The sequence below is a fragment of the Poseidonocella sp. HB161398 genome, assembly GCF_005870025.1.
Classification (GTDB): Bacteria; Pseudomonadota; Alphaproteobacteria; order Rhodobacterales; family Rhodobacteraceae; genus Mangrovicoccus.
On sequence record NZ_VATA01000030.1, the window covers coordinates 1 to 56787 of the forward strand.

At 71.0% G+C, this 56787-nt stretch carries 49 protein-coding genes (1 of these 49 only partly in view); 35 read left to right on the forward strand and 14 right to left on the reverse strand.

Annotation, left to right across the window (positions count from 1 at the left end):
- A partial coding sequence (locus tag FGX59_RS21125) for an IS5 family transposase (RefSeq protein ID WP_138469111.1) occupies positions 1–563 on the forward strand: 563 nt, incomplete at its 5' end.
- On the opposite strand, the gene FGX59_RS37695 is transcribed toward FGX59_RS21125, so the two are convergent.
- Complete coding sequence (locus FGX59_RS37695) at positions 525–1235, reverse strand: hypothetical protein (RefSeq protein WP_171060759.1); 711 nt, start codon at positions 1233–1235, stop codon at positions 525–527. The two genes, FGX59_RS21125 and FGX59_RS37695, sit on opposite strands and share 39 nt — an antisense overlap.
- Positions 1236–1282: 47 nt before the next feature.
- Between FGX59_RS37695 and FGX59_RS21135 the strand changes: the two genes are divergently transcribed.
- The 3 genes from FGX59_RS21135 to FGX59_RS21145 are packed head-to-tail and all read left to right on the forward strand — an operon-like array spanning position 1283 to position 5074.
- Positions 1283–2311, forward strand: coding sequence for an ABC transporter ATP-binding protein (locus FGX59_RS21135; RefSeq protein WP_138469113.1), 1029 nt, complete (start codon positions 1283–1285; stop codon positions 2309–2311).
- 37 nt (positions 2312–2348) lie between these two features.
- A complete protein-coding gene (locus FGX59_RS21140) occupies positions 2349–3389 on the forward strand; it encodes a PotD/PotF family extracellular solute-binding protein (protein ID WP_138469114.1) in 1041 nt (346 codons plus the stop codon).
- Positions 3386–5074 carry an ABC transporter permease subunit gene (locus FGX59_RS21145; protein WP_138469115.1) on the forward strand — a complete coding sequence of 563 codons (1689 nt, stop codon included), beginning with the start codon at positions 3386–3388 and terminating at the stop codon, positions 5072–5074. The genes FGX59_RS21140 and FGX59_RS21145 overlap by 4 nt, the downstream gene beginning before the upstream one ends.
- Positions 5075–5118: 44 nt before the next feature.
- Here the strand turns inward: FGX59_RS21145 and FGX59_RS21150 are convergent, their stop codons facing one another.
- Positions 5119–6012: a LysR family transcriptional regulator gene (locus FGX59_RS21150; RefSeq protein WP_138469116.1), complete on the reverse strand. Its 894-nt coding sequence runs from the start codon at positions 6010–6012 to the stop codon at positions 5119–5121.
- 137 nt (positions 6013–6149) lie between these two features.
- Here FGX59_RS21150 and FGX59_RS21155 point away from each other — a divergent pair, with 137 nt between their 5' ends.
- From FGX59_RS21155 to FGX59_RS21205, 11 genes are all read left to right on the forward strand, one after another.
- The gene (locus FGX59_RS21155) at positions 6150–6581 is read left to right on the forward strand and encodes a cupin domain-containing protein (protein WP_138469117.1); all 432 of its coding nucleotides are present in this window, start codon (positions 6150–6152) and stop codon (positions 6579–6581) included.
- On the forward strand, positions 6581–7372 hold the full coding sequence (locus FGX59_RS21160) for a cysteine hydrolase family protein (protein WP_206078402.1): 792 nt from the start codon (positions 6581–6583) through the stop codon (positions 7370–7372). Before FGX59_RS21155 ends, FGX59_RS21160 begins: the two co-directional genes overlap by 1 nt.
- Positions 7369–7758 carry an oxalurate catabolism protein HpxZ gene (hpxZ, locus tag FGX59_RS21165; RefSeq protein ID WP_138469118.1) on the forward strand — a complete coding sequence of 130 codons (390 nt, stop codon included), beginning with the start codon at positions 7369–7371 and terminating at the stop codon, positions 7756–7758. Before FGX59_RS21160 ends, hpxZ begins: the two co-directional genes overlap by 4 nt.
- Positions 7758–9146, forward strand: a complete 1389-nt coding sequence (locus FGX59_RS21170; RefSeq protein WP_138469119.1) for an FAD-binding oxidoreductase — start codon at positions 7758–7760, stop codon at positions 9144–9146. The genes hpxZ and FGX59_RS21170 overlap by 1 nt, the downstream gene beginning before the upstream one ends.
- A 60-nt stretch (positions 9147–9206) precedes the next feature.
- Entirely contained in the window at positions 9207–10172 is a 966-nt protein-coding gene (locus FGX59_RS21175; protein ID WP_138469120.1) for an ABC transporter substrate-binding protein, read from the forward strand.
- Positions 10173–10261: 89 nt separating this feature from the next.
- Positions 10262–11074 carry a creatininase family protein gene (locus tag FGX59_RS21180; protein WP_138469121.1) on the forward strand — a complete coding sequence of 271 codons (813 nt, stop codon included), beginning with the start codon at positions 10262–10264 and terminating at the stop codon, positions 11072–11074.
- Between the two features lie 10 nt (positions 11075–11084).
- Positions 11085–12497, forward strand: coding sequence for an FAD-binding oxidoreductase (locus FGX59_RS21185; RefSeq protein WP_138469122.1), 1413 nt, complete (start codon positions 11085–11087; stop codon positions 12495–12497).
- On the forward strand, positions 12494–14182 hold the full coding sequence (locus FGX59_RS21190; RefSeq protein WP_171060760.1) for a CocE/NonD family hydrolase: 1689 nt from the start codon (positions 12494–12496) through the stop codon (positions 14180–14182). Before FGX59_RS21185 ends, FGX59_RS21190 begins: the two co-directional genes overlap by 4 nt.
- Before the next feature lie 23 nt (positions 14183–14205).
- On the forward strand, positions 14206–15060 hold the full coding sequence (locus FGX59_RS21195) for an ABC transporter permease (protein WP_206078403.1): 855 nt from the start codon (positions 14206–14208) through the stop codon (positions 15058–15060).
- A complete protein-coding gene (locus FGX59_RS21200) occupies positions 15060–15851 on the forward strand; it encodes an ABC transporter ATP-binding protein (RefSeq protein ID WP_138469125.1) in 792 nt (263 codons plus the stop codon). The genes FGX59_RS21195 and FGX59_RS21200 overlap by 1 nt, the downstream gene beginning before the upstream one ends.
- Position 15852: 1 nt before the next feature.
- The gene (locus tag FGX59_RS21205) at positions 15853–17010 is read left to right on the forward strand and encodes an amidase (RefSeq protein WP_138469126.1); all 1158 of its coding nucleotides are present in this window, start codon (positions 15853–15855) and stop codon (positions 17008–17010) included.
- 724 nt (positions 17011–17734) lie between these two features.
- On the opposite strand, the gene FGX59_RS21210 is transcribed toward FGX59_RS21205, so the two are convergent.
- Positions 17735–18607: an AraC family transcriptional regulator gene (locus FGX59_RS21210; protein ID WP_171060761.1), complete on the reverse strand. Its 873-nt coding sequence runs from the start codon at positions 18605–18607 to the stop codon at positions 17735–17737.
- Between the two features lie 183 nt (positions 18608–18790).
- Between FGX59_RS21210 and FGX59_RS21215 the strand changes: the two genes are divergently transcribed.
- The 6 genes from FGX59_RS21215 to FGX59_RS21240 are packed head-to-tail and all read left to right on the forward strand — an operon-like array spanning position 18791 to position 24732.
- The gene (locus FGX59_RS21215) at positions 18791–20005 is read left to right on the forward strand and encodes an amino acid ABC transporter substrate-binding protein (RefSeq protein WP_138469128.1); all 1215 of its coding nucleotides are present in this window, start codon (positions 18791–18793) and stop codon (positions 20003–20005) included.
- Positions 20006–20056: 51 nt separating this feature from the next.
- Complete coding sequence (locus FGX59_RS21220; RefSeq protein ID WP_138469129.1) at positions 20057–20926, forward strand: branched-chain amino acid ABC transporter permease; 870 nt, start codon at positions 20057–20059, stop codon at positions 20924–20926.
- On the forward strand, positions 20923–21831 hold the full coding sequence (locus tag FGX59_RS21225; protein ID WP_138469130.1) for a branched-chain amino acid ABC transporter permease: 909 nt from the start codon (positions 20923–20925) through the stop codon (positions 21829–21831). The genes FGX59_RS21220 and FGX59_RS21225 overlap by 4 nt, the downstream gene beginning before the upstream one ends.
- A complete protein-coding gene (locus FGX59_RS21230; RefSeq protein WP_138469131.1) occupies positions 21828–22556 on the forward strand; it encodes an ABC transporter ATP-binding protein in 729 nt (242 codons plus the stop codon). The genes FGX59_RS21225 and FGX59_RS21230 overlap by 4 nt, the downstream gene beginning before the upstream one ends.
- On the forward strand, positions 22549–23271 hold the full coding sequence (locus tag FGX59_RS21235) for an ABC transporter ATP-binding protein (protein WP_138469132.1): 723 nt from the start codon (positions 22549–22551) through the stop codon (positions 23269–23271). The genes FGX59_RS21230 and FGX59_RS21235 overlap by 8 nt, the downstream gene beginning before the upstream one ends.
- 12 nt (positions 23272–23283) lie before the next feature.
- Positions 23284–24732 carry an aldehyde dehydrogenase gene (locus FGX59_RS21240; RefSeq protein ID WP_138469133.1) on the forward strand — a complete coding sequence of 483 codons (1449 nt, stop codon included), beginning with the start codon at positions 23284–23286 and terminating at the stop codon, positions 24730–24732.
- Positions 24733–25215: 483 nt separating this feature from the next.
- Here FGX59_RS21240 and FGX59_RS21245 read toward each other — a convergent pair whose 3' ends face one another.
- Positions 25216–26124 carry a LysR family transcriptional regulator gene (locus tag FGX59_RS21245; RefSeq protein WP_138469134.1) on the reverse strand — a complete coding sequence of 303 codons (909 nt, stop codon included), beginning with the start codon at positions 26122–26124 and terminating at the stop codon, positions 25216–25218.
- A gap of 117 nt (positions 26125–26241) precedes the next feature.
- Here FGX59_RS21245 and FGX59_RS21250 point away from each other — a divergent pair, with 117 nt between their 5' ends.
- Entirely contained in the window at positions 26242–27432 is a 1191-nt protein-coding gene (locus FGX59_RS21250; RefSeq protein WP_138469135.1) for a serine hydrolase, read from the forward strand.
- Positions 27429–28646 carry an MFS transporter gene (locus tag FGX59_RS21255; RefSeq protein WP_240722622.1) on the forward strand — a complete coding sequence of 406 codons (1218 nt, stop codon included), beginning with the start codon at positions 27429–27431 and terminating at the stop codon, positions 28644–28646. The genes FGX59_RS21250 and FGX59_RS21255 overlap by 4 nt, the downstream gene beginning before the upstream one ends.
- Before the next feature lie 58 nt (positions 28647–28704).
- Here the strand turns inward: FGX59_RS21255 and FGX59_RS21260 are convergent, their stop codons facing one another.
- On the reverse strand, positions 28705–29601 hold the full coding sequence (locus tag FGX59_RS21260; protein WP_138469136.1) for a LysR family transcriptional regulator: 897 nt from the start codon (positions 29599–29601) through the stop codon (positions 28705–28707).
- A 186-nt stretch (positions 29602–29787) separates the two neighbouring features.
- On the opposite strand from FGX59_RS21260, the gene FGX59_RS21265 reads away from it, so the two are divergent.
- The 7 genes from FGX59_RS21265 (at position 29788) to FGX59_RS21295 (ending at position 39081) form a co-directional block, all read left to right on the forward strand.
- Entirely contained in the window at positions 29788–30510 is a 723-nt protein-coding gene (locus FGX59_RS21265; protein ID WP_138469137.1) for an isochorismatase family protein, read from the forward strand.
- A gap of 62 nt (positions 30511–30572) precedes the next feature.
- Positions 30573–31643, forward strand: a complete 1071-nt coding sequence (locus tag FGX59_RS21270; RefSeq protein ID WP_138469138.1) for a TRAP transporter substrate-binding protein — start codon at positions 30573–30575, stop codon at positions 31641–31643.
- Between the two features lie 60 nt (positions 31644–31703).
- Positions 31704–32315, forward strand: coding sequence for a TRAP transporter small permease subunit (locus tag FGX59_RS21275; protein WP_240722623.1), 612 nt, complete (start codon positions 31704–31706; stop codon positions 32313–32315).
- The gene (locus FGX59_RS21280) at positions 32309–33592 is read left to right on the forward strand and encodes a TRAP transporter large permease (RefSeq protein ID WP_138469140.1); all 1284 of its coding nucleotides are present in this window, start codon (positions 32309–32311) and stop codon (positions 33590–33592) included. The genes FGX59_RS21275 and FGX59_RS21280 overlap by 7 nt, the downstream gene beginning before the upstream one ends.
- A 36-nt stretch (positions 33593–33628) precedes the next feature.
- Complete coding sequence (locus FGX59_RS21285; protein ID WP_138469141.1) at positions 33629–35713, forward strand: hydantoinase/oxoprolinase family protein; 2085 nt, start codon at positions 33629–33631, stop codon at positions 35711–35713.
- Positions 35714–35726: 13 nt separating this feature from the next.
- The gene (locus tag FGX59_RS21290) at positions 35727–37511 is read left to right on the forward strand and encodes a hydantoinase B/oxoprolinase family protein (protein WP_138469142.1); all 1785 of its coding nucleotides are present in this window, start codon (positions 35727–35729) and stop codon (positions 37509–37511) included.
- A 64-nt stretch (positions 37512–37575) separates the two neighbouring features.
- Positions 37576–39081, forward strand: a complete 1506-nt coding sequence (locus FGX59_RS21295) for an NCS1 family transporter (protein ID WP_138469143.1) — start codon at positions 37576–37578, stop codon at positions 39079–39081.
- Positions 39082–40355: 1274 nt separating this feature from the next.
- Here the strand turns inward: FGX59_RS21295 and FGX59_RS21300 are convergent.
- The 9 genes from FGX59_RS21300 to pehA all read right to left on the reverse strand — a co-directional run bounded on the left by FGX59_RS21300 (position 40356) and on the right by pehA (position 52539).
- Positions 40356–42737, reverse strand: coding sequence for a molybdopterin-dependent oxidoreductase (locus FGX59_RS21300; protein WP_138469144.1), 2382 nt, complete (start codon positions 42735–42737; stop codon positions 40356–40358).
- 719 nt (positions 42738–43456) lie between these two features.
- Positions 43457–44707, reverse strand: a complete 1251-nt coding sequence (locus FGX59_RS39735) for an ROK family protein (protein WP_138469145.1) — start codon at positions 44705–44707, stop codon at positions 43457–43459.
- Positions 44607–45566 (reverse strand): formylglycine-generating enzyme family protein, encoded by a 960-nt coding sequence (locus FGX59_RS21310; protein WP_240722625.1) that lies wholly within the window; start codon positions 45564–45566, stop codon positions 44607–44609. Before FGX59_RS21310 ends, FGX59_RS39735 begins: the two co-directional genes overlap by 101 nt.
- Positions 45563–46441, reverse strand: a complete 879-nt coding sequence (locus tag FGX59_RS21315) for an ABC transporter permease (protein WP_138469146.1) — start codon at positions 46439–46441, stop codon at positions 45563–45565. The genes FGX59_RS21310 and FGX59_RS21315 overlap by 4 nt, the downstream gene beginning before the upstream one ends.
- Positions 46438–47361: an ABC transporter permease gene (locus tag FGX59_RS21320; RefSeq protein WP_138469147.1), complete on the reverse strand. Its 924-nt coding sequence runs from the start codon at positions 47359–47361 to the stop codon at positions 46438–46440. The genes FGX59_RS21315 and FGX59_RS21320 overlap by 4 nt, the downstream gene beginning before the upstream one ends.
- Positions 47358–48332 carry an oligopeptide/dipeptide ABC transporter ATP-binding protein gene (locus tag FGX59_RS21325; protein WP_138469148.1) on the reverse strand — a complete coding sequence of 325 codons (975 nt, stop codon included), beginning with the start codon at positions 48330–48332 and terminating at the stop codon, positions 47358–47360. Before FGX59_RS21325 ends, FGX59_RS21320 begins: the two co-directional genes overlap by 4 nt.
- Positions 48319–49338, reverse strand: a complete 1020-nt coding sequence (locus tag FGX59_RS21330; RefSeq protein WP_138469149.1) for an ABC transporter ATP-binding protein — start codon at positions 49336–49338, stop codon at positions 48319–48321. Before FGX59_RS21330 ends, FGX59_RS21325 begins: the two co-directional genes overlap by 14 nt.
- A 2-nt stretch (positions 49339–49340) precedes the next feature.
- Positions 49341–50966, reverse strand: a complete 1626-nt coding sequence (locus tag FGX59_RS21335; RefSeq protein WP_138469150.1) for an ABC transporter substrate-binding protein — start codon at positions 50964–50966, stop codon at positions 49341–49343.
- A 34-nt stretch (positions 50967–51000) separates the two neighbouring features.
- On the reverse strand, positions 51001–52539 hold the full coding sequence (pehA, locus tag FGX59_RS21340) for a phosphoric/sulfuric ester hydrolase PehA (protein ID WP_138469151.1): 1539 nt from the start codon (positions 52537–52539) through the stop codon (positions 51001–51003).
- A gap of 684 nt (positions 52540–53223) precedes the next feature.
- On the opposite strand from pehA, the gene FGX59_RS21345 reads away from it, so the two are divergent.
- The 5 genes from FGX59_RS21345 to FGX59_RS21365 all read left to right on the forward strand — a co-directional run.
- Positions 53224–53823 (forward strand): hypothetical protein, encoded by a 600-nt coding sequence (locus FGX59_RS21345; RefSeq protein ID WP_138469152.1) that lies wholly within the window; start codon positions 53224–53226, stop codon positions 53821–53823.
- 259 nt (positions 53824–54082) lie between these two features.
- Positions 54083–54370 carry a hypothetical protein gene (locus FGX59_RS21350; protein ID WP_138469153.1) on the forward strand — a complete coding sequence of 96 codons (288 nt, stop codon included), beginning with the start codon at positions 54083–54085 and terminating at the stop codon, positions 54368–54370.
- Positions 54371–54697: a hypothetical protein gene (locus FGX59_RS21355; RefSeq protein ID WP_138469154.1), complete on the forward strand. Its 327-nt coding sequence runs from the start codon at positions 54371–54373 to the stop codon at positions 54695–54697. It begins immediately after the preceding gene.
- A gap of 15 nt (positions 54698–54712) precedes the next feature.
- Positions 54713–55243 carry a hypothetical protein gene (locus FGX59_RS21360; protein ID WP_138469155.1) on the forward strand — a complete coding sequence of 177 codons (531 nt, stop codon included), beginning with the start codon at positions 54713–54715 and terminating at the stop codon, positions 55241–55243.
- A gap of 1173 nt (positions 55244–56416) precedes the next feature.
- Positions 56417–56787: the beginning of a GMC oxidoreductase gene (locus FGX59_RS21365; protein WP_138469156.1), read on the forward strand. Its footprint extends 1279 nt past the window's final position; only the first 371 of its 1650 coding nucleotides appear in the window; the start codon lies at positions 56417–56419; its stop codon lies off the right edge, out of view.

Consider the following 56787-nt stretch of genomic DNA (forward strand, 5'->3'; position numbering starts at 1 on the left):
ATGGTGAATGGCTTGCCCGCAAGCATGGCGCGCCGCGCAGGCGGGAATGGCGGAAGGTTCATCTGGCCATGGACACCGCCACCGGCGACATTCACGCAATCGAGTTCATGTCGAGCCGGCAGAGAGACAGCCCGATCATGCCCGAGCTGCTGACGCAAATCCCGGCCGGTGAACCTGCAGAGACGGTCACTTCCGACGGGGCCTATGACACCCGCCGCTGCCATGCGGCAATACTCGAGCGCGCAGCGGAGCCGTTCATCCCGATCCGTCGCAATGGCCGGGCCTGGAAGCCGGACAGCCCGGCCGCGATATCACGAAATGACATCCTCAAGGCGACACACCGACTGGGACGGTCCATTTGGAAAAAGTGGGTCGGCTATCATTCCCGAAGTCGCGTCGAGGCGCAAATGAACCGCCTGAAGCCTTTCGGGGAACGGATCATGTCACGCGACCCAGACCGTCAAACTGCTGAAATCCAGATCGGCATCATTCGCGGCTATGCTCGGACCGGTGGCGCTCGCCGCTCATTCGTGAACCACTGCTCGGCCCTTGGAAGAGCTTAAATCGAAGTCGTTGCCTGAAGCCGGAGAGGAAAGGGGAACCTCATCCTGTCGTTCGATTAGCGCAACAAGGCCGGTCCGGATCCGTGCGGCGGCCCTTGGCCTGCCGGCCCCTGCCGCCACAGGGCACGTGCGCTCGGGCAGGGTGGCACTGCGGTCCTCGGGCGACCTGCGCATGAGCGCCTGCATGCCCTGATCGGCGATCTCTCCGGGGAATGGCGGGCGATCCGGGCTGCGGGCGGGCCCGATGCGACCGATGCGACCGATGCGACCGATGCGACCGATGCGACCGATGCGACCGATGCGACCGATGCGACCGATGACATCGACGGGCTGATCGCCTGGGAGGTCAAGCAAGGCGCGCCCGGCGCATCCGGTCCGCGCCGGCGGCACCGTCGCGCGGATGGCTGCCGCGGCGGGCGCCTTGCAGGAGACCCGGCCAGGCGCCCAATCCGTCAGCACTGCCCGGACCGCGGCATCTGGTCCCTGCCCGCCCGTCCGGCGGCATTTCCGGCAGAACGCCCTCCGTTGAAAGGCGATCGCGGCCCGGTTCCCTGGCGCTTGCCGCGAGCGTTCCAATTTTTGCAACACGAAATCCGAAAATTGGTGCTTTTTATCGGCCGAGAATGGTGTCTGCATAGCGCCGACCACCGACGCAAGGAATCCGTGTCCCATGCCCTCCCTCTCCCGTCCCCGTCCCGCCCCGATGCCGGAGCGTGCCGATGGATAAGCGCGGCTACCTGCTGCTCGACTCCGTCACCATCGCCTACGGCAAATCCGTTGCCGTCGACCAGCTGACCCTCGAGATCGCCGAGGGCGAGCTTCTGTCGCTCCTCGGCCCCTCGGGCTGCGGCAAGTCGACGACGCTGCGCATGATCGCGGGCTTCGTGCCGCCGGTTGCGGGCCATGTCATGCTCAACGGCCGCGAGATCACCCACAAGCCGCCGCACAAGCGCAATATCGGCGTGGTCTTCCAGTCCTACGCGCTCTTCCCGCATCTCTCGGCGCTGGAGAACGTCGGCTACGGGCTGAGGATGCGCAACGTGGCGAAGGCCGCGCGGCTGGAGCGCGCGAAGGCGGCGCTCGACACGGTCGGGCTCGGCGCCTTTGCCGAGCGGCTGCCGGGCAATCTTTCCGGCGGGCAGCAGCAGCGGGTCGCGCTGGCCCGGGCGCTGGTGATCGAACCCGAGGTGCTGCTCCTCGACGAGCCGCTGTCGAACCTCGATGCCAACCTGCGGGCCGAGATGCGCGACGAGATCCGCGCGCTGCAGCAGCGGCTGGGCATCACCACGATCTTCGTCACCCATGACCAGCAGGAAGCGCTGGCCATGTCCGACCGGATCGCGGTGATGAAGGACGGGCTCGTCACCGAGCTCGGCACGCCGCGGCAGCTCTGCGATGCGCCGCGCTCGGCCTTCACCGCGGGCTTCCTCGGCGCGCGCACCGTGATCGACGGGCATGTCGAGGCGGGCACCTTCCGCGCCAAGGGCACGAGCTGCACCGGCGCGCCCGAAGGCGCGACCCAGATGGTGCTGCGCGCCTCGCGGCTGCGCCCCGCCACCGGGACCTCCGGCGCGCTGGCCCTGACGGGCACGGTCAGCACCGTCAGCTATCTCGGCGAGAGCTTCGAAATCGACCTGGCCGCCCAGGCGGGACCGGTGCGGATGGTGATCCCCTCCGACCTGCCGCCCCCTGCCCCCGGCCAGACCGTCGCAGTGGAGGCGCTGCCCGGCGCCGTCACCTTCATCTGACCATAACCAGAAACGATCCCCGACAGGAGACCTCCCCATGACACTCAACCGCCGCCAGTTCACCGGCCTCGGCCTTGCCGCGCTTGCCGCCCCTGCCAGCATTATCCGCCCTGCCTTCGCGCAGCCCAAGCCCGGCGACGAGCTGGTCGTCGGCATCTGGGGCGGCGCGCAGGAGAAGATCGTCAAGCAGTATATCGAGCCGAAGCTCGTCGAGAAATACGGCTGCAAGATCAGCTACGTGCTGGGCGGCACCACCGACCGCCGGGCGCGGGCCTATGCCGAGCGCGGCCGCCCCAGCTTCGACGTGCTCTATCTCAACATCTACGAGAGCCGCCAGGCCGTGGCCGATGGCGTGACCCAGGCGCCGACCGCCGCCGTCGAGCGCTTCGACGCGCTCTATCCGCTGGCGCAGAAGGGCGGCTACGGCGTCGCCTTCAACCCCTGCACCGTGGTCTATGACGGCACCGCCGCGCAGACGCCGGTCACCTCCTGGAAGGACATGTGGAACCCCGAATGGAAGGGCCGCATCGCCTGGCCGAACGGGCTCGGGGCCGAGGGCATCTCGGCGCTGATGATGACCGCGAAATCCTTCGGCTACGACATCACAGAATTCGACAAGGTGCTGGAGAAGGTCGCCGAGCTGAAGCCCTTCGCCGGCATCCAGTCCTCGCAGGCGCAGCTTTACGACATGATCGACCAGAACGTGGCCGACCTGTCGGTGGAATTCGCCTCCTTCACCCGGAAATACGCCGAGACGCGCAACCCCGACTGCGTCATCGCCGAGCCGGAAGAGGGCATGGCCGTGACCATGAACGTCGCCTGCATCACCGAAGGCACCAACAACCAGAAGCTGGCCGAGGAATGGATCAACCTGCACCTGAGCGAAGAGGTCATGGTCGCCTATGCCCGCGAGGTCTACTATTCGCCGACCGTCAAGGACGTGGTCATGCCCGATGACGTGAAGGACAAGGTCATCACCGGCGGCCAGGTCGACAATCTCGTCGATTTCGACTGGGACTACATCAACGCCCACCGCGCCGAGTGGCAGGCCAAGTTCGACCGGGTGCTGGCTGGATGAGACGCTGGATCGGGCCGGTCCTGGCCATGCCGGTAACGGCATGGCTGCTCCTGGCCTTCGCCGCGCCCCTCGGGGTCGTGGTGCTCCTTTCGCTGCACGAGTATCCGAGCCCCTTCGGCCCGGTGCTCGTGCACCCTTCGCTGATCCAGTTCCGCACGATCCTGTCGGACGGATTCTACCTGTCGATCATCGCCGAGACGGTGGGGCTGGGCCTCGCCGTCACGGTGGTCTCGGCCATTCTGGGCTATCCGCTGGCGCACTGGCTGGCGCGGATGCCGTCCCGCTGGCGGGCGATGGCCTTCGCGGTGATCCTGATCCCGCTCTTGACCAATGTCGTGGTCCGCTCGCTGGGGATCATGCTGCTGCTCTCGCCCAAGGGTCTGCTGAACTCCGCCGCCGCGCTGGTCGGGCTCGGCCCGTTCGAGGGCATGCTCTTCACCCATGGCGCGGTGATCGTGGCGCTGGCGCAGGTCTTCATGCCCTTCATGGTGCTGGCGCTCTACGACAACCTGCAGAACACCTCGCCGCGCATCCACGAAGCCGCCGAAAGCCTCGGGGCCTCGCCCGCAATCCGCTTCCTGACGGTGGATTTCCCGCTGTCCCTGCCGGGGCTGCGCTCGGGCATCATCGTGGTCTTCCTGATGACGGTGACCTCCTATGTCTCGGCGACGCTCCTGGGCGGCAAGAAGGTCTGGACCATCGGCATGCTGGTCATGCAGGAAGCGATCCAGAACCTCAACGCCACCATGGCCTCGGCGCTGTCGCTGGTGATGACGGTCGTGGGGCTCGCCTTCATCGCGCTGGTCACGGTCGCGCTCGGGCGGTTCATGGCCTGGCGGCGCGGCTCGCCGTCCACACCCATGGACATTCCCGCCCCTCTGGCGCGGATCGTCGATATTCTCGGACCCCTCCTGTCGAAGATCGCCCTTCTCTGCGCCGTCGGCCTGCTGCTCCTGCCGCTCGGCCTCGTGGTGGTGCAGAGCTTCAATGACGTGCCGCTGGCCACGGCGGCGGGGTTCAAGGGCTTCACGCTGGAATGGTACCGCCGGGTGCTGATCGCGGGCGACTACACCGCGAATTTCTGGATCTCGGTGAAGCTGGCGCTGGCCTCGGTGCTGACCGGGCTGGTGCTGGCGCTGCCTGCGGGCTTCGCGCTGGCGCGGCATCCGTTCCGCGGGCGCAGCCTGCTGCTGGCATTCTGGATGCTGCCCCTGTCGCTGCCGGGGATCGCCATCGCGGTGGGCATGCTGAAGCTGCTGCAGATCTACCTGGCCGTGCCGCCCTTCCTGGGGCTGATGGCGGTGCATGTGGTGGTGATCCTGCCCTTCATGATCACGCTGCTGACCACCTCGGTCCTGGCCCTCGATCCGGCGCTGGAGGAGGCCTCCGCCAGCCTCGGCGCCAATGCGCCGCGCACCTTCGTGCATGTGACGCTCCCGGCGCTGGCGCCGGGGCTCTTCGCGGCGGGGCTGGTCGGCTTCCTGATGAGCTTCGGCGAGGTCACGGTGACGGCCTTCCTGACCACGGCGCGGCTGACGACCCTGCCGGTCCGGATCTATTCCGAGGCGACCTTCGCGCTCGAGCCCACGGCCCACGCGATCTCGGCGCTGCTGATCGGCGTCACCATCATCGCGCTCGGCGTGCTGGGCAAGTTCGTCCGGCTCGACCGGCTCTATTCCAGATAGGGCACCGGGCCGGGGCAGCCCCCCGGCCCGCGCCATCTGCCGCCTCAGCTGCCCGCGAGCATCGGCTTCAGCGTCTCCATGTAGACATTCGCCATGGCATTGCCGTAGCGCTCGGACCCCACCACCATCAGCTTCTGCGTCCGGTCGGCGAATTCCTGCACCGGAACCAGCACCAGCCGCCCGGCCGCCGCATCGCGCTCGATATCGAAGCGGGTGAGGAAGGTGATGCCGTCGCTGCCCGAGGCCATCTCTCGCATCACCTCGATCGAATTGGTCTCGGCGAGGATCTCAGGGCTGCCCCGCAGCGGCGCCAGCGCATGGTCGAGATAGGGCCGGATCACCATCGAGTCATCGGCCAGGATCAAGGGATAGGCGATGCAGTCGCTCAGCCGCAGGCTGGAACGCGCCGCCAGCGGATGCCCCGTCGCCATCACCGCGCCGAGCTGGGCCAGCGAGGTGACATGGACCCGCAGCCCGAAGCGTTCGGGAAAATCGAAGCCAATTCCGAAATCGGCGTCTCCAGAGGCAACGCATTCGGTAATCGCCTCTCCGGTAGGCAGCAACATGATCTTCAGCACGACCCGGGGATTCGCCTTGCGGAAGGCGGCGAGGCTGCGCGGGATGACATTGCCCGCCAGCCCGCTCATGATCGCCAGCGACACCTCGCCGCGCCGCAGCCCCTTCAGGTCCTCGATCTGCGCCAGGGTCCGGCTTTCCTCGCGCAGCGTCTCGCGGACATGCACCATCAGCAGCTCGCCCGCCGCTGTCAGGGTCATGTCCCTGGCGCCCCTGTGGAAAACCGGCGCGCCGACCTGCTCCTCCAGGGTCTTGATCTGGCGGCTGATGGCCGAGGGCGCGACATGGAGCTTCTCGGAGGCGGCGCGGATCGAGCCGGAGCGGACGACTTCGTCGAGATAGCGCAGGATGCGGGCATGCATGAAATGAGTTGCCTAATTTGGAACGTTCTCGTGCAAATTTGATGCTTTTAACTCACCCGTCAATCGTCTTCCTTGGGACCAATCGCGGCGCCGCCTTCGGATGCCGCCCGCAATTGACGATCAACGGAGCAGACCGGATGCAGAAATCCTTCACGTACGAGCAACTTCGAAAGGCCGAGGTGTTCCGGATCGCTCCGACCGACACGAACTACTTCGCCATCCTCTTCGATCCGGCGAATTCCTCCACCTCCGCCATCTTCGTGATCGAGATCTTCACGGTCGGCGGCGCCACCCCGCCGAACAGCCATTCGACCGCGCATGAATTCTTCTACGTGCTCCATGGCGAGGGCGTGGCCTCTTCCGACGGCGACGAGCTGGCGATCGCCAAGGGCGACGCGCTGCTCCTTGACCCTGGCTCGGTCCATATCGTGAAGAACACCGGCAGCTCGAAGCTCTACACGCTGACCGTGATGGTGCCGAACCAGGAGTTCTCCGAGCTGATCCGCTCGGGCGAGCGCGTCGCGCTCGACGAGGAGGACCTGGCGATCCTCGCCGGGACGGCGGCGTGATGGACGGCATGACGGACCGCGACCTGCTTCCGCTCGGGGCCTATCCCCGCAACGCCTGGGCCGTGAGCGCCGCCGAGGTCAGCCTGGTGCGCAGCCGCGACAGGGCCCGCCCGGTGACCCTGGCCGACCGCGGCCGCAAGGTCGTGCTCGACGCGCGCCGCACGGCGATCATCGTCGTCGACATGCAGAACGACTTCTGCCACCCCGAGGGCTGGCTCGCCTCGATCGGCGTCGATGTCTCCCCCTGCCGCGCGCCGATCGAACCGCTGCAGGCGCTTCTGCCGGTGCTGCGCGCCCATGACCTGCCGGTGATCTGGCTGAACTGGGGCAACCGCCCCGACCGCGCCAACCTGCCGCCCTCGGTGCTGCATGTCTACGATCCGGACGGGCGCTCCACCGGCATCGGCAAGCCGCTTCCGGGCAATGGCGCGCATGTGCTGGAAGAAGGCAGCTGGGCGGCCGCGGTGGTCGACGAGCTGGCGCCCGAGCCGGGCGATATCGCCGTCTCGAAATACCGCATGACCGGCTTCCAGGACACCGAGCTGGAGACCATCCTGCGCAATCTCGACGTGACCACCGTGCTCTTTGCCGGCGTGAATGCCGACCAGTGCGTGCTGAACACCCTGACCGACGCGGTCGCCAAGGGCTTCGACGCGGTGCTGCTGGAGGACTGCTCGGCCACCTCCTCGCCGTCCTACTGCATGGAGGCGACGCTCTACAACGTGCGGCAATGCTACGGCTTCGTCTGCGACGGCGCCGAGCTCGCGGCCGGGCTGGAGGCCGGGGCATGACGCCCGGGCTGAACCTGCCCGGGCCGGTCGCCGAACTGACCGCCGCCTGCGACGCCTACGAGGCGGCGCTGATGGCGAACGACCTTGCCGCGATGGACGCGCTTTTCTGGGACAGCCCGCTGACGCTGCGCTACGGCGCGGGCGAGAACCTCTACGGCATCGACGAGATCCGCGACTTCCGCAAGGCGCGCCCGGGCGGCAGCCCGCAGCGCCAGGTCACCCGCCGCGAGATCGTCACCTATGGCGAGGCGATGGGCACCTGCAACCTGGAGTTCCGCCGCGAGGGCAGCACCAGCACCGGGCGGCAGAGCCAGACCTGGCTGAAGACCCCCGAGGGCTGGAAGGTCGTCGCCGCGCATGTCTCGCTGATCGGGGAGGCAAGCTGATGGCGCTCGACGCATTCCTCGCCGCGCTGGGGCCGGTCGAGGCCACGACCGAGCCGAAGCTGGTCAAGGCCAAGAGCCGCGACTGGCATTTCATCTCGCCGCTCTTGTCGAAGACGCTGGACGGGCTGGTCGCCGAGGCCGTCGTCACGCCGAAGACCGCCGCGGAGGTCCGCACCGTCGCGGCCGCCGCCCATGCCCTTGACGTCGCGCTGACCCCGCGCGGGACCGGCACGGCGAATTACGGCCAGTCGGTGCCGCTTCATGGCGGCGCGATGCTGGACCTCTCGAAGCTCTCGGGCGTGATAAAGGTGGGCCACGGCTTCATCCGCGCCCATGCCGGCACCCGCATCGCCGATCTGGAAACCGCCGCGGCCGCCACCGGGCAGGAGCTGCGCTTCTTCCCCACGACGAAGAAGCAGGCCACGATCGGCGGCTTCGTCACCGGCGGCACCGGCGGGGTCGGCTCGATCAACTACGGCGTGCTGCGCGATCACGGCAATGTCCGCGCCGCCCGCGTCGTCACCGTCGAGGAGACCCCGCGCGAGATCGAGCTGACGGGGATGGAGACGCGCATCGTCCAGCACAGCTACGGCACGCTCGGCATCGTCACCGAGGTGGAGATGCCGCTGGCGCCGAAGCGCGACTGGGAGGAATGCCTGGTCGCCCTGCCCGACTACCCCTCGGCCGTGCGCCTCGCCGTCGCCATCGGCAGGGAGCCGGGGCTCGAGAAGAAGCTGGCCTCCGCCTATGAATGGCCGGTCGGCGACTGGCTGAAGCCCTTCGCGCCCTTCGTCCCCGAGGGCCAGTCGATCGTCATCGCGATGATCGAGGCCGCCTCGATGCCGCTCTTCCGCCAGATGGTGGCGGAGGCCGGCGGCGCGATCGTGGCGGGCGGGCCGGAGGGACAGGCGCCCTATGGCCGCCCGATCTGGGAGTTCGCCTTCGGCCACACCACGCTTCAGGCGCAGAAGACCCGGCCCGACATCACCGAGATCGAGGGCTTCTTCTCCGCCCCCGACCTGGCCGCGCGCATCCTCGAGGTGCATGAGGCGATCCGCGCCACCGGCCCGATGCGGATCGAGATCCGCCGCTGGGGCGGCGATCTGGTCGGCTCCGGCTCGACCTTCGTCACCTTCACCGACGAGGCGGCCGTGAACGAGGTGGTGACGGCGATGCGGGCCATGGGGCTGAAAGTCGCCAATCCGCATGCCTCCAACGTGCGCGGCGTCGGCAAGAAGACCATCGGCCCCGCCGAGATCGCCTTCAAGCGCGCGGTCGACCCCAAGGGCCTGCTGAACCCCGGCCGCTTCGAGGCCGAGGGCGCAGCGGACACCGTGATCGACCGCCATCTCGATACCGACGGCTGGCTCGACCGCCAGGCCGGCTGACAGAAAAAGCCCGCAAAGGGCGCAGCGGGGCCCGCCCCGCGACCAACAGGAGTGACCTTGATGATGAAGACCGTTTCCGCTGTCCTTCTCGCCGCGCTGGCAGGCTCGACCGCCATGGCCCAGGACCTCGTGCCGATGACCTTCCAGATGAGCTGGAAGGCGCAGGCCGAACAGGGCGGCTACTGGCTGGCCGCGGCCGAGGGCTACTACGAGGAATGCGGCCTCGACGTGACCGTCCGCTCGGGCGGGCCGGGCATCGACACCACCCAGCTCCTCGTCACCGGCGCGGTCCAGGCGATCCTGGTCAGCCAGAATGACGGCGCGATGCGGATGAACCAGGCGGGCTTCCCGTCGAAGGCGGTCATGGCCGGGTTCCAGAAGCTGCCGACCATCCTGCTCTACCACGAGGAGGCCGGCATCTCCGCGCCCGCCGACATGGCCGGCAAGCCGGTGATGATCTCCCAGGGCAACCGCCAGACCTTCTGGCCGTTCATGAAGGACAAATGGGGCCTGACCGACGACCAGCTGCGCAGCTATAACGGCCAGATCGCGGTGTGGATGCAGAACGAGGACTCCATCCAGCAGGGCATCGTGACCAACGAGCCCTTCCGCATCAAGGAGCAGGCGGGCTTCGACGCCTCCTACTTCCTGCTCGCCGATTACGGCTACGACCCCTACACCTCGGTCGTCGTCGTGCCGCAGGCGCTGATCGACGAGGCCCCCGAGCAGGTCCAGTGCCTGGTCTCCGCCTCGGTCAAGGGCTGGACCGAGTTCATGGCCGATCCCGAGGCGGGCTTCGCCGCCGTCAAGGCCGAGAACCCCGAGAACTCGGACGCGCTTATGGCCTATTCCTATTCCAAGATGAAGGAGCTGAACCTGGTCGAGAATGACGACACCGCAGCGCATGGCATCGGCGCGATGACCGATGCCCGCTGGGCGGCGCATTTCGACGAGCTGGTCAAGTTCGGCCAGTTCCCGGCGGATTTCGACGTCAAATCCGCCTACACGCTCCAGTTCCTGGACTGACCGCTCCCTTCTACCCCTCGCGGACAGTCCTTGCTGCCGGGGCCGTTGCCCCTTGCGCCCCGGCAGCCCCTTCTCACGAAAGACCTCCCATGACGCTGAAATCCCACTGGTGGACCGATCTCACCGCGCTCGACTTCAAGACCCTCGACATGTCCGGCATGGTCGCCGTCTTCCCGGTCGGCGCCACCGAGCAGCACGGGCCGCATCTGCCGGTCAAGGTGGACTATTCCATCGCCCAGGCGGTCTGCGAGGCCGCCGTCGCCAAGATGGCGCCGGACTTCCCCGCCCTCGTCCTGCCGGTCAGCGCGGTCGGCAAGTCCGACGAGCATCTCGCCTATCCCGGCACGCTGACCGTTCCGGGGCCGCTTCTGGGCGACTACTGGTTCGAGATCGCGAAATCCGTGCATCGCGCCGGCTGCCGCCGCATCCTCTTCCTCAACGCCCATGGCGGCCAGCCGCAGGTGATGGAGATGGTCTGCCGCCGCCTGCGGGTGGAGCTGGGCATGTTCGCCGTCTCCTCGATGTGGTCGCGCTTCACCGAGATGGCCGACCAGTTCTCCGAGTTCGAACGCCGCCACGGCATCCATGCCGGCGAGGTGGAGACCAGCGTCATGCTGCATCTCTTCCCCGATCTCGTCGACATGGAGCATGCCCGCAATTTCGAGCCGCTCTCGATCGCGCTCGAGCAGAAGGGCGGCATGCTGACCCCCGAGGGGGCGGTCGGCTTCGGCTGGCAGGCGCAGGATCTTCACCCCTCGGGCGCTGCGGGCGATGCCTCGGCCGCCGATGCCGAGCGCGGCGGGATCGTCTTCGGCCGCGCGGTCGACGGGCTGATCCAGCTGATCGGCGAAGTGTCCGCCTTCGATCTCGGCGAGCTGGAAAAATCGCCCTCCTACGCGTGAGGCAGACCCGATGAACGACATGACCCGCCCCGCCTATCCGCTCGAGGCCTATTCGGCCGAGATCGGCGGCATCGAGCACACCACCGACCCCAAGCGGATCCGCGTGAAAAGCCGCGACCGCTATGCCGTCAGCCCGATCCTGAAGGAGGCGCTGGCGGGCAAGACCGCCGATATCGTCGTCTCGCCCAAGTCGGATGACGAGCTGGCGACCGTGCTCTCGGCCGCCGTGCGCCACCGCATCCCGGTGACGGTGCGCGCCGCCGGCTCCGCGAATTACGGCCAGTCGGTGCCGCTGAAGGGCGGGATCGTGCTCGACTGCCTCGGGATGAAGGGGGTCGTGTCGATCTCCGGAGACCGGGTGCGGGTCCGCGGCGGCACCATCGTCGCCGAGCTGGAGAAGGAGTTGAGAACGCACGGCAAGGAGCTGCGCTTTCCGCCCACCACGGCGCGCATCGCCACCGTCGCGGGGCATTTCGCCGGCGGCCAGGGCGGGCCGGGCTCGACCGTCTACGGCACCTGGCGCGATCCGGGCAACGTGATCTCCTGCACGGTGATGACCATGGAGGAGGAACCGCGCCTGCTGGAGCTCCGCGGGCTCGACGCGCAATTCGCCCACCACACCTACGGCGCCACCGGCATCATCACCGAGATGGAACTGCCGCTCGCCCCGGCCTGGGCCTGGAACGAGGCGATCGTCACCTTCGACGACTACATGGACGCGGTGCGCTTCGGCGTGACGCTGGCCGATGCCGCCGGGATCACGCGGAAATTCGTCTCGGTCCATGAATGGCCGACGCCGAGCTTCGTCAAGCCGTTCCGGGACATCGTGCCCGAGGGCAAGTCGATCCTGATGACCATGATCGCCGACCAGAGCTGGGAAAGCTTCGCCCAGATGGCCGAGCGCGCGGGCGGCACCATCGTCACGCAGTCGCGCGAGGGCGAGGGCCCTTACGGCCAGCCGCTCTGGGAATTCATCTTCGGCCACATGCTGTTCCAGATCCAGAAATCCCATCCCGAACGCTCGGTGATCGAGGGCTTCTTCCGCGCCGGCGACCTGGTCGGGCTGATCGACCGGGTGCACGCGAAGGTGAAGCATTACGGGCCGCTGCGGATGGAGCTTCTGAGGATCGGCGGGCAGATCGTCGGCTCGGGCGCGCCCTATTTCGTCTACGAGTCGCCCGAGCAGATGGCGCAGATGGTGCGCGACATGCAGGAGGCCGGCGCGGTCGTGTCGAACTCGCATACCTCGAATGTGCGCGCGGTCGGCAAGAAGGAGATTACCGATGCCGATCTCGCCTTCAAGCGCATGGTCGACCCGCACGGGCTGCTGAATCCGGGCCGCTTCGAGGTGGACGAGGCCGATGACGCCGCCGTCTCCGCCGTCGAGCTGCCCACCGACAAATGGGACCGGAGGCTCGGATGACGCTGGACCTGACCCCGGGCTTCGACCCGCATATGCCGACCGTCGCGCTGCCCCCCGTCGCGGGCGTGCAGCCGGTCGAGACCGCCTCGATGACCCTGGCCGACGGCACCCGGCTGGATGCCGATATCTGGCGTCCCGAGGGCGCGGGCCCCTGGCCGGTGCTGCTGCAGCGGCAGGCCTATGGCCGCCGGATCGGCTGCACCATCTGCTACGCCCATCCCGCCTGGTACGCGGCGCAGGGCTATCTGGTCGTCGTGCAGGACGTGCGCGGCCGCGGCACCTCCGAAGGGCGCTTCTGGCCCGGCCGCCACGAGGCGGCGGACGGGGCCGAGGCGGTCGAATGGGCCGCACGGCTCCCCGGCTCGGACGGGCGCGTGGCGATGTACGGCTTCTCCTACCAGGCCTATGACCAGCTCCTGGCCGCGACCGGCGACAGCCCCTCGCTTGCCGCGCTGATCCCCGCCATGGGCCCCTGGGATCCGGCGGAGACCTGGATCTACCAGGGCGGCGCCTTCAAGCTCGGCCAGATGGCCGGCTGGGGCACGCAGATCACCGTCGAGGGCGCGCGCCGCGCGGGCGACGCCGCCGCCTATTCCAGGCTGAAGGCCGCGGCGGGCAGCCTGTTCGCGGGCGAGGTCCCCGGCCATCCGGCCGAGCTGATGGCCTCCGCCGATATCGGCCACTATCCCGACTGGGTGGCACGCGGCGCGGATGACCCGGAATGGCAGGCGATCTCGCCCGCCGCCTCGCTGGAGCGGCTGCGCGCGCGCAAGCTGCCGATGCTCTTCATCGGCGGCTGGTTCGACGGGCACCTGCATTCGACGCTCCGGGCCTTTGCCGATCTCGACCGCCCCGGCGACCCGGAAATGCGGCTGATGGTCGGCCCCTGGATCCATTTCCCCTGGCAGCGCCGCGCCGCGGGCATCGATTTTGGCCCCGAAGCCGCCGCTGATACCGACAGGGCGCAGATCGCCTTCCTCGACGCGGTGCTGAAGGGCAAGGGGCGGCTCGAGGCGCAGGACCGCGTGCAGCTCTTCGATCTCGGGCAGAAGACCTGGCGGCGCCATGCGGCGATGCCCGCCGCGTCCACTGCCGCGCATCTCTCGGGCTCGGGCCGCGCCGCCACCCGGACCGGCGATGGCGGGCTCGCCGCCGCGCCCGCCGCGGGGACCGAGCTGATGGTCCACGACCCCTGGCGCGCCGCCCCCTCCGCGGGGCCCGGCACCGGGCCGGTCGACCGCCGCGTCACCGACGAGCGCTCCGACGTAATGACCTTCGACACCCTGCCGCAGGCCGCGCCGGCCAGGATCGAGGGCCCGCTGCGGCTGCGTCTCGCCATTTCCGCCGACCGGCCGAGCTTCGATGTCTCCGCCACGCTCTCGATCCTGCGCGCAGACGGGAAGGCCCATGCCATCGCCGAGGGCTACCTGCATCTGCGGACCCGTCCCGATGCGCCGGTGGCGCTCGATCTCGGCGCTGCCTGCGTGACGCTGCAGCCGGGCGAGGCGCTGCGCCTGTCGCTTGCCGCCGCCGCCTTCCCCGCCCATGCCGTCAATCCCGGCACGGGCGCCGATCCCGTCTCCGCGCCGCTCGCCTCGGCGCTGATCACCACCCTGCATCTGTCCTGCGGAGAAGACAGCCGCCTCGACCTTCCGGTCGCCGATGGCGTGCTGCAGCTTCGCTGATGCCCGAACCGAGGAGCCCCGATTTGGCAGATGAAAGCCTTCCGCTGCCCCGCGCCCGGACAGGAAAGCTGGTCGAACGGCCGAGCCGCCTGACGCGGGCGCTGCGCGAGAGCGGGCCGACCGTGGCCGCGGGCCTCGCCGTGCTGGCGCTCTGGGAAATCTCCGTGCATGCCTTCGGCATCTCGAAATTCGTGCTGCCGCCGCCCTCGATGATCATCGCCTCGATGATCCGCGACTTCCCCTACCTGATGCATGCGCTGGCCTTCACCGCCGGGATCACCATCGCCGCCTTCGCCGCGGCCGTGGTCTCGGGCATTCTCGGCGGGCTGCTGCTGACGCTGCACCGCGATGTCGAACGGATGCTCTGGCCCTATGCGATCGCGCTGCAGGTCACGCCGATGGTCGCCATCGCGCCGCTCGTCATCATCTGGGTCGGGCTCGACCGGGTCTGGCTGGGGCTGATGATCCTCGCCTGGCTCGTCGCCTTCTTCCCGATGCTGGCGAATACCGTGCAGGGGCTGAAATCCGCGGATCGCGGGCTGCAGGACGTGATGAGCCTCTACCAGGCGTCGCGCTGGCAGCGCTTCCGCCATCTGCAGCTGCCCGCCGCCCTGCCCTACATCCTGACCGGCGCGCGGATCTCCTCCTCGCTGGCGGTGATCGGCGGGGTGGTCGCGGAATTCGTCGCCGGGTCGGGATCCTCCACCGGGCTGGCCTGGGTGATCGTGGAATCGGGCACCATGCTCGACGTGCCGCGGATGTTCGCGGCGCTCTTCATCCTGTCGATCTTCGGCCTGGCGATCTGGCGGCTGACCTCGATGGTGCAGGCGCGGCTGCTGAGCCGCTGGCACGAAAGCGAACTGGGCGGAGAGCGCTGATGACCGACATGACCCCCGGCGCGCAGCCCGTGATGCGGATGCAGAGCCTCGACAAGGTCTATCCCAACGGCACGGTCGCGCTGAAGAAGCTGTCGCTCGATGTCTATCCGGGCGAGTTCGTCTCGCTGCTCGGCCCCTCGGGCTGCGGGAAATCCACCGCGCTGAAGATCGCCGCCGGGCTGACCGGGCATTCGGCGGGCCGCGTCCAGCGCCCCGGCGAGGACGAGGCGAAGGGCATCCGCGCCCGCGCCGGCGATATCGGCTTCGTCTTCCAGGAGCCGAACCTGATGCCCTGGCTGACGGTCTTCGACAATGTCCACCTGCCGCTGAAGCTGGCCGGGGTCTCCCGCGCGGAGGCCCGGGCGGATATCGCGGCGATCCTCGACACGGTCGGGCTGGGCGGGTTCCGCGACAGCTATCCGCGCGAGCTCTCGGGCGGCATGAAGATGCGCGTATCGATCGCCCGGGCGCTGGTGACGAAGCCGAAGCTCCTATTGATGGACGAGCCCTTCGCCGCGCTCGACGAGATCACCCGCAACAAGATCTCGCAGGATCTGCTGGAGCTGTGGCAGGCAACCGGTTCGACCGTGATCTTCGTGACCCATTCGGTCTTCGAGAGCGTCTTCCTGTCGAACCGCATCGTCGTCATGGCGGCGCGCCCGGGCCGGATCATCGGCGAGATCGGCGTCGCGGCGCCCTATCCGCGCGACGCCGCCTTCCGCGTCAGCCCGGACTACACGGCGCATTGCCGGGATGTGAGCGCGCTTCTGACCCGCGCCATGGAGAGCTGAGATGAGCATCGACCCTTTCGTGGCACGTTTCCCCGCAGGAACCTTCCCGGACGGCGCGGGCCCGCTCTCGGGGCTGCGCCTGGCGGTGAAGGACAATCTCGACATCGCGGGCCACGTCACCGGCTCGGGCCATCCCGGCTGGGCTGCCGCCCGCCAGGCGGCCACGCAGACCGCCCCCGTGGTCGGGATGCTCGCGGCGGCCGGGGCGCGGATCGCCGGCAAGACCCATATGGACGAGCTGGCCTATTCGCTGATGGGCGAGAACGCGCATTACGGCACGCCGCTGAACCCGGCAGCGCCCGATCGGGTGCCCGGCGGGTCGTCTTCGGGCTCCGCCTCGGCGGTGGCGCAGGGGCTGGCGGATCTGGGCATCGGCACCGATACCGGCGGCTCGGTGCGGCTCCCGGCCTCGTTCTGCGGGCTCTGGGGCTGGCGGCCGACCCACGGGCTCCTGCCCGCGGCGGGGATGCAGCCGCTCGCGGCGAGCTACGACGTGCCCGGGCTCTTCGCCCGCGATGCCGCGACGCTCCTGCGGGCGGCGGCGGTGCTCGCGCCCGCCTCTGATCTGCCCGCGCCGCGCTATCTCGCCCCGGCCGATCTCTGGGCGGAGGTGCCAGCGGCCACCGCCGCAACGCTGCGGCCCTTTCTGCCCGCGGCCGATGCGGCGCCGCTCTTCCCCTCCGGCACCATCGAGACGCTGCAGCCGGTCTTCCGCATCGCCCAGGGCAAGGAGGTCGCGGAGACCTTCGGCGCCTGGATCCGCGCGGCCGCCCCGGAATTCGGCCCCGGCGTGCGCGAGCGCTTCGACGGCGCCATGGCGCTGAGCGCGGCGGAGATCGCCGCGGCCGAAGCCGCCCGCGCCGCGATCCGCGCCCATGTGCGGAGCGTGCTCGGCCGTGACGGCGTCATCGTCCTGCCGACCGCGCCCGGCGCCGCGCCGCGCCTCGGCACGGCCGGCGCGGAGATGGAGTGCTACCGCAACACCGCGATCCGGCTCCTGAGCATCGCCGGTCATGCCGGGCTGCCGCAGATCACGATGCCGCTGGCGAGGATCGAGGAGGCGCCGCTCGGCCTGTCGCTGATCGGCCCGCCGGGGACCGATCTGGCGCTGATGGCGCTGGCGGCGGAGGCATTCGCCGCGGCGGCCGCGCCTGCCTGACGCGCGACGCACCGCCCGCAGAGGGCTATTCCTGCGGTGTGCCGAGGGCGTTTCCGGGAGGCGCCCGCAGGCGCGGCCAACCCTGCCCGGGGTAAGCGTGCCAATGCGCCAGGCGGTGCATGCCCCTCCGCGGCGCGCCCGCCTTTGTCGTTCCGGCAGGCATGCGGGCGGTCCGTCGGGTCCTCCGGCCGCCCGCATGACAGCTGCTCCGGCATCCCGGAAAGGTGGAGCGGGCGTCGCCGGCGGGGCTCCCGTGGACCATGCGGGCGCAGGCCGGGACGGGCTGGTACCGCCATTGGAAGGGGGCGCAGGGGCCCGCTCGCCGTCTCCTCGAGCAGGTCCGGCCGGTCCCTGCCCCGCGGAAGGTCGGAACATGGCTCCGCGCCGCGCCGCAAGCCGGCGCGTAGACCGGACATGCGCCGATCGCTGGCAGTGGATGCGGGGCGGTAGCCCCCTGACGATCGCATGCGGCCGGGTCGTTCCGCTCTGCCGGTGCCGGTCGCGTCTCGTCGCGCCAAGCCTGGGGCGTTCGGCGCCGGTCCTGCTGAACCGCCGCGCGCGCATCGACCGGGCTGCGATCAATGGCTTGGCTGCACAGCGTCCGGAAGTCTTCCCTGCGCGACATGCCCTCTGCGCAAGCGGATGGCGGGCCCTTGGCCGGAGGGACGATCCGCTGCGGCCCGGCTTTTGCCCGGGTGCGGCGGCTGCGGGCCCGGCCCTGCCGTCAGGGCCAGGCGGCGAAGGTCTGGGCGGCGGCCTCGGTCCTGCGCAGGGACTTGCGGAAGGCGGCCGGGTTCTGGCCGGTCTCGCGCTTGAAGAAGCGGGTGAAATAGGCCGGGTCGGCGAAGCCCAGGCGGAAGGCGACGCGCGAGACAGGCATGCCGGTATGGGCCAGCAGCTCTGCCGCGTCGCGCAGCAGGATGCGGTGGAGATAGGCGCGCGGCGAGAGCCCGGTCGCGCGCTTGACGGCCGAGCCCAGCCGGTCGCGGCTGACCTTCAGCTCCCGCGCGTAGTGCCCGACCGGCAGGTGGTCGCGGGCGCGCTGCGCGGCGAGAAGGACGAAGCGCTCGGACAGGCCCTGCGGGGCGCCGCCGGGAGTGACCAGGTCCTTCCGCGCGAGCCGCCAGAGCTGCAGGAGGAGCAGCGAGAGATAGTGCGAGGCCGCGATTTCCGCCCCGGCCTCGGCCTCGGCGGCTTCGCGGGCGAAGCCCTCGAGCAGGCCCGACGCCGCCCAGGGCGCCCCCGGCGAGAGTTCGAGATCCTGCGACAGGGTGCGCTGCATCTGCTCGCCGATCGGGCTGACCGGCAGCGCCTGCAGCAGGCTCGGCGCCGGGATCGACAGCAGCATGCCGCGGGCCCCGGCTTCGGCGACAAGCTCCCGCCCGCCGCCGCCGGCCCACCACAGGAGCCGCGGTCCGCTGCGCTCCGGCCCGTCATCGGCCGTGGCGCCGCGCAGCCGGACCCGGCCGTGATCGAGCTGCAGAAGATGCGCCGCGCCCTCGGGCAGCGCATAGGCGATCCGCGACAGCGGGCTCTTGATCTGGTGCAGCCGGGGAACCGGGCGGCGCGGCGGGGCGGGTCGGAAGATGCGCGTCATGGTTGCGCGATGCTGCCGCTGATCCCGCACCGGATCAAGCACGCGTGCAAGAATTGGCCCCATGAATGCATTCCTGTGTCGCCATTTCCCGATCTAGGCTGGCGCCAGCTGCGGCGAGCTCCGGCACAAGGGGCCGCCGCGACGGCGCAGGGCCGGGCGCAGCCGGCCGAAAGGGAGGATCGGATGAAGGGCATTTCGCGGCGCGCGCTCCTGCGCGCGGGACCTGTCGGCATGGCGGCGGCCATGGCGCTGGCAGCCGGGGCACAGGCGGACGACGCGACGGTGAAGATCGGCTATGCGGTGGCCCGCACGGGCCCGAACGCGACCGGCGCGGGGATCACCACGATCCCGAATTACGAGCTCTGGGTGGACACGGTGAACAAGGCCGGCGGGCTCGCGATGCCCGATGGCAAGCGCCGCATGATCGAGGTGGTCGAGTACGACAACCGCTCCTCCAACGAGGATCTGGTCCGCGCGATCGAGCGGCTGGTCTCGCAGGACAAGGTCGACCTGATCCTGCCGCCCTGGGGCACGGGGGCGAATCTGGCGATCGCGCCGCTGATGGCGCGCTTCGGCTATCCGCAGCTTGCCGTGACCGCGGTGACCGACAAGGCGCCGGATTTCGCCGCCCGCTGGGAGCGCAGCTTCTGGATGCTGGGCGGCGGGCACGACTATGCCGCCGGGCTGGTGGACGTGCTCAGCCAGGCGCGCGACGCGGGGACGATCAACGCCAAGGTTGCGGTGGTCTCGGTCGCCGACGGCTTCGGCATCGACCTGATCAGCGGCGCCCGCCCGGCCTTCGAGGCGGCGGGGTTCGAGCTGGCCTATGACAAGAGCTATCCGCTGGGCACCTCGGATTTCGCCGCGATCATGAGCGAGGCGCAGGCCTCGGGGGCGGACAGTTTCGTCGCCTTCTCCTATCCGCCGGGCTCCTTCGGGATGACCAGGACGGCGCAGACGATGGGCTACAACCCGGCGGTGTTCTACGTCTCGGTCGGCGGCGCCTTCCCGATCTATCCCGGCGTCGCGGACGGACGCGAAGAGGGGGTGATGGCGATCGGCGGCGTGGATGCCGGAAGCCCGGCGATCAGGGACTATTTCGCCCGCCACGAGGCCTTTGCGGGCAAGGCGCCCGACAGCTGGGCCTCGGCGGTCACCTATGCCTCGCTGGAGATGCTGGAACAGGCGGTGGCCCGTGCCGGGCTCGAGCATGGCGCGCTGGCGAAGGAGCTGTCGGAAGGGACCTTCGAGACCGTGGTCGGAGAGGTCAAGCTCGAGGACAACCAGCTGCGCGACCTCTGGTGGGTCGGCCAGTGGCAGGGCGGCGCCTTCCGCGCGGTCGGGCCCTCCGGGCGGGAGGGCGCCTCGGCGCCGGTGATCCCCAAGCCCGACTGGTGACATCATGCGGCCCGCACGCCCGGGCCGCCTCCGACCTTCCAGGGGACACCCATGCTGACGACCACGCTCATCCTCGGCCTCGTGCTGGGCGGCAGCTACGCGCTGCTCGCCCTCGGGCTGACCCTGCAATACGGGATCGCGCGCATCATGAACCTCGCCTATGGCGAAGTCGCGCTTGCCGCCGCCTTCATCGCCGTCGCGCTCTTCCAGGGGCTGGGCATCCCGCCGCTGGTGTCGCTGCCCGGCGTGGCGGCGGCGGGCTACGGCGCGGGCTGGCTGCTCTACCAGCTGATGATGCGGCCGCTGGTGGCCCGCTCGGGCGGCGGCGGCCGGCTGGAGACCGACAGCATCCTCGCCACCTTCGGCCTGCTCTTCCTGCTCCAGGGCGTGCTCCTGACCGCGTTCGGCGCCGATTTCACCTCGATCTCCTATCTCGACCGGGGGATCAGCATCCTGGGCGTGCCCGTGGCGGCGAACCGGCTGGTCGCCTTCGGCATCTGCGTCCTCGCCGGAGGCGCGCTGGTCGCCGCGCTGCGTTTCACCCGCTGGGGGCTGTCGCTGCGGGCGGTGGCGCTGGCGCCGGGCGCGGCGCCGCTGGTGGGCATCGACGTCAACCGCGTCGCGCGGCAGGGCTTCGCGCTCGGCGCCGCGCTGGCGGCCACGGCCGGGGCCTCGATCTCGATGTACCAGACCTTCTCCGCTACCGGCGGCGTCGTCTTCACCATGAAGGCGCTGGTCATCGTCATCATGGGCGGGGTCGGCAACGTGCCGGGCGCGCTGGCCGCGGGCTTCGCGCTGGGGCTGATCGAGACCTTCGTGGCCACCGCCATCGATCCCGGCCTGACCCTGGCCGCGACCTTCGCCCTCTTCCTCGGCGTGCTGCTCTGGCGGCCGCAGGGCCTGTTCGGAGCCCGCACATGATCCGCCTTCTGCTGCCCCTCGCGGCACTTGTCCTGCTGGCCGTCCTGCCCGCCCTGGTCTCGGAATACGGGCTGGGCCTGCTGATCGGCGCGGCGACCTACGTGACGCTGGCCTCGGCCTGGGCGCTGTTCTCGGGGCAGACGCATTACGTGTCGCTGGCCACCGTCGCCTTCTACGGCACCGGCGCCTATGCCGTGGCGGTGCTGAACGAGGCGCTGCCCTACCCGGCCGTGCTCCTCTGCGCGGCGCTTGCCGGAGCGGCCATGGCGCTGGCGGTCGGGCTCTCCACCCTGCGGCTCAGCGGCGTCTATTTCGTGATCTTCAGCTTCGGCCTGGCCGAGCTCGTGCGGCAGCTGATCACCTGGTACGAGGTCAATGTCACCGGCACGCTCGGGCGCTACATCTTCCTCGATGTCACCGCCCGCGGGATCTACTGGCAGATGCTGGCCCTCGGCGCCGCCACGATCGCGCTCTCCGCCTGGATCGGCCGCGGGCGGCTGGGCATGGCGCTGCGGGTGATCGGCGACGACGAGGAGGTCGCGGCGCATTCCGGCATCAACCTCGCGCGCAGCAAGCTCGCCGCCTTCGTGCTCTCGGCGGTGATCCTGACCCTGGCCGGGGCGATCACCTCGCCGCGCTATGTCTATGTCGAGCCCTCGATCGTCTTCAATCCGACCGTCAGCTTCCTGACCGTCATCATGGCGCTGCTCGGCGGGGCGAACCGGCTCTGGGGCCCGGCGCTCGGGGCGGTGCCGCTGTTCCTGGCCTTCGAATGGCTCTCGGCGCATTTCCCCGACACCTATCCGGTGCTGCTCGGCCTCCTGTTCATCGGGGTCGTCTTCCTGGTGCCGCAGGGCATTCTGCCAGCGGCCGAAAAACTGCTGCGGCGGAGGGCAGAGGCATGAGCCTCCTCGAGATCATCGGCGCGGAGAAGCGCTTCGGCGGGCTGCGGGCGGTGGACGGCGTGTCCTTCTCGCTCGGGCGCGGCGAGATCGCGGGGCTCCTCGGGCCGAACGGCTCGGGGAAAACGACGCTGATCAACCTCGTCTCCGGCGCGCTGCCGCTGAGCGCGGGCGAGATCCGGCTCGGCGGGCGGCGGATCAGCGGGCTCGGCCGCGACCGGATCGCCCGGGCGGGCGTCGCGCGGACCTTCCAGCTGGTGCGCATCCTGCCCTCGCTGAGCCTGCGCGAGAACGTGATGGTCCCCGCCGTCTTCGGCCGCAAGGCGCATTGGGGCCGCGCGGCGGAGCGGGTCGCGGATGCCGCGCTCGAGCTGGCGGGGCTCTCGGCGCGCGCCGCCCTGCGGGCCTCGGAGCTGACCTATATCGACCAGAAGCGGCTGGAACTGGCCCGTGCGCTCGCCGCGGAGCCAGAGCTGCTCCTGCTCGACGAATGGCTTGCCGGGCTGAACCCGACCGAGCTGGCAGAGGGGGTCGCGCTGATCCGGCGCCTGCAGGGCGAAGGGCTGGCGATCCTGATGGTGGAGCACATCCTCGACGCGGTCCGCGCGCTCTGCCCGCGGGTCGTGGTGATGAATTCCGGCCGGCTCATCGCCGACGAGGCGACGGAGGCCGCGCTGTCCGATCCGAAGGTGATCGCGGCCTATCTCGGGGAGGAAGCCGATGCTTGAGATCCGCGGCCTGACCGTCGCCTATGGCAAGCACGTGGCGCTCGAGGACGCCTCGCTTGACGTCGCTCGGGGCCGCATGGTCGCCATCCTCGGCGCGAATGGCGCGGGCAAGTCCTCGCTGCTCGGCGCGATCGGCGGCCGCGTGGCGCCGGTCGCGGGCAGCATCCTCTACCGCGGCCGCCCGCTTCTCGGCCTGCCGCAGCACCGCCTCGTCGAGGCGGGCATCGCGCTGGTCCCCGAGGGGCGCGGGATCTTCCCGGCGCTGCGCGTCGAGGAGAACCTGCGCCTCGGCGCCTTCCCGGAGCGCGCGCGTTCAGGCGCGGCGGAGCGGATGGCAGAGGTTTTCGCGCTCTTCCCCAAACTCGCCGAGCGCCGCCGCCAGTTCGCGGGCACCATGTCGGGGGGCGAACAGCAGATGGTCGCCATCGGCCGCGCGCTGATGTCGAGGCCCGACCTGCTGCTCCTCGACGAGCCGTCGCTGGGCCTCGCCCCGATCGTGACCCGCGAGGTCTTCGCCGCGCTCGCGCGGATCCGCGCGAGCGGCCTGACGATCCTGATCGTCGAGCAGAACGCCCGCGCCACGCTGGAGCTTGCCGATCATGCCTATCTCGTGACGGCCAGCCGCATTGCCGGTTCGGGCCCCGCAGACCAGATCAAGTCCGACCCCGCAGTGATCCGCGCCTTTCTCGGCGGATCGTCGGCGGCGGCCGAATAGGAGAAGACCCGGATGGAAAAGCTCGATCTCTATGTCAACGGGCAGCATGTCCCCGCCGAGGGTGGCCGCGTCTTCGCGCGCGCCAATCCGGTCACCGGCGAAGTGGTGACCGAGGCCGCCGCCGCCTCGCTGGACGATGCCGCGCGGGCCGTCGACGCGGCGGCCGCGGCCTTTGCGGACTGGTCGGAGACGACCCCCGGGGAGCGGCGCCGGATCCTGCTGGCGGCGGCAGAGTCGCTCAAGGCGCATGCCGACGGCATCGTCCGGGCGATGAAGGAGGAGATCGGCGCCACCGAGGCCTGGGCGCGGTTCAACTGCATCCTCGCCGCCGACATGCTGGTCGAGGCGGCGGCGCTGACCACGCAGATCAAGGGCGAGATCATCCCCTCGAACCGGCCCGGCTCCACCGCCATGGCGGTGCGCCAGCCCGCGGGCGTGGTGCTGGCCATGGCGCCCTGGAACGCGCCGGTGATCCTCGGCGTTCGCGCCATCGCCACGCCGCTGGCCTGCGGCAACACGGTGGTGATGAAGACCTCCGAGCTCTGCCCGCGCGTCCATGCGCTGGTGGTCGAGGCGGTCGCCGCGGCGGGCCTGCCGCCGGGCGTGCTGAACGCGGTCTCGAACGCGCCCGAGGAGGCGCCCGGGATCGTCGCGGCGCTGGTCGCGCATCCGGCGGTGCGGCGGGTCAACTTCACCGGCTCGACCCGCGTCGGCCGGGTCATCGCCGAGCTGGCCGGGCGGCATCTGAAGCCCGCCCTGCTGGAGCTCGGCGGCAAGGCCCCGATGATCGTTCTGGAGGATGCCGATATCGACGCCGCCGTCGCCGCCGCGGGCTTCGGCGCCTACATGAACCAGGGGCAGATCTGCATGTCGACCGAACGGATCATCGCCGTCGGCTCCGCCGGGGACCGCTTCGCCGAGGCCTTCGCCGCGAAGGTGGAAAGCCTGCAGGCCGGCGATCCGCGGCAGGGGGACGCGCCGCTCGGCGCGCTGGTCAGCCAGGCGGCGGCCGAGCGGATCGGCAGCCTCGTCGCCGATGCGGTGGACAAGGGCGCGGCGCTGATCGGCGGCGGCGGCACGGGCGCGATGCTCAATGCCGCGGCGCTCGACCATGTCGGGCCGGAGATGCGGATCTACAGCGAGGAGAGCTTCGGCCCGGTGGTCGCCATCATCCGCGCGGGCTCGGCCGACGAGGCGGTCCGGATCGCGAATGAAAGCGAATTCGGCCTGTCGGCGGCGGTCTTCGGCCGCGACACGATGGCGGCTCTGGCCGTGGCGAAGCGGATCGAAAGCGGCATCTGCCACATCAACGGCCCGACCGTGCATGACGAGGCGCAGATGCCCTTCGGCGGGGTGAAGGCCTCGGGCTACGGCCGGTTCGGCGGCAGCTGGGGCATTGCCGAGTTCACCGAGCTGCGCTGGATCACGTTGCAGGACGGCGCGCTGCACTACCCGATCTGAGGGGCGCAGGCCCGCGGGACGATCCGTGCAGGGCCGAGCCCCGCCGCAGCGCCGGACAGGGGAAAGCCGTCGCCGGGCAGACCTCGTCCGGACGCTCCGGCGTCGCAACGGGCACCATCGCCCGCGCCCAAGCGGGGCCGACGCCGGATCGGGACAGGCCGCGGGGCGTTCTTCTCCGCGGCCGGAGGAGGTGCGCGGCACGTCCCAGCCGCCATCTGATGGCCACGGGATCGGCGCGCAGGGCGCCGAGTTCCGGTGCTGCGGCGCTCGGCGCGCAGGGCGCATGCCTCGGCGGGGCAGGAAAATGCGGACGCCAGATGGTCTTTGCAGCCGGGCTATCCCTGTGCGAAGCGGGCGCCTTGACGCGACGCACAGTCCGTCGAAAGGCGTGCCTGCCTGGAACAGGCGCCGGCCCGCGCGGGCGGCTTCCGCCGCCGGGCGCGTCGGCAGGACCGGCGGGACGCCAGGACGTCCTGCAGGTCCTCAGGCCGACGTGCTGCCCGTTTCCGCCGGGAAGACATGCGCGCGCAGGAAGTCGACCAGCGCCCGGACCTTCGGCGACGGGTGCTTGCTGGCGGGCCAGAGCACATGGAAGACGCCCGAGCTCTCGAGATGGTCCGCCAGGACCGGAACCAGCTCGCCGCGGACCAGCTGCGGCCGGATCGCGAAATCGGGGAGATAGGCGATCCCGAGGCCCTGCAGCGCGAAGCATGTCCGCGTCTCGATATTGTTGCAGACCATCGACACCGGAAGCTGCAGCTCGGCCTCGCCATCGGGCGGCGCCAATGGCCAGGCCTCGAGCTTTCCGGTGGTCGGAAACCGGTAGTGCAGGCAGGCATGCGCTGCCAGATCGCCCGGCTGCCGCGGAGTGCCACGGTCGGCCAGATAGGCCGGCGCGGCGACCAGATGCCTCTGGAACCGGCCGAGACGGCGCGCCGACAGCCGGGAATCGGCGGGCTCTCCGGTGCGGACCACGGCGTCGAAGCCCTCCTCGATCACGTCGACCATGCGGTCGGTGAAGTCGAGGTCGAGCGCGACCTCGGGATAGGCGCGCATGAACTCGCCCAGCACCGGCAGCACCAGCGAGCTGACCAGCGGCAGGCTGATCCGCAACCGGCCGCGCGGCGCGGCGCTGGCCTGCGACAGCTCCAGCTCCGCCGCCTCGATCTCCGCCAGGATGCGGCGGCTGCGCTCGAGGAAGAGCGCGCCCTCGGCCGTCAGGGCGACGCTGCGGGTACTGCGGTGGAAGAGCCGCACGCCGAGCCGCTCCTCGAGCCGCGCCACGCTCTTGCCGACCGCCGAGGCGCTGACCCCGAGCACCCGCCCGGCGGCCACGAAGCTGCGGGTCTCGGCGACCTGCACGAATACCGGGAGACCGTTCAGCCCGTCCATCATGATCCTCCGCAATTGCGGACACTTTAGTCCCCGGAACACGGAACTGCACCCGGCTTTTTCCCTAATCCCGGAGTTTCTATTTTCCGGGCATCAGGCAAACCGGAGCACACAGCCATGACGATGACCGAAATTCCCACGGGCACGACCCGTCCGCCCGGCCCCGCCGCCAGCGGCATCCGCCGCGTTGTCGAGGACGCGATCGCCGCAGAGCGCCTGGTCGGCGCGGTCGTGCTGGTGGCCCGCGACGGCGTGCTGGTCCACCGCCAGGCGGCCGGCCTCGCCGATCGCGAAACCGCGCGGCCGATGACGCCGGAGACGGTCTTCCGGCTGGCCTCGGCAAGCAAGCCCGTCGTCTCGGCCGCGGCGATGGCGCTGGTGGCGCAGGGGCGGCTGGATCTCGATGCGGATATCGCGGCCTGGCTGCCGGAGCTCGGCTTCCGGCTGGCGGATGGCCGTCCGGCGCGGATCACGCCGCGGCATCTGCTCAGCCACATGGCGGGGCTGGGCTACCGCTTCCTCGAGGCCGATGCCGGCGGTCCGCTGGCCCGGGCCGGCGTGTCGGACGGGATGGATGCCTCCGGCATCGGCCTGGGCGAGAACCTCCGGCGCCTCGCGAGCGTGCCGCTGAGCTACGAGCCGGGCACGTCCTGGGGCTATTCGCTGGCCACGGACGTGCTGGGCGGGCTGATCGCGCGGGTCGCGGGCGCGCCGCTGGGGGCGGCGGTGGAGCGGCTGGTCACCTGCCCGCTGGGCATGGCCGATACCGGCTTCGTCGCGCGGGACCCGCGGCGGGTGGCGACCGCCTATGTCAGCGATGCGCCGCGGCCGCACCGGCTGGCCGAGGGCGAAACCGTCTCCGCCTTCGACGGGGCGGTGGGGATCGAGTTCAGCCCCGCGCGCATCTTCGACCCGGCGGCCTATCCCTCGGGCGGTGCCGGCATGGCGGGGACGGCCGGCGACCTGCTGCGCCTGCTGGAGACGCTGCGCCAGGGCGGCGCGCCGCTCCTGCCCGGCGCCCTGGCGGCCGAGATGGGGCGCGACCAGACCGGCGGGCTGGAGCTGCCCGACGCGCCGGGCACGGGCTTCGGGCTGGGCTTCTCGGTGCTGCGCGATCCCGGCCTGGCCGCCTCGCCGGAATCGGCGGGCACCTGGCGCTGGGGCGGCGCCTACGGGCATTCCTGGTTCGTGGACCCGGCCCGCGGCCTCAGCGTCGTGGCGCTGACCAACACGCTCTACGAAGGCATGTCCGGGCGTTTCGTCACCGATCTGCGCGACGCGGTCTATGCGGCAGAGGCCCTGCGGTGAGCGCCGCGGGACCGGGCGGGCGCCTGCCGATGGGCGCACTGCTGGCGCTGGCCGCGGCCGCCTTCGTCACCATCCTGACGGAGGCCCTGCCGGCCGGGCTGCTTGCCGGGATGGCGCAGGGGCTCGGCGTCACCGAATCCTGGATCGGCCAGACGGTGACGGTCTACGCCGCGGGCGCGCTGGCGGCGGCGCTGCCGCTGACGGCCGCCTCGCAGGGGCTGCGGCGGCGTCCCCTGCTGCTTGCGGCACTGGCGGGCTTCGCGCTTGCGAATGCCGTCACCGCGCTGTCGGCGAGCTTCGCGCTGACCATGGCGGCGCGCTTCCTGGCGGGCATGTCGGCGGGGCTGGTCTGGGCGCTGCTTGCGGGCTACGCCGCGCGGATGGTGCCGGAGGCGCAGAGGGGCCGCGCGATTGCGGTCGCCATGGCCGGAACGCCGCTGGCGCTGTCGCTCGGCGTGCCGGCGGGTACCTTTCTCGGCACGCTCGCAGGGTGGCGCCTGTGCTTCGGGGCGATGAGCCTCCTGGCGCTGGCGATCATGCTGTGGGTGCGTCTCGGCCTGCCGGATTTCGCCGGGCAGGCAGCGGAGCGGAGGCCGCCGCTGCGGCAGGTCTTCGTCCGGCCCGGCCTGCGTCCCGTGCTGGCCGCGGTGCTGGGCTACGTGCTGGCGCATAACATCCTCTACACCTATGTCGCGCCGGTCCTGGCGGAGGCGGGCCTGGCCCGGCGGACGGATGCCGTGCTGCTGCTTTTCGGCCTGGCCTCGCTGGCGGGCATCTGGATCGTAGGCCTGCTGATCGACCGCCATCTGCGCGCGCTCACCCTGGCCAGCATCGCGCTCTTCGGCCTTGCGGCGCTGATCCTCGGGCTCTGGCACGGGGCCGCCCCGGCGGTCGTCCCGGCCGTTGCCATCTGGGGGCTCGCCTTCGGCGGCGCGGCGACGCTCTTCCAGACGGCGCTGTCGCGGGTGGCAGGCGAGGCGGCCGATCTCGCGCAGTCGATGCTGGTCACCGCCTGGAACGCGGCGATTGCCGGCGGCGGGATCCTGGGCGGGCTGCTGCTCGACCGGGCGGGCCCGGCGGCCTTCGCCCCGGCCATCCTGCTGCTCCTCGGGGCAGCGCTGGCGGCGGTGTCGATGGCGGGGCGGTCCGGCTTTCCCCGCTCCGCGGCGCCCTGCCCCGGCGCCGGCCGCGGCCTGGACGGCGCCGGATCCTAGGCGCGCCGTCCGCCCGTCCCGCAGCGCTCCGACCCCTGCCCGGGCGCTGCGGGCGGGATCAGCGCAGCCCGCGGCGCTTGGCGATCTCGACGAAGTCCAGCACGGCGCGCGCGCGATTGCTGCGCTTCCAGGCCAGGACAGTGCGGCTGCGGAAGCCGGGCGCCACGATGGGGCGGGTCTCGACATTGCGGCCGAGGAAGCCGATCAGCCCTTCGGGATAGATCGTCACGCCAAGCCCGGCGGCCACCAGCCCGATCAGCGCCAGCGTGTTCGACGCCTCGAGCCGCGGCGTCAGGTCCAGGCCGATCCGGTTGAACAGATCCTCCAGCCGGTAGCGGTACTCCCCCCATTCCGTCATGTCGCCGAGGATCATCGGCTCCTGCGCAAGGTCGTGCGGCTCGAGCTGGGGCTTGCGCAGCAGCCGGTGGCCCTTGGGCAGCACCGCGTAGAGCAGCTCGCTGGCCAGCAGCTCGGTCTCGCATTCGCTGTTCTCGTAGGGGCCGATCATGAAGCCGACATCGATCTCGTCATTGGCCAGGGCCAGCTTCTGCCCCTGGGTGCGGATGTAGCGCAGCTCGAGCCGGATATCGGGGTGATCCCGTTCGAAGCGCGCCACCGCCTGGGGCATCAGCTCGGTCGAGGCGAAGGACATGTAGGCGACCCGCACCCGCCCGGTGCGGCCCTCGGCGACGCTGCGCGCATCGCTGACCCCCTGGGCGCAGTCATGCAGCACGTCGCTGGCCCGGCGGTAGAAGAGCTGGCCGGCCGGGGTCAGCATCACCTCGCGGGTGGTGCGCTCCAGCAGGCGGTAGCCGAGCGTCGCCTCGAGCTTCTGGATGCGGCGGCTGAGCGCCGACTGGTCGAGCGCCAGCCGCTCGGCGCTGCGGCGGAAGTTCAGCTCCTGCGCCACGGTGACGAAGGAATGCAGCAGCGACAGTTCGGGCAGGTCACGCATCGGGCGGCTCGCGTCAGGGGTCCGGAATTGATGTTGCTTGTGCATTAGTATTTGCGAAATGGTCAATTCATATCAGCGCGCGGGCGTGGAATTCATGTGTCCTGTCAGGCAGGGCCTGTCCGAGATGATCGGATCCCGTGTCAAGACATCCGTATTTACAGCCATATTCACGAATCCGGAGGATCCATGGCCACCCTCGACAACACCGAGCTCGACGCGATGCTGCAGGCTGCGTTCGACGCATCAACCAAGCTCTACCAGGAGCGCGGATTCCAGCGCCGCGTCGGCTTCGGCAAGCGTCCGGCGCTGGTGAGCGTCGATCTCGCCAATGCCTGGACCCGCCCCGGCAACCCCTTCACCTGCGACCAGGAGAAGATGGACAACGAGATCATCCCGGCGATGCAGGCGCTGCTGAAGGCGTTCCGCGCCGCGAAGCTGCCGGTCGTGCATGTCACCACCGCCTACGAGATCACCGACCGCGCCGCCGATTTCACCGATATGGGCCTCTGGCACGACAAAATCCCGGTCGACGTGGTGGATCTGGCCGACAGGGAGCTCTGGGCCATCGACAGCCGTATCGCCCCGGTGCCCGGCGAGTACACGCTGCTGAAGAAGCGCGCGTCGTCCTTCCACGGCACCGAGCTGGCCGGGATCCTGCGGGCGAACAATGTCGACACCATCCTGGTGACCGGCGTCACCGCCTGCGCCTGCGTGCGCCAGACCATCTGCGACGGCATTGCCGACGGCTTCCGCCCGATCGCCGTGCGCGAGGCGATCGGCGACCGGGTGCCCGGCGCCAAGGCGTGGAACCTCTTCGACATCGACGCCAAGTTCGGCGACGTCAAATCGGTCGGCGAATGCGTCTCCTACATCGAGGGGCTGGGCCGGGTGCCCGCCGCCGCAGAGTAGCGCCACCGAAGGGCGCCACCGGAAGAAGCGGCGCCCTTCCTCCTTCAACAGGGACTGCATCAATGAACTTCATCTCTCCGGCCCGGACCGGGCTAATCGCGGCGCTCTGCGCCGGGGCGGCGGCTGCGGCCGCGCAGGATCTGCCGCCGCGCGACTTCAAGGTCGTCGGCACCTGGGGCAACCTCTCCTCCTGGCAGAATGTCGAGGCGCCCTTCTGGAACGACAGGATCGGCGCGGCGAGTGGCGGCGCGCTGAGCGGCGACGCCATCCCGATCACCGAGGCCGGGCTGAAAGGCGGCGAGGTCATGCGGCTGCTCGATCTCGGCGTCTTCGAGATCGCCCACGGGCTCGGCTCCTATGTCGCCTCCGAGAACCCGGCCATCGAGGGGGCGGACCTCTCGAGCATCGCCGCGGATTTCGCCACCATGCATGCCATCGCCGATGCCTACGAGCCGGTCATGGACAGGCTTTTCCGCGAGACCTACGGCGCGACCATCGTGGCGCTGCATCCCTGGCCGGCCTCGATGATCTACTGCCGCGAAGAGGTGGCCTCGATCGCCGACCTGAAGGGCCGCAAGGTGCGGGTGCATTCCGCCACGCTCGGCGATTTCGTCGAAGGCGCAGGCGGCGTGACGGTGACCCTGCCCTTCGCCGAGGTCGTCCCGGCGCTGGAAAAGGGCGTGGCCGACTGCGCGATCACCGATCCGGTCTCGGCCTACAAGGCCAGCTGGCACGAGGTGATCGGCCATGTCTTCGCCCTGCCGGTGGGCTATTCGATCACCTTCACCGCGGTCAATGCCGCGCTCTGGGACGGGCTCGACGCCGCCACGCGCGAGGTCATGCAGACCGCCTTCGACGACATGGAGGCCGATGGCTGGCGCATCGCCGAAGAGCAGCAGGACATGGGCGTCGCCTGCCTGACGGGAACCGGCCCGGCCTGCACGCTGGGCGGCACCCCGGGCAGCGCCGAGCTGCACCTGCCGCAGCAGAGCGACACCGCCGCGCGCCAGAGGATCCTCGACGAGTTCGTGCTCCGACGCTGGGCCGCGCGATGCGGGGCCGACTGCGCCGCCACCTGGAACGCCACCGCCGGCGCGGCCGCCGGGCTGACGGCGCCCGGCTCCGAAGGCTGAGGCAAACCCGCGGGCCGCGCCCTGCGGCCCGCCTTCCGGCAACCGATGAAAGGAACGCGCATGTACCGGATGCTTTTCTCCGGCCTGCTGCGCCTGTCGCAAGTCGCGGTCTGGATCGGCGGCGCGATGATGCTGCTGGCCGCGCTGATGGTCTCGGCCGACGTGCTCTCGCGCAAGCTCTTCGGGGTCACGATGGGCGGCTCGGACGAGATCTCGGGCTATCTCTTCGCCATCTCCACTGCCTTCGCCTTCCCCTATGCCCTGCTGTGCCGGGCCAATGTGCGGATCGACGTGGCCTATGCCCGCCTGCCTGCCCGGCTGCGGGGGCTGGCGGACATCTTCGCCCTCGCGCTGCTCGGGGCCTTCGCCGCCGTCGTCACCTGGCGGATCCTCGCGACGGTGCGGATCACCTGGGAGAACGGAGCGCATTCGATCACGCCGCTGCGGGTGCCGCTGATCCTGCCTCAGGGGCTGTGGCTGGCCGGATGGGGCCTGTTCTGCGCGGCGCTGGCCGTGGTCCTCTACGGGCTCGCCGCCGCCTGGGCGCGCGGCGAGGATGACGAGGTGCAGGCGCTCGGCGGCGCGCTGTCCCTCGAAGAGGAGATCGGCGCAGAGATCCCCGGCACCGATGCCGGCGGTCCCGGCCCGGCACGGGAGGCGCGGCCATGCTGACGACTGCCGCCGGGCTGCTCTTCGGGCTGATCGCCGCAAGCGTGCCGATCGCCGCCGTCATCGGCTGCCTCGCGCTGGCGCTGGGGCTGATCTACTCGCCCATGCCGCTGCACCTGGCCGCCGGGGACATCTTCTGGAGCAACAGCACCGATTTCGTGCTGATCGCGGTGCCGCTCTTCATCCTGATGGGCGAGATCCTGCTGCGCGCGGGCATCGCCGGGCGCATGTACGCGGCGCTGTCGCACTGGATGTCCTGGCTGCCGGGCGGGCTGATGCATTCCAATATCGGCGCCTGCACGCTCTTTGCCGCCACCTCCGGATCCTCGATCGCCACGGCGGCGACGGTCGGCACGGTCGCGCTGCCGCAGATCGCGCGCAACGGCTACAACCCGCGGCTCTTCATGGGCACGCTGGCGGCGGGCGGCACGCTGGGCATCCTCATCCCGCCCTCGATCAACATGATCGTCTATGCGCTGCTGACCGACACCTCGGTGCCGAAGCTCTATCTCGCGGGCTTCCTGCCCGGGCTGATGCTGGCGGGGCTCTTCATGGCGACGATCGCCGGGGCCTGCATCCTGCGCCCCGGCTGGGACGGCCGCCGCCAGCGCAGCAGCTGGGCCGAGCGCCTCCGCAGCCTGCCCGACCTGCTGCCGCCCCTGGGGATCTTCCTCGTGGTCGTCGGCTCGATCTATGCCGGGGTGGCGACGCCGACCGAGGCGGCCTCGCTCGGGGTGGCCGCGGCGCTTGCGCTCGCTGCCTGCACGCGGAGCCTGACGCCCGGCATGCTGCGGCTCGCGATCGAGGCCACCATGCGGACGACGGCGATGGTCATGCTGATCGTTCTGGCGGCGATGTTCCTCAATTTCGTGCTGGCGGTGGTCGGGCTGACCGACCTGCTCAGCGCCTTCATCGGCGGGCTCGGCCTCGGCCCGATGCAGACGATGATCGCCATCGTGATCGCGGTGATGCTGCTCGGCTGCGTGATGGAGGCGCTGTCGCTGCTGCTGATCGCGACGCCCCTGCTGGCGCCGATCGTGGCGGGGCTCGGCTTCGATCTGGTATGGTTCGGCATCCTGATGATGCTGATGCTTGAGACCGCGCTGATCACGCCGCCGATCGGGGTCAATCTCTACGTCATCCAGGGGGTCCGCAAGGGCGGGTCGGTCAATGACGTGATCCTCGGGGCGCTGCCGTTTCTCGCGGCGCTTCTGGCGATGATCGCGCTGCTGCTGGCGGTGCCGCAGATCGCGCTCTGGCTGCCGGGCACCGCCGGCTGACGCAGGCAACAAGGACAACAGGAAAGGCAAGGAACCATGGCAAGGATAGGCGTGGATGTCGGCGGGACGAATACCGATCTCGTGCTGGAGACGGCGGCGGGGGTGTTCTACCACAAGGTGCCGACGACACTGAAGAACCAGTCGATCGGCGTGGTCGAGGGCGTGCAGCGGATCTGCGAGATGGCCGGCATCCCGGCCTCCGAGGTCGAGACCATCGTCCACGGCACCACGACCGCGACGAACATCACGATCGAGAATAACGGCTCGGATTGCGGGATGATCACCTCGGAGGGCTTCCGCGACATCCTGCATATCGGCCGCCACAAGCGGCCGCACAACTTCTCGCTGCATTTCGACGTGCCGTGGCAGTCCCGGCCGCTGGTCAAGCGGCGCAACCGCATCGCCGTGGCCGAGCGCATCGTGCCGCCCACGGGCGAGATCGCGACCCCGCTCGACGAGCAGGCGGTGCGCGCCGCCTGCGCGCTCTTCCGCAGGCGCGGCATCGACTCGGTGGTGATCGGCTTCATGTTCGCCTTCCTCAACGACGCGCACGAACGCCGCGCCCGCGAGATCGTCCAGGAGGAAATGCCCGGCGCCTATGTCACCCTCGCCTCCGAGGTGGCCAATGTGATGCGCGAATACGAACGCTTCTCCACCGCGGCGATGAACTCCTATGTCGGGCCGAAGACCGCCTTCTACCTGCGCGATCTCGAGGCCCGGCTGCGCGAGGCCGGGGTGCAGTCGCGGCTGCGCATCATCCAGTCGAATGGCGGGGTATCGACCGTCGGGGCCTGCGCCCGGCGGCCGGTGCGCATCCTGATGTCGGGCCCGGCCGGCGGGGTGATCGGCGGCGCCTCCGAGGGCGAGATGGCCGGGACCGGCAATATCATCACCGTCGATATCGGCGGCACCTCCGCGGATATCAGCACCATCCCCGGCCACCAGATCAAGATGATGAACCCGCGCGACACCTTCGTGTCCGGCCATCCGGTGCTGACGCCGATGATCGACCTCGTGACCATCGGCGCGGGCGGCGGCTCGGTCGCCCATATCGACGCGGCGGGCGGGTTCCATGTCGGGCCGCGCTCCGCCGGGTCGGAGCCGGGGCCGGCCTGCTACGGGCGCGGCGGGACCGAGCCGACGGTGACCGACGCGCAGATCGTGCTGGGGCGGCTCGATCCGGACATGGCGCTTGGCGGCGATCTCGCGCTCGACGCGGGCCTCGCGCGCAGGGCGGTCGAGGAGAAGATCGCCCGGCCGCTCGGCCTGACCGTCACGGAGGCGGCGCTGGGGATCATCCGGATCATCAATTCCAGCATGGCGCTGGCGATCCGGTCGAACTCGGTGGCGCGCGGGATCGACCCGCGGCAGTTCTCGATCATGCCCTTCGGCGGGGCGGGTCCGCTGCATGGCGTGGCGCTGGCCGAGGCGGTTTCCGCCCGCGATGTGCTGGTGCCGGTGGCGCCGGGGATCACCGCCGCGGTGGGGCTGCTGAAGACCGATCTGCAATACGAGCATACCGAGGCCGTCATCATCGAGCTGGCGGGGGCCGGCCCGGCGGCGCTGGCGCGGATCAACGGCGCGGCCGGGGCGCTGCGCGAGAAGGTCGCGCGGGAGCTCGACGGCGACGGCATCCCGCGCGAGGCGCAGCGCATCGAGATCCTGGCCGAATGCCGCTACCACGGCCAGGGCTTCGAGCTGCGCGCCGCCATGCCCGACGGGCCGGTGACGGCCGCCAATGTGGCCGCCATCGCCGAGAGCTTCCACGACCGGCACCACCAGGATTACGGCTACAGCTACCGCGACGCGCCGGTCGAGCTGATCACCCTGCGCGCCATCGGCACCGCGGCGGCGCGGAGGATCGCGATCCCGGCCATCCCGGCCACCGACGGATCCAGCCCCGACCGGGCGCTGCTCTTCGTGCGCCCGACGACCTTCGACGACGGGCGGACCCTGGAAACGCCGCGCTACGACCGGGCGAAGCTCCTTGCCGGCGACGTGGTGCCCGGCCCGGCGATCCTGGTGCAGCATGACGCAACGACACTCGTCCCGCCGGGCTACCTCGCCGAGACGCTCGCCCACGGCAACACCCGCATCCGGCGCGCCGGGCAGGACCAGTAACGGAGACCGCAAGATGAATGCCATTACCGACACCGCCCCGGAGGTCGATCCGGTCACGCTCCAGGTGATCCGGGGCTCTTTCGAGACGATCGCCGAGGAGATGGGCCATGTGCTCTACCGCATGTCCTTCTCCTCGATCATCCGCGAAAGCCAGGATCTGGGCGCCGGGCTGTTCGACGCGCAGTTCAACACGCTGTGCGAAAGCGAATCCACGCCGATGCATATCGGCTCGATCCCCGGCTACCTGCGCGGCATCGCCGAGACGCTGGAGGACGGCGAGTGGTACGAGGGCGATGTCGTCGTCCACAACCACCCCTATCACGGCGCCTCGCACACCCCCGACCTGGCCATCGTCGTGCCGGTCTTCCACGAGGGGCGGCTGGTGGGCTTCGCGGGCAACACGGCGCACCATGTCGATATCGGCGCGGCCACCCCGGGGCTGATCATCGACGTGCCCGATGTCTATGCCGAGGGCATGCTGCTGGCGGGGGTGAAGCTTTACCGCAAGGGCCGGCCGAACACCGCCATGTGGACCTTCATCCGCCGCAACAGCCGCGCGGGGGCCCAGCTGGTCAGCGATCTCGAGGCGCAGGTGGCCTCGGCCCGGCTGGGCGCGAAGCGCTTCGCGGAGCTGATCGGGACCTATGGCGAAGACGTGGTCTTCGGCGCCGCCCGCCAGCTCATGGACTATTCCGAGCGCATGACCCGGCAGCGCATCGCGGAGATCCCCGATGGCGAATACGCCGCCGAGGGCTGGCTGGACGATGACGGGCGCAACCGCGGCAGGCAGCTGAAGGTCAAGGTGACGGTGCGCGTCGCGGGCGACGAGGTCGAGGTCGATCTCGCCGGCTCTGCCGAGCAGACCCCCACCGCCTATAACGTGCCCTTCGAGGGCTCGACCAAGGTCGCCGCCTATGCCGCCTTCCGCAAGCTGCTGCTCGATGCGGCGACCTCGGAGGCGCGGGTGCCGTCGAACGAGGGCTCGTTCCGCCCGATCAGGGTCTCGGCGCCGCTGGGCTCGATCTTCAACCCGCGCAGCCCCGCCTCGGCCGAGGCGCGCTTCACCCAGTGCAACCGGATGATCGACCTGATCATCCGCGCGCTGGCGCCGGTGCTGCCGGAAACCGTGATCGCGGGCAGCTCCGCCTCGATCAGCTTCGCGGCCTATTCCGGGCTGCGGCCCTCGGGCGCGTACTGGGTGTTCCTGGAGGTCAACGAGGGCGCCTATGGCGGGCGGCCGCGCTCGGACGGGCCGGACAGCATCGACAACCTGATGGCCAATACCCGCAACAACCCGCTCGAGGATCTGGCGATGCACATCCCGATGATCTGCGACCGCTACGAGCTGCGCGACGACATGCCCCCGGGCGCGGGACGGTACCGCGGCGGCATCGGCGTGGTGAAATCGCAGCGCGTACTGACGGATGCCTTCATCACCCATGAGAGCGAACGCCATACCGAGGCGCCCTGGGGCATCTTCGGCGGCCATGAGGGCGCGGTCGGCAAGTGCCTGGTCTACAATGCCGCCCGTCCGGAGGAGGTGACGGAAATGCCGTCGAAATTCTCCGGTCTCGAGGTGAAGGCGGGCGACGTGATGGCCTATTACAGCCCCAATGGCGGCGGCTACGGCGATCCGCTCGAGCGGCCCGAGATGACGGTGCTCGAGGATGTGCTGGACGGGTTCTGCACCGTCGGGCATGCCCGCGCGGCCTATGGCGTGGTGGTGGACCTCGACACGGAAACCGTGGACATGGGCGCCACCAATGCGCTGCGCGACCGGATGCGGGACGCGCGCTGACCCCGCCGGGGGCGGAGCCTGCTCCGCCCCTTTGCCCCAACTTGAACCGACAGGGACGTCCGACATGACGGCGACAGACCAGACCGCCAGCGCCAGCAGGGAAACCGGCGCGCTGATCGAGGAATCCATCCTGCCCACGCTCAACGGCCAGCGGCCGATCGGCTGGCTGGGCTATGCCTGGATCTGGGTGGGCATCGCGGTGATCATCGCGACCTATTCGCTGGGGGCCTCGGGCATCGCCGGCGGCGTGCCGCTGGCCACGGTGGCCGCGGTGATCGCGCTGGCCAATCTCGCCATCGGGCTCGTCATGGTGGCGACCGCCGATATCGGCACCGAGCACGGCCTGTCCTTCGCCGTCTACCTGCGCGCGCCCTTCGGCGTGCACGGCACCCATGTCCCGGCCGTGTCCCGCGGGATCGTGGCGGCAGCGTGGTTCGGCATCCAGACCTATCTGGGCGCGCTGGCGCTGAACGGCATCGGCGAATACTTCCTGGGCTTCGAGAACTGGGTGGTCTGGTACGTGGTCTTCGGCCTGCTGCAGATCGCCAACACCGCGATGGGCATCAAGTCGGTGGAACGGCTCGCCGCCCTTGCCGCCCCGGCGATCATCGCCATCTCGGTCTGGATGTACCTCACGCTGGAGGACGTGGCGGCGACGCAGGGGATCAATATCTGGACCTACAAGGCGCCGGGCGAGATGTCTCTGATGGTGCTCTTCATCGCCAATATGAGCTTCTGGTCGACCATGGCGGTGGACATCCCCAACCTGACCCGCTTCGTGAAGACGCCCTCGGGCGCCAAGGGGTTCTTCCGGCGCAACCGCAATGTCTTCCTGGCGCAGCTGGTGGCGCTGCCCGCGACGCAGGCGCTGATCGCCGGGCTCGGGGCGGTGTCCTTCATCGCCACCGGCAACTGGAACCCGGTCGAGGTGATCCAGGGCGAGGGCCAGGGCCTGTCGCTGGTGCTGCTGCTGGCGCTGGTCGTGCTGGCGCAGTGGTCGACCAACAATTCGGCCAACCTCATACCCTCGGCGCTGACCTTCGTCAATCTCGCGCCGCGGGTGATCACCTACCGCAGGGCGGTGGCGCTGGCCGGGGTGGCGGGCACGCTGTGCTTCCCCTGGCGGATCCTCGACAACCTCTTCGTTTTCCTGGGCTATTACGGCGCCTTCCTGTCGGCGCTCGGCGGCATCATGGTGGCCGATTACTACCTGCTGCGGCGCCGCCGCCTGAACGTGCCGGCGCTTTTCGATCCGGCGGGCCAGTACCGCTATTCGGGCGGCGTCAACTGGGCCGGGATCGGCGCCTGGGCCCTCGGCGGCGGTGTCGCCGCCTGGCAGTCGCAATACGCCTTCCTCATCGGCTTCCCGGCGGGGCTGGTGCTCTATCTGGCGCTGATGAAGCTCGCGGTCCTCAAGGCGCATCCCCAGGCCGAGATCGACAGCGGCTATTCGGACGCCTACCTCGCCACCTCCGCAGGGGTCAGCTGGGCCTATTCCGGCGAGGGCCGCTTTGCCCGGCTGACGCCCGAGCAGGCCCATGGCGAGGCCATCCGCCGCGAGGATCTCTAGCCGGCGGGTCGGGCCAGCGGCCCGTGCATCCCGCGGCCAGGGGCAACCGAGGCACCGGGTCCGCGCGGCAGCAGCGTGGCCGCCATGCGGTCCCGTCCGGGAGATCCCGGGACCGCGCCCAGCGGGGCGGCTCCCCTGCCCGCGGCCTCTGGACGGGGCCGGCCGGTCCGACCTCCGGCGGTGCCGCAAGGGCGCGGCGGCGGGGCGCATACCCGCCTGCTCTTCCGCGGCTCCCGAACCGGTTCCGCCTCGCGGCCCAAGGGCGGTGTCCTCTGCCGTCCCCGGCAGGGACGGGCTCCGCCGATGGCCGGACTGCCCCGTTTCCGAAATGCATCACATTTCCGGAATACAACCAAAGGAGTATTTACGCAGGGTCAGGAGTGTAGTCTATTCCGGGCTGGAAGCCGGGTGCCGCTCTCCCAGAAGGCTCCCAATTCGGCTTCTACAGGGCCGTGCCGCCACGAATTGAGCGTGGCGGCACATTTCACGCAGACCCGCGCGGCCAGGCCCGGCGCCGCTTCCGCAAGACGGGCAGGACCCTTTGCAGGGCGGCCTAACGGACCGGACCTTTCGCCGGGATCCCTTACGACATCAGCGGTTCCGACGTCACCCGTTTCGGCATCTGCCCTCCGCGCGCCGAACCTCCGCCCGGACAAGAGGCAGAGCCTGCCGCCCCCATCGGCGATCCCGGCGCTCTCGCCAGAGCCCGGGACCGGCAGCGGAGGGCGGGACGGCTGATGCGTCCCCGGAGATCCCGCGCCGCGCCAGGGACCGGGTGCCGGAGGGGGCGACGCCCCTCGCGGATGATCGCGCCAGCCGGGACCAGCAGAGAGCTGGCCGACTGCTGCGGTCCCGGAGGCGCTCCACGGAGCCGGGGACCGGGTGCCGGACGCCCCTCGCACATGATCGCACGGCGCCGCGGACTGGCAGCAGAGCGCTGGCCTGCTGGTACGCTCCCGGAGCTCCCGCGCTGCGCTAGGAACCGGGGGCCGGACGCCCCTCGCACATGATCGCGCCGCGCCGGGACAGGCAGAGGGCTGGCCTGCTGGTGCGGTCCCGGAGATACCCGGGGAGCCGGGGATCGAGGGTCTCGGGCAGGATGACCATTGCGGAAGAGCGCGCCGTGCTGCCTGCCAGTCGCGGCCCTGCAGAATGGCCCGCATCCTGGACAGTTGCCCCGGCCATGGCGGCGTGCCCCCCGGCTTCGACTGGGATGAGGAACACGTGAGCAGCGCAAGCGCGGGAAAAGAAGCGCGCAGGGCCGCCTGCGCGCCCTAGACCGGGCCGGGCGCTGCCTTCCGGCGCTCGATCTCCGGCGGCCGGTGCGCCATGACCTCGGGCACGGGACCGGTGAAAAGCTCCGCCTCCACGAGGCAGGTCATCGCCGCCGGGCCCTGGGCGATCTCCGAGGTCGGCAGGTCCGAGGTCAGCACATTGGGATTCCCATGGCGGCAGAGCGCGGGGTCTCCGTCCAGATCGGGGTCGTGCCAGGCGCCGGTCGGCAGGCTGATCACCCCCCGCCGGATGTCGCGGCTCAGCCGGGCGACGCTCAGGCAGGCGCCGCGGTGGTTGAAGACCCGCACCATGTCGCCCTCGGATATCCCCCGCTCTGCGGCGTCCCCGGGGTTGAGGCGGCAGGGCTCCCGGCCGCGGCGCTTGCCCGCCAGGCTGGTCGCGCCGTGATCGAGCTGGCTGTGCAGCCGTCCCTCCGGCTGGTGCGAGATCAGGTGGAGCGGCAGGGCCGCCGACAGCGCGCTGCCAAGCCATTCCCGCGGTGCCCGCCAGACCGGATGGCCGGGCAGATCCCCTGCCCCGAACGCGGCGACGGCGGCGCTGAAGATCTCGATTCTGCCCGACGGGGTCGGCAGCGGCGCGCCCGCCGGATCGGCCCGGAACGCGGCCAGCATCGTCTGCGGCCGCTCAGGCGGCGGCAGGTCGAGATGCCCCTTGGCGCAAAACGCCGCGAAATCCGGCCAGTCCGCCCCGCCGGGCACCGCCTCGCGGGACGCCTCGTAGAGCCGCCGGAGCCAGCCCGCCTCGTCCAGCCCTTCGGTGAAGCGCTCGGCGAAGCCGGTGCCGTTGCCGTCCCCGGGCCGCAGCCGGGCGGCCAGCCCCGCGAAGATGTCGTGGTCGTTGCGCGTCTGCCCATGGGGCGCCGCGACCTGCGAGGAGAACATGACCCGGCTTTCGTTGAAGGTGCCGACGATGTCGCTGCGCTCGGCCGGGAGCGTCGAGGGCAGGACGATGTCGGCATGCCGCGCCATCGGCGTCCAGAAGGGCTCGTGCACGATCACCGTTCCGGCGCGCTGCCAGGCCCGCCGCAGCCGGTTGAGATCCTGGTGGTGGTGGAAGACATTGCCGCCGGCCCAGTAGATCAGCCGGACCTCCGGATAGTGCCGCGTCTGCCCGTCATAGCGGTAGGCGGCGCCGGGCGAGAGCAGCATGTCCGAGATCCGGGCCACCGGGATGAAGCTGCCGCAGGGATCCCCGCCCATCGGCAGGGCCGCCAGCGGCAGCGGCGAGAAGGCGTTGCCGACGCCGTTGACCGCGCCGAGCCCCAGCGCGAAGCCTTCGCCCGGCCGCCCGATCCCGCCGAGCATCGCCGCCAGCACCACGAGCATCCAGTAGATCTGCTCGCCATTCTGCTGCCGGGTGAGCGACCAGCTGGCATTCAGGATCGCGGGCCCCTGCGCCAGGCGCCGGGCCAGATCGGCAATCGCGGCGGCCGGCAGGCCGGTGATCTCCGCGGCCCAGGCGGCGTCCTTGGGCTGGCCGTCGGCCGCACCCTCCAGATAGGGCAGGAACTCCGCGAAGCCGGTGCAGTGGCTCTCCAGGAAGGCGCGGTCATGGTGCCCCTCGCGCAGCAGCTCATGCGCCAGCCCCAGCATCAGCGCGACATCCGTCCCGGGCCGGACCGGCAGCCAGTCTGCCCCGAGTTCCGGATCGGCATCCGAGCGGATCGGCGAGACATTGACGAAGCGCGCCCCGGCGCGGCGCGCGCGCATCATCGCCGCGTGCTGGACATGGCGGCCGACGCCGCCGGCATTGACCTGCCCGTTGCGCCGCGCCAGCCCGCCGAAGGCGACGACCAGCGACCCGGCCTCTGCCACTGCCTCCCAGGACGTGTGCTCCGCCAGCAGCGGCATGAACGGCCCGACCACATGCGGCAGGATCACCTCGGCGGAGGAGCAGCTATAGGTGTTCACCGAAACCGTGCTGCCGCCGAACATGTTCATGAAGCGGCGCAGCTGGCTCTTGGCATGGTGGAAGCGCCCGGCCGAGGCCCAGCCGTAGGAGCCCGAATAGATCGCCGCATTGCCATGCTCGCTGCGCACCCGCTCCAGCTCCGCCGCGGCAAGGTCGAGCGCCTCGTCCCAGCCTGTCTCGACGAAGCTGTCCGCGCCGCGCCGCGCGGTGTCGCTGCGATGCCCCTGCTCGAGGAAGCCCCTGCGGATCATCGGACCGCGGATGCGGCAGGGACCGGACAGCGTGCCGGCGATGCTCTGCCCGATCGGCGAGGGCTCGGGATCGTCCTCCATGCCGCGCAGGGAGACGAGCCTGCCCCCCTCCCGTTCGGCGCGGTAGGCGCCCCAGTGCATCGCGACGAGCGGGTCCTGCTCCGGCATTCCGGCCGGGGCCTCTGCGGGTCTTCCCATGGGGCTGTCCTCCGCTGCCTGACAAGGTAACGTAACGTCAGTCATCATCCGCACCCTAGCACGGAACCGCCGCAGAGTCGCCGTCTGGCTGGCTGCGCCGGAGCTGCCATCCGGCAAGCGTCTTCCGGTCCTCCGGGACGGCCCGCTCTGCGCGCCCCCCGGTAGCGGCGCGGAACAGCCTTGCGCGAGAGCTTCGTCGTCGCCCGCCGTGCCTCGCAGCTTGCGGCCTTTCCGCTTCGGCCGTGAAGGGGCTTGCGGCCTCCGGAGGCCCCTGCTGCCCCTATCGGTGCGAGGTGCGAGGTGCGAGGTGTGCCTGCCCGGAATGCCCTTCGGGCGGTCCCTGCCGGTGCGCATCCGCTTCCGCGGAGCCGCCTGCCGGAGGAGCTGCCGGTAAGGCGCGGGGCGAGGTGCCTCAGGCATCGTCACCGCGGCCGCGGCTCTGTCACTAGCAGGCATGGCCGCCGCTTCGATCCGCATGGAGCGCCGGACCGTGATGCCGCCCGCTCGGAGAAGGGTGCGCCCGAAGCGGCGTGAAATAGCGCAGCGTCCCGTCACCGCCTCCCTTGCCTGCATGGGCCAGACTTTGGGCGGCCGGGGCCGCGCCGTCCTCCTGCAGGCGGGCTCGACCGAGGAACGGGAGATGCTCCGGGCCTCTGGACGGCCGTTCTAGCGGCCGGCCGCCGCTTTGCGGAAGGGGCGGGTCCGGGCTTGGCGGGCGTTCAGGCACGGACGCCGCCGGGCAGTTCCGGACGCGCGGCATGCGGCGACCTTCTGCCGGGCACGGTCCCGCGGGCGGCGGTTCGGAGGACCACGGCGCTGAGCGGCAGGCAAGCGGCAATGGCCGGGACATCGGGGCCGGGGGCGCAGAGCGGGCGCGTCCTGCCATGGCGCGCGCGCGAAGAACCGGAGGCGGGACAGCGCGATGATGCAGTCGGGCTCGCAAAGCACCGCCGCGCTGAGAAGCGGATCGAAATGCAGCGCGGTCCGCGCGATCCAGACGGCGAGCCCGGGCCGCATCTCCTCGGCCGGGCCCTCGGGGCCGTCGATCGAGCGGAGGTCGTGCCCGGCCTTCTGCAGCAGCCCGGGCGCGGGATGGTCGAGGAGATCGCCGCCGCAAAAGAGTGCCTTGATCCCGTCGGCATTGCCGAAGCGCCCCGCATCAGACAGCCGTCGCTGACGATCCCGGCGCCGGGCCCGTGGCTGACGGCGCGAGGGGCGAGATCGCGGCAGCGGCGGCGGGGCCCGAATATTGCTCCGCAGGGCGCCGAAGCGTTCGCGTCATTCGCGGTTCGGCAGGGAGGCTCCACGACGCACGACACCGCGGAGGCCAGAACCAATCTGGCACAGAGCACTTGCGGCTGCGCCTGCGGCGAGCCCGAGCGCCGGTCCTGCGCCAGGCAACCGGTGATGGGGAGGCCGATGCCGAGCCCGCCGGCAGCTGCCAGCGTCCGGCCCCTGGTGGCGATCCGCTTCATCACTCCGGGCGCCGGGTCGCCCGCGATGCCAAGGGGGCGGGTCCGGTGGCGGCCGGCGGCTTCGCGGCCGACCAGCCTGGCCCGGCCGGTGCCGAGCGCTGCACTGAAGTGCGGCTCGAGCGCGATGCGCGGTCGCCGCACCAGTGACGTGAAACGGATCATGCCTTCAGCCGCCTGTGCGCCGATTGCCGCGCCAGCACCATGCTTGCGGTCGCTCCGGCGCGGACGATTGCCGGATCGCGGCGAGGGACCGCCTGTCGCTGCGGCCGGGCTGGCGGCGGAACCATGGCGGCAGCGCATGCGGAGCCGCGGGAAAGCTGCGGGCGGCAATCGGCGGCTCGTCCCGGGACCCGCGACGCAGATCGCGAAAGCCGGCGGCGCGCGATGGCGGGGCTCAGGGATCCGCCGCCACGCGGAACCCGGCATGGCCCGTGGTGCTGTCGGGATCGTTGCGGGTGCGCGAATGCACGTGGTAGCGGTCGCAATAGCTGGCATGGCACAGATGCGAGCCGCCGCGCTGGACCCGCGCGGTGCCTGTCGCCGCGCCTGCCGGGTCGCGCGCGGGCAGCGGGCTGGCATCGGGCAGCGGTCCGAACCGGTCCTCGACCCATTCCCAGACATTGCCGGTCATGTTGTAGAGCCCGTAGCCATTCGGCGCGAAGGCCCCGGCGGGCACCGTGCCGCGCCAGTCCGCTCCGGCCGCGGGCGCATCGGGAAACCGGCCCTCGAACGTGTTCATCGCCGCCGCCCCGCCGGGACGGAACGTGGCGCCCCAGGGGAATTTCTGCCGCGCCAGCCCGCCCCTGGCGGCGCGTTCCCACTCTGCCTCGGTCGGCAGGCGCAGCCCGGCCCAGCGGCAATAGGCCTGCGCATCCTGCCAGGCCAGATGCACCGCGGGATGGTCGCCGCGCCCTGCGGTGCTGCTGCCGGGGCCTTCGGGCGCGTGCCAGCAGGCCCCCTCGACGCGGCGCCACCAGGGCAGGCCCAGCGGGCTCTGCGGATGCGCGGCAGGCTGGCGGAGCGCCAGGTGGAAGACGAAGCTCCAGCCCTCGGTCTCGGCGACGGAGGCATAGCCGGTGGCCGCGGCGAAGCGGGCATAGCCGTCATTGGTCACGGCCATGGGCGCGATCCGGAAGGCGCTGACGCGGACCTTGCGCCGCGGGCTGTCGAGATCGGCCGGATAGGTGGAGCGCCGCGCGCCCATCTCGAAGATCCCGCCCGGCACGGGGCGAAGCGCGGCGAGGAGCCCGGCCCGGATGTCCGCGGGCGCGGGCGCCACCGCGAGCGCCCGCGCCATGTGGCGGTCGGCCGCCGCCGCCTCGCCCGTGCCCGCGGGGCCGCAGCAGGCGCTCACGCCCGCTCCGCCGGATCGAGCCGGTCGCGCATCCAGTCGCCGAGCATCGAGATCGACAGCGTCGTCAGCACGATCACCGCCGAGGGCGCCAGCAGCACCCAGGGCGCGTTCTGCAGGTAGGCGCGGCCATAGCCCACCATGTTGCCGAGGCTCGTGTTGGGCGGCTGGATGCCGAGCCCGAGGAAGCTGAGGCCGGAGGCGGCGAGGATCACCTCCGGGAAGGCCAGCGTCGCCGAGACGACGAGCGTCGCCGCCATGTTGGGCAGCATGTGCCGCAGATAGAGCCGCCCCGGCCCCGCGCCGAGCTGCTCCACCGCCTGCATGTAGCCCTGCCGCGAGGCGGCGAGCGCCAGGCCCCGGACCACGCGGGCGTGCCGCTCCCAGCCGTAGAAGGCCAGCAGGAAGACCAAGAGCAGCCAGGAATTGCCGAAGAAGGCCAGCGCCGAGAGCGCCAGGATGATGAATGGGAGCGCCGCCTGCACGTCGATCAGGATCAGCACGAGCTGCTCCACCGGGCCGCGGAAATGCGCCGCCGCCAGCCCCATCAGCCCGCCGAAGAGCACGCCCAGCACCGTGGCGGAGACCGCCAGCGTCAGGCTGACCCGGATCGAGACGATCAGCCGGGCCAGCACGTCGCGGCCGAGCTGGTCGGTGCCCAGCACGTGGTCCCAGCTGCCGCCCATGAAGACCGGCGGCTGCAGCCGCGCCATAAGGTCCATCCCGGTGATCGTGTAGGGCTTCAGCCAGTGGGCGAAGATCGCCACCAGCACCATCGCGGCCATCCATCCCGCCGAGAGCGCCACGGTCAGGGGCAGCTTCGGCAGGCGCCTTGCGCGCACCTGCGGCGCGGCGGCCAGTGCAACATCGGCGGTCATCGTCCGCCCTCCCGCATCCTGGGGTCGAGCCAGCCATAGAGCAGGTCGACGATCATGTTCGACATCACCATCGTGGCGGCCACCAGGACCAGCACGCATTGCACCACCGCCACGTCGCGCGAGCTGACCGAGGTGACGATGAGCTGGCCGAGCCCCGGCCAGGAGAAGACGCTCTCGGTCACGACCGCCCCGGCCAGCAGGCCGCCGACCATGAAGCCGATCATCGTCACGACCGGGATCGCGGCATTGGGCATGGCGTGGCGGATCACCACCTCGCGCCAGATCAGCCCCTTGGCGCTGCCGGTGCGGATATAGGGCTGGTCCAGCACCTCGATCATCGCCGAGCGGGTGAAGCGCGCGAGGATCGCCGCCCAGCCGGTCGCCAGCGTCAGCACCGGCAGGAGCGTGCCCTTCCAGCTGTCATTGCCGCCCGAGGGCAGCCATTGCAGGGTCACCGCGAAAACCAGCACCAGCACCAGCCCGAGGACGAAGCCCGGCACGGCGAAGCCCGAGACCGCGCCGAGCATCATCAGCCGGTCGAGCGGCCGGCCGCGGTTGAGCGCCGCGACCGTGCCCGCGCCGACCCCGGCCATGATGCCGAGCACCAGCGCCGGGACCATGATCTGCAGCGTCACCGCCACCCGGTCCAGCACCTTCTCCAGCGCGTCCTGGCCGTCGAGCATCGACTTGCCGAAATTGCCGTGGACGAGGTCGCGCATGTAGCTGCCGAACTGCACCCAGAGCGGCCGGTCGAGCCCCCAGGCTTCGTGGAAGGCGGCGATCGCCTCGGGCGGCGCATCGGGGCCGAGCACGACGATCGCCGGGTCGGAGGTGGTGCGCAGCGCGACGAAGGCGGCGGCGACGACGATCAGGATGGTCAGGAGCGCGCGCAGCACGCGGCGCAGCAGGAAGGCGGTCATGCGGGAACCTCCGCTCTGGGCGCGGTGACGGGACAGGCGGCCTCGCGCCCGCCGGGCAGCCGGATCAGTCCGGGCCGGGTGCTGCGGCAGCTGTCCTCGGCCGTGGCGCAGCGCGGGTGGAAAGGACAGCCCGGCGGCCGCGCGGCGGGATCGGGCGGCTCGCCCGAGAGCCGCGGCCGCGGGCCGGTGCGGAACGGATCGGGGATCGAGGCGACGAGGATGCGGGTATAGGGATGCACCGGGCCGGAGAAGATCTGCTCGGGCGTGCCGCGCTCCACCACCCGGCCGAGATACATCACCGCCACCTCGTCGGCGATCGCGCCGACCAGCTTCAGGTCGTGGCTGATGAAGAGCATGGCGAGGCCCAGGTCGCGCTGGAGCCGAAGCAGGATATTGACCACCTGCGCCTGGATCGAGACATCGAGCGCCGAGACCGGCTCGTCGCAGACCAGGAGGTCGGGCCCGGCCGCCAGCGCGCGGGCCAGCACGGCGCGCTGCCGCTGCCCGCCCGACAGCTGCAGCGGATGTGCCTCGCCCTGGTCCGGGCGCAGGCCGACCGCCGCCAGCAGCTCGGCGACGCGGGCGGCGCGGCTCTCGCGCGTCCCCTGCCCCTGGATCACCAGCGGCTCGGCGATCTGCGCGGCGATGGTCATGCGCTTGTCGAGCGCGCCCAGCGGATCCTGGAAGACCATCTGCATCCGCGCCCGCAGCGCGCGCCAGTCCGGCGTGCCGGGCGCGGGCATCGGGCGGCCGTCGAAGCGGACCTCGCCGCGGTCGGGCGGCTCCAGCCCGAGGGCGACGCGGCCGGTGGTGGACTTGCCGCAGCCCGACTCGCCGACGATGCCGAGGATCCGGCCGCGCTCCACCGAGAGGCTGACGCCGTCGAGCGCCCTCACCCGCCGGGGCGGTTTCAGCAGGCCGCCGGGCGAGACATAGTCGCGGCCGACGTCGCGGAGCTCAAGCAGGGGCATGGCGGGTCTCCTCGCGCAGGGCCGCGGCGCCGGTGCCCCCGGAGAGCAGGCAGGCGGAGAGATGGCCGGGATCGCCCACCGGCACCAGCGGCGGCTCGGCCGCGGCGCAATCCGCGCGGGCATGCAGGCAGCGCGGCGCGAAGGCGCAGCCCGGCGGCATGTTCCAGGGCTCGGGCACCTGGCCGGGGATCGGCACCAGCGCCCGCGCGCCGAAGCGCGGCGCCGCGCCGATCAGTCCCTGGGTATAGGGATGGGCGGGGGCACGCAGGAGCTGCGCCACCGGCGCGGTCTCGACGATGCGCCCGGCATAGCAGACGGCGATCCGGTCGCAGAGCTCGCCCACCACCGACAGGTCATGGCTGATCAGCACCAGCGCCATGCCCAGATCGCGCCGCAGGTCGTCGAGCAGCGTCAGGATCTGCGCCTGGATGGTCACGTCGAGCGCGGTGGTCGGCTCGTCCGCGACCAGCAGGTCGGGATGGCCCGCCAGCGCCATGGCGATGGCGACGCGCTGGTTCTGCCCGCCGGAAAGCTCGTGCGGATAGAGCTCGGTGCGCCGCGCGGCATCGGGGATGCCGACCTGGTCGAAGAGCCGCCGTGTCTCGGCCCGCGCCGCCCTTCCGGCCAGGCCGCGATGCAGCTTCAGGACCTCGGCGACCTGGCTGCCCACCCGCTTGACCGGGTTGAGCGCGCTCATCGGGTCCTGGAAGATCATCGCGATCCGGCCGCCGCGCAGCCGCGCCAGACGGTCGGGCGCCATTGCCGCCAGATCCTGCCCGTCGAAGGTCGCCCGGCCCGATATGCGGGCGCTGCCGCCCAGCAGCCCCAGCGCGGCGAGCCAGGTCACCGACTTGCCCGAGCCGCTCTCGCCGACGATCCCCAGCGCCTCGCCGCGGCCGACCGCGAGGTCGATGCCGCGCACCGCCGGGCCGCGCGGGAAGCCGACGCGGAACCCGTCGAAGGCAAGGAGGGGCGCCGCCGCCCCTCCCCCGTGATCCGCTGCCATGGTCACGCCGGCCAGTTGGCGGGGCGGAAATCCATGGCGAAGGACGGCGCCGCCTTCCAGGCCAGCGACTTCGCCTTGGCGGTGAAGGTGGCGTTCTGGTTGATCACGCCATAGGCCGGATCCTCGTATTCCACGATCTCCAGCATCCGGCGGAAGGCCTGCCTGCGCGCGGCCCGGTCGGTCGAGGTCTGCAGCACGCCGCAGAGCCGGTTGACCTCGTCATTGCCGTATTCGCCGGTCTGCACCGCCTGGCCCTGCGGGCCCCACTGGTTCGGCTGGGTGGCGACCGGATCGGGGAAGCTGCCGCCAGAGGACCAGTCATGGATGCCGCGGGTGCCTTCGGGATCCCAGATCTGCGCCCAGTTCTCCTTCATCTCGATCTCGACATTCAGCCCGGCCTGGTTCCACATCTCGACCATGACCTGCGCGGTGTTCACCTGCAGCGTGTAGTAGTCGTTGAGCAGGCGGTAGGGGATCGGCTCGCCCTTGTAGCCCGCCGCCGCCAGGAGCTCCTTCGACTTCTGCGGGTCGTAGGCGGGGGCGGCCCAGTCCGACAGGTACATGTCGCCGTACCATTCGAACTGGTCGCCCTTCGGCACCACCGTCTGGCCCATCCAGAGCTGGTCGACGATCAGCTGGCGGTCGACGGCATGCAGCATCGCCTGGCGCACGCGCGGATCGGCCAGCGCGGTGTCGTGCTTGTCGAAATTGGTGACGCGGATGTTGTTGATGATGCCGCCGGCGATCTCCAGCCGGGGATCGGCCGTCACCGTATCGAACTGGTCCGGGGTCAGGTCGCAGGCCATGTCGTACTGGCCCGCGCGCACGCCGTTGACCCGCTGGGAGGCCTCGGGAACCTGGACGAAGCGCAGCTCCTCGAGCGGCGGGCGGCCGCCGAAATACTCCTCATGCGCAACCAGGACCAGCTCGGTATCGGGGGTGAAGGAAGCGACCTTGTAGGGGCCGGTGCCGACCGGGCTGCGGGCGAAATCGAGCCAGCTCGGCGCCTCCTCGAAGGCGCGGCGGCTGATGATCTGGCTGCCGAGCGCCATGATGCGGCCTTCCATCGTGACATCCGGCGTCGCGTTGACGAAGCGCACGGTGTAGTCGCCGACGATCTCGACCTGGAGCAGCGACGGCCAGAGGCGGCGCGACACGGCCGGGACCTGCGGCGGCAGCTCCTTGCTGCGCTGGGTGATGCGCTCTTCGCTCACGGCGATGGTCCGGTCCCAGCCCTCGGGCGTGGTGTCGCCGAACATCCGCGCGGCGGAGAAGCTGAAGGCCACGTCCGCGGCGGTCATCTCGTCGCCATTGTGGAATTTGACGCCGCGGCGCAGCTCCAGCTCGACGGTGCGGTCGTCGATGCGGCGCCAGCCGGTGGCCAGCCGCGGCACCGGCTGCAGCTTGTCCTGGTAGTTCTGGCCGATCAGGCATTCGAGGTAGGAATTCATGATCCGCGTGCCGACATTCGACTGCTCGGTCAAGGGATCGAGCGTGTTCGAGGTGGCGATCTTCTGCACGGCGACGGTCAGCGACGGGCGGGCGGACTGGGCGAAGGACAGGCGCGGGGCGGCCAGCGCGGCGGCGCCGGACATGGCCAGGAAGCCGCGACGGGGAAGAAGGAGCATCGGGGGGATCTCTTTTCTGGTTGCGGTGCGGGGGTCAGGAGGCAGCGCGGCGGTTCACCAGCCCGCCGGGGCTGCTGGCATAGCCGGTCAGGCTGCGGTCGGCATGGCGCATGCGCCAGCTCAGCATCCGGCCGGCATACTCGGCCACCACCGCGGCATGGGCCGGATCGGCGGCGAGGTTGACGAATTGATGCGGGTCCGCCTCCAGGTCGAAGAGCAGCGGCGGCAGCGCGGCGAAATGCACGTATTTCCACTTGCCGTCGCGGATTACCGCCAGCGACGCTTCGTCCATCCCGACGCCCAGCTCCTCCTCCGGGCGGGAATAGAAGACGTTGCGGAAATCGTATTCGAAATGCGCCTCCTGCCGCCAGTCCGCGGGGGGCTGCCCGTCGAGGAAGGGCAAGAGCGAGCGGCCGTCGACATGGGCGGGCGGCGTGGCGCCGAGCCAGTCGAGGATGGTCGGCATCACGTCGACGCTCTCGGTGAAGGCGGTCTCCACCTCTCCGGCCCGGTCCGGGCGGCGCGGATCGCGGATGACCAGCGGGATGTGGTAGCTCTCGTCGTGATAGGCGACCTTGCCCAGCAGGTGGTGGTCGCCGAGCTGCTCGCCATGGTCGGAGGTGAAGACGATCAGCGTGTCGTCCCAGAGGCCCGCCTCCTCGAGCTCCGCGAAGACCCGGCCGAGCTGGTCGTCGATCTCGCTCATCAGCCCCCAGTAAGTGGCGCGCATCTGCCGGATCTCGGCCTCGCTCATATCCGCCGCGCGGCCCTGCGCCCCCTGGAAGAACCCGCCCTGCGAGGTGTCGCGCAGGTAGAACTCCAGCAGCGGATGCTGCGCGGCCTCGGCTTCGGCGCTCTCGGCGCGGACCGGGGCGGGCATCTCGGCGGGGTCGTACATCGCGTGGTAGGGTGCAGAGGCGACGAAGGGCGGGTGCGGCCGCCAGTAGCCCAGATGCAGGAAGAACGGCCGGCCCGGGGTCACGCCCTTGAGATAGCTCAGCGCGGCTTCGGTGAAGAAGGCCGTGTCGCTCAGATGTGCGGGGATCCGCGACGGACGGTCGGTCGCGCCGGGCACCGCATCCGCGCCCTCGGGCAGCCATATGTCGTCGCGCTTCGCGGGCAGCTCGACGCCGTTCTGCGCCAGCCAGCCGAAATAGGATTCCTTCTCCGGCTCGAAGCTGCAGATCGGGCGGAAGCCCTCCATCACGTCGCCGAGCCAGCCGAAGCGCGGATCGCCCGGTGCGGCGGCCCGCGGATCCGGCACCGAGGTCGAATAGCCGATCAGCGCCGGGTCGTAGCCCGAGGCGCGCAGCTCCGTCGCCAGATTGGCGTGGCGGCGGTCGAGCGGGATGGTGTTCTGCACCGCGCGGTGGGTCATCGCGTAGAGCCCGGTCATCAGGCTGGCCCGCGACGGGCCGCAGGGGACGGTGACGGTGTAGTGGCTGGCGAAGGTCGTGCCCTCGCGGCAGAGCCGGTCGATATTGGGCGTCCGCAGCCCCGCGGCCCCCAGACGGGCGAGCATGTCGCCGCGCCACTGGTCGACAACGATGAAGAGAACATTGGGGCCGGGCATGTCTGCACCTTCGGGAAACTCGGGAACTCGTTACCCGGCGCGATTAACACTCATCATGTGTATATAGCATGGCGCCCGCGTTAAACTCTTGTGACATCGCAGGCGGGCACGGCCGGAGCGCATGCGGCGCCCCGAAGCGCCAACGCCGCCGCGCTGTCGGCGACCGGGCCCGGGCGCTCCGGGAATGCCCGCCGCCCCGCCGGCGCGGCAGCGCCCTTTGGCCCGGCGCCGTGGTTCCCGACCACTGCGCGGGCCGCTTCGCCAAGCCGGAGGCCACCCCTGCCCGCCCCGCATGCCCTAGCCTCCTGGCCGCGACCCCGACCCGTTACCGTTCCCCCGCCAGCCCGGACCGGGAGAGCTCCAGCCGTCTCCACTGCATCCCGGGGCCCATCCGCCGGCCAGCACCCCCACGGCTCCGTCCGCCGCACCGCGTGCCGTGGCCTATCCGCAGGCCAGCACCCCACGGCTCCGGCCGCCGCAACCGCGTCCCGGGCCTGTCCGGAGGCCAGCACCGCCGCCGCGGGCCCGGAGTCCGGCGTCCTGACGCTCCCTGCGCCGCCCTCCGCCTCCGGATGGCCTGCATTGGGCGGGACGCGCCGCCCTGCTACCCGGTCTCCGGATGCCTGGGCAGGAGCCGTCACGGCGGCGGCGGACGGAACCCGGATCGGCACCCTGATTGCAGAGGTGATCGACAGCCAGCTCGCGCCGGAGGCCGATCCCGATATGGACCTCCAGGATCCGGCGTTCAGGGCCCATGCGCGCCCCGGCGAGATCGAGGCCGCCACGCAGGAGCCGCGCCGGCAGCCCGTCCCGGGGCGGCAGCTGCTGAAGCAGCGGCGGACGGGCGCGGCAGGACGCGGCGCTGCCCGCCTGACCGGCGGCCGCCTCTCCCTCATCCTCCGCCGCGTGGCCATGGCGGCTCTCCTGCTGCTCGGCATTGGCGCCATTCTGGCCATGCTGCTCGGCAGGTCCGCCACTTCGGCCAGCCCGCTGTCCCGCCAGCGCGGCCGGGCAGCCTGCCATCCTCGCCGTGCTGGCGGTCATCCTCCTGCGCCTCTCCTGGCCGCTGCGCAGTGCCTGGCGGCCGCAGGGCGCCGATGCCCGGGACGGGGCCGGGCTGCCGGAGCGGGAGGCGAAGAAGATGGCCGCGGAGGCCGAGCCGGAGCTGCTGCAGACCGAACGGCGGATCGTGACCGAGACCGTCGCGGCGCCGGCCAACGGGATGATGCCCTCCGGGTGCTCGAGCTGCGCGGCGACCGGCGCACCCAGCTTGCGGAGATCTGAAACCCCGCCCCGGCGATCCAGACCGAGGCCGAGCAGGACCTGCGCGCCGGGCGGCCGCTGATGCCCGGCGGCCGCACCGGCCCGGCCGGCGAGCGCGGCGCGGGCAAGACCGCGCTGACGCGGCCGTACTGCGACCGGCTGGTATCGGGGGGGGCGGCGGCCGACGTGGCCCGGGTGATGGTCTCGGCCCCGGTGCGCCAAGACACATCCTGCTTCTCTTCTCGCGGCTCTGCTGCGCCGTGCTGAGAGAGCGCGGCGGATGAGGCTGCCCGGCGCAGCGGCACGGCGCCGCTGGCTGCAGCTCCGGATCCCGCTGGCCGAACCCGGCTCCCTGCGCGCGGGCGGACTCGTCGCCATGGCGACGGCCCTGGCGCGCCTGGGGATGGCGGCCGTGCTGAACTGTGACGGCTATCGCAGCGCGCTGGCCCGCAGAGCGCCGGATCCGGCGGACGGGGCCCCCGCGCCTGCGCCGCGTCCGGGCAATGCGGTGGCCGTGCGGGCGCAGGTGCCCGGGCTGTCGCCGCTGCACTGCCCGGTCGCGGGTTAGGTGTTCTACGGCGCGGGGCTCCTGCTCTGCCGTCTGGGGCTGGGCGGCCTGCGCGCCCGGAAGGCACGCCAGTTCTTCGAGGACGCGCCCCGCGCGGTCGCCGGGAAGGAGGCCCGCGGCCTTGCGCAGGACCGGCCGCGGCAGCTCGCCTTCCAGCAGCGCGTCAAGGCCGGCTATGCCGACGGGCTGGAGCTGCCGGGCGAGCTCAAGGGCGGGCACAGCGGCGAGGAGGCTCTGGCCCGGCACCCGCTCTCCTTTCCGGAGGCCGCCGGCGGCGACCACCGGCTGGTCGAGGCCATCGTCGCGGCGACACTCCCGGCGCGGTGATGATCGGCATCGACGATGCTCGACAAGATCGACGACACCGGCCAGGCGAAGGCCTTCCGCAACGGCGTCAAGGCGCCTTTCGGCATCGGCGGCTACGTCTGCCTGATCTCCGTGTCAGAGCACGCGACGAGCAATTTAAAACTTCGCGGCCTGCTGTTCCGCGATGCATTCGATGACATCCTGCGGGGCGGCCCGCTCAGCCTCGACCGCGCGATCCGGCTAATCGAGCGCCGCGTGTTCCGGCTGCCGCCGCCGTTCCCGATGCCGTGCCACTGCCTGTCCGGCGGGCTGCCGCGCGACCTGATCGGGGTGTGCCGCCGCCTGCCGGAGGAGACGACCGCTCCGGAGGCCGGGGCCGAGACCCTGCCGGCGGCGGCCCTGCGGCTGGTGGCTGGTGGCTGGTGGCTCCCGATATCCGCGGGCGGCTGGCCGGGGCCAAGGCGGCCGCGCTCCAGAACGGCAGACGCGGTGACAACCGGCTGGTGGCGATGCTCGGGCGGATCGAGACGGATTGCGACTTGGCCGGCGCCGATGCCGCGCGGCTGATTGCGCTGCTGCCGGAGGCGGCCGCCGCCCTGGCCGACAGCGCAGCGGAGATGGCCAGGCCCGAGGTGCCCGCCGCGTCGGCCCTGGACTGCCGGGCGATGGCCGAGCTCACCGTCAATTTCGCCCTCGCCGCCACGGGGCTGGCTCTCTTCGGCCGGGCGCCCGATGCGGCCGGTCAGCGCGCGGCGCCCGCGCCCGGCGGTGCCGCGGCGCAGCTTGCCCGCGCGCGCGGCTGGCCGTCGCCGCTGGTGCGGAGACCGCCCTGTCCCGGATCCATGCCGTGTGCGCCGACGTCCCCGGCCCCGGCCCCGCGCCAGTGCACGCCGCGCCGGACCCTGCCCCGCCTGGTGGATGGCGATGCGCACCGCTCGCCCGGCCGCATCCGGGCCGCGGGCGCCATGCGGTCTCCACGTCCCGCCGATCGTGCCGCCCGCCGGTCCAGGACGTTCCTTCGCGCGGGCTTCTTCCCCAGGCCACGTCCGGGAGAGCGCAGACGGGCGGTCTTCCCGGCAGCGTCTCCCGGGGCGGACCCGCCTGTTCCGGGGATGCAGGGCCTCGGCCGCTCCTCCGGGACGCTGCGCCGATTGACGGCAGCTGCAGACAGCAGGGGCAGCCGGACGCCCGTCCGGCACCTGCTCCAGCGCCCATGTCACGGCTTGCGACGGGGCCGTCCGGCGCATCATCTTGCCCGGCGCCCCGGGACGCGGTCCGCAGGCGAGACGGGACCTGTCGCCACGATCGGGATGTCTGATCGCGGCGCAGCGGCCCGCCAGCATCGGCCCGCCGATGTCCGGATCGTCGGCTTGGCCTTCCGGTCCTCTGCTCCGCAGGCAAAGCCCGGATCGCGAGCTCCGGACAATGCGGTGCGTCGACCGCCGCGCCCCTTGCTGCGCCCGGCGGCGGGGTTGCCGCGCCGACATTTCCGTCCGATCTGCTGCCTCTGCCTGCGGGCGGAAGCGCCAGGTTCAAAACTGCGCAGAAATTCCTCGCATGATGAAAAATGCGCCCAGTAGACGGCCACGCCGCTGGATTCCGCAGGAAAACGGTTGTCCGCGCCGCCGTCTGGTGAAAGAGGAATGCAAACGATTGCCAAACGTGACGCCCGACCCGGGACCGGCCTGCCTTGCAGGCGGCCCGGCGGCGCACCGATCCGAGCAGAGGAAGACAAGACAGATGCCCGAGACCCGCCATGACGTGCTGATCGTCGGTTCCGGGGCGGCCGGGGCCTTCGCGGCCCGCGAACTGACCGCCCAGGGCCTCAGCGTGCTGATGCTGGAGGCCGGCCCGCCGGTGGGTCCGCGCCATTTCCGCGCCGCGAAGCCCAAGCCCAAGACCGCCATCAACCTGACCGAGCGCGGTCTCGCCACGCTGGCGGGCCAGCACCTGCAGGCCCGCGCGCTGTTCTTCTCGCGCAAGATGGGCCGGTTCTTCGTCAATGACCGCAGGAACCCCTATACCACCCCGAAGGGCGAGCCCTTCCTCTGGGTGCGCGGCCGCCAGGAAGGCGGGCGAATGCATTCCTTCGGCCGGGTGCTGATGCGCTG

Bases quoted from the DNA above. Each gene is read 5' to 3' on its own strand.
- FGX59_RS37695 (WP_171060759.1), bottom strand. From the start codon at position 1,235: ATGGGACACGGATTCCTTGCGTCGGTGGTCGGCGCTATGCAGACACCA.
- FGX59_RS21135 (WP_138469113.1), top strand. From the start codon at position 1,283: ATGGATAAGCGCGGCTACCTGCTGCTCGACTCCGTCACCATCGCCTAC.
- FGX59_RS21140 (WP_138469114.1), top strand. From the start codon at position 2,349: ATGACACTCAACCGCCGCCAGTTCACCGGCCTCGGCCTTGCCGCGCTT.
- FGX59_RS21145 (WP_138469115.1), top strand. From the start codon at position 3,386: ATGAGACGCTGGATCGGGCCGGTCCTGGCCATGCCGGTAACGGCATGG.
- FGX59_RS21150 (WP_138469116.1), bottom strand. From the start codon at position 6,012: ATGCATGCCCGCATCCTGCGCTATCTCGACGAAGTCGTCCGCTCCGGC.
- FGX59_RS21155 (WP_138469117.1), top strand. From the start codon at position 6,150: ATGCAGAAATCCTTCACGTACGAGCAACTTCGAAAGGCCGAGGTGTTC.
- FGX59_RS21160 (WP_206078402.1), top strand. From the start codon at position 6,581: ATGGACGGCATGACGGACCGCGACCTGCTTCCGCTCGGGGCCTATCCC.
- hpxZ (WP_138469118.1), top strand. From the start codon at position 7,369: ATGACGCCCGGGCTGAACCTGCCCGGGCCGGTCGCCGAACTGACCGCC.
- FGX59_RS21170 (WP_138469119.1), top strand. From the start codon at position 7,758: ATGGCGCTCGACGCATTCCTCGCCGCGCTGGGGCCGGTCGAGGCCACG.
- FGX59_RS21175 (WP_138469120.1), top strand. From the start codon at position 9,207: ATGATGAAGACCGTTTCCGCTGTCCTTCTCGCCGCGCTGGCAGGCTCG.
- FGX59_RS21180 (WP_138469121.1), top strand. From the start codon at position 10,262: ATGACGCTGAAATCCCACTGGTGGACCGATCTCACCGCGCTCGACTTC.
- FGX59_RS21185 (WP_138469122.1), top strand. From the start codon at position 11,085: ATGAACGACATGACCCGCCCCGCCTATCCGCTCGAGGCCTATTCGGCC.
- FGX59_RS21190 (WP_171060760.1), top strand. From the start codon at position 12,494: ATGACGCTGGACCTGACCCCGGGCTTCGACCCGCATATGCCGACCGTC.
- FGX59_RS21200 (WP_138469125.1), top strand. From the start codon at position 15,060: ATGACCGACATGACCCCCGGCGCGCAGCCCGTGATGCGGATGCAGAGC.
- FGX59_RS21205 (WP_138469126.1), top strand. From the start codon at position 15,853: ATGAGCATCGACCCTTTCGTGGCACGTTTCCCCGCAGGAACCTTCCCG.
- FGX59_RS21210 (WP_171060761.1), bottom strand. From the start codon at position 18,607: ATGACGCGCATCTTCCGACCCGCCCCGCCGCGCCGCCCGGTTCCCCGG.
- FGX59_RS21215 (WP_138469128.1), top strand. From the start codon at position 18,791: ATGAAGGGCATTTCGCGGCGCGCGCTCCTGCGCGCGGGACCTGTCGGC.
- FGX59_RS21220 (WP_138469129.1), top strand. From the start codon at position 20,057: ATGCTGACGACCACGCTCATCCTCGGCCTCGTGCTGGGCGGCAGCTAC.
- FGX59_RS21225 (WP_138469130.1), top strand. From the start codon at position 20,923: ATGATCCGCCTTCTGCTGCCCCTCGCGGCACTTGTCCTGCTGGCCGTC.
- FGX59_RS21230 (WP_138469131.1), top strand. From the start codon at position 21,828: ATGAGCCTCCTCGAGATCATCGGCGCGGAGAAGCGCTTCGGCGGGCTG.
- FGX59_RS21235 (WP_138469132.1), top strand. From the start codon at position 22,549: ATGCTTGAGATCCGCGGCCTGACCGTCGCCTATGGCAAGCACGTGGCG.
- FGX59_RS21240 (WP_138469133.1), top strand. From the start codon at position 23,284: ATGGAAAAGCTCGATCTCTATGTCAACGGGCAGCATGTCCCCGCCGAG.
- FGX59_RS21245 (WP_138469134.1), bottom strand. From the start codon at position 26,124: ATGGACGGGCTGAACGGTCTCCCGGTATTCGTGCAGGTCGCCGAGACC.
- FGX59_RS21250 (WP_138469135.1), top strand. From the start codon at position 26,242: ATGACGATGACCGAAATTCCCACGGGCACGACCCGTCCGCCCGGCCCC.
- FGX59_RS21260 (WP_138469136.1), bottom strand. From the start codon at position 29,601: ATGCGTGACCTGCCCGAACTGTCGCTGCTGCATTCCTTCGTCACCGTG.
- FGX59_RS21265 (WP_138469137.1), top strand. From the start codon at position 29,788: ATGGCCACCCTCGACAACACCGAGCTCGACGCGATGCTGCAGGCTGCG.
- FGX59_RS21270 (WP_138469138.1), top strand. From the start codon at position 30,573: ATGAACTTCATCTCTCCGGCCCGGACCGGGCTAATCGCGGCGCTCTGC.
- FGX59_RS21275 (WP_240722623.1), top strand. From the start codon at position 31,704: ATGTACCGGATGCTTTTCTCCGGCCTGCTGCGCCTGTCGCAAGTCGCG.
- FGX59_RS21280 (WP_138469140.1), top strand. From the start codon at position 32,309: ATGCTGACGACTGCCGCCGGGCTGCTCTTCGGGCTGATCGCCGCAAGC.
- FGX59_RS21285 (WP_138469141.1), top strand. From the start codon at position 33,629: ATGGCAAGGATAGGCGTGGATGTCGGCGGGACGAATACCGATCTCGTG.
- FGX59_RS21290 (WP_138469142.1), top strand. From the start codon at position 35,727: ATGAATGCCATTACCGACACCGCCCCGGAGGTCGATCCGGTCACGCTC.
- FGX59_RS21295 (WP_138469143.1), top strand. From the start codon at position 37,576: ATGACGGCGACAGACCAGACCGCCAGCGCCAGCAGGGAAACCGGCGCG.
- FGX59_RS21300 (WP_138469144.1), bottom strand. From the start codon at position 42,737: ATGGGAAGACCCGCAGAGGCCCCGGCCGGAATGCCGGAGCAGGACCCG.
- FGX59_RS39735 (WP_138469145.1), bottom strand. From the start codon at position 44,707: ATGCCAGCTATTGCGACCGCTACCACGTGCATTCGCGCACCCGCAACG.
- FGX59_RS21315 (WP_138469146.1), bottom strand. From the start codon at position 46,441: ATGACCGCCGATGTTGCACTGGCCGCCGCGCCGCAGGTGCGCGCAAGG.
- FGX59_RS21320 (WP_138469147.1), bottom strand. From the start codon at position 47,361: ATGACCGCCTTCCTGCTGCGCCGCGTGCTGCGCGCGCTCCTGACCATC.
- FGX59_RS21325 (WP_138469148.1), bottom strand. From the start codon at position 48,332: ATGCCCCTGCTTGAGCTCCGCGACGTCGGCCGCGACTATGTCTCGCCC.
- FGX59_RS21330 (WP_138469149.1), bottom strand. From the start codon at position 49,338: ATGGCAGCGGATCACGGGGGAGGGGCGGCGGCGCCCCTCCTTGCCTTC.
- FGX59_RS21335 (WP_138469150.1), bottom strand. From the start codon at position 50,966: ATGCTCCTTCTTCCCCGTCGCGGCTTCCTGGCCATGTCCGGCGCCGCC.
- pehA (WP_138469151.1), bottom strand. From the start codon at position 52,539: ATGCCCGGCCCCAATGTTCTCTTCATCGTTGTCGACCAGTGGCGCGGC.
- FGX59_RS21350 (WP_138469153.1), top strand. From the start codon at position 54,083: ATGAGGCTGCCCGGCGCAGCGGCACGGCGCCGCTGGCTGCAGCTCCGG.
- FGX59_RS21360 (WP_138469155.1), top strand. From the start codon at position 54,713: ATGCTCGACAAGATCGACGACACCGGCCAGGCGAAGGCCTTCCGCAAC.